Origin of the sequence: Accumulibacter sp. (assembly GCF_031732815.1) — a bacterium.
Classification (GTDB): domain Bacteria; phylum Pseudomonadota; class Gammaproteobacteria; order Burkholderiales; family Rhodocyclaceae; genus Accumulibacter.
In genome coordinates this window covers 1-57,671 of record NZ_JAVMKF010000268.1, presented here as the reverse complement: position 1 = coordinate 57,671, position 57,671 = coordinate 1, and the positions used below count along the sequence as shown (strand labels likewise).

43 protein-coding genes and 1 pseudogene (1 of these 44 running past the window's edge) are annotated in these 57,671 nt (G+C 62.3%); 14 read left to right on the top strand and 30 right to left on the bottom strand.

Features of this window, described 5'->3' with window-relative positions; all coding sequences use genetic code 11:
* The 7 genes in view from RKP46_RS15825 to RKP46_RS15795 are tightly spaced (at most 42 nt apart) and all read right to left on the bottom strand, a layout consistent with a single transcriptional unit that may run on beyond the window.
* Nucleotides 1-2,689 carry the 5' portion of a hypothetical protein gene (locus RKP46_RS15825; RefSeq protein ID WP_311107509.1) on the bottom strand. Its footprint begins 710 nt before the window's first position, so the window shows 2,689 of its 3,399 coding nt (coding positions 1-2,689); the start codon lies at nucleotides 2,687-2,689; the stop codon falls past the left edge of the window.
* A 29-nt stretch (nucleotides 2,690-2,718) separates the two neighbouring features.
* Nucleotides 2,719-3,891, bottom strand: coding sequence for a chain-length determining protein (locus RKP46_RS15820; RefSeq protein ID WP_311107508.1), 1,173 nt, complete (start codon nucleotides 3,889-3,891; stop codon nucleotides 2,719-2,721).
* Complete coding sequence (locus tag RKP46_RS15815) at nucleotides 3,888-4,550, bottom strand: ABC transporter ATP-binding protein (RefSeq protein ID WP_311107507.1); 663 nt, start codon at nucleotides 4,548-4,550, stop codon at nucleotides 3,888-3,890. Before RKP46_RS15815 ends, RKP46_RS15820 begins: the two co-directional genes overlap by 4 nt.
* Nucleotides 4,547-5,332, bottom strand: a complete 786-nt coding sequence (locus tag RKP46_RS15810) for an ABC transporter permease (RefSeq protein WP_311107506.1) — start codon at nucleotides 5,330-5,332, stop codon at nucleotides 4,547-4,549. The genes RKP46_RS15815 and RKP46_RS15810 overlap by 4 nt, the downstream gene beginning before the upstream one ends.
* Before the next feature lie 42 nt (nucleotides 5,333-5,374).
* On the bottom strand, nucleotides 5,375-6,571 hold the full coding sequence (locus tag RKP46_RS15805) for a polysaccharide biosynthesis/export family protein (RefSeq protein WP_311107505.1): 1,197 nt from the start codon (nucleotides 6,569-6,571) through the stop codon (nucleotides 5,375-5,377).
* A 26-nt stretch (nucleotides 6,572-6,597) separates the two neighbouring features.
* Nucleotides 6,598-7,929, bottom strand: coding sequence for an aminotransferase class I/II-fold pyridoxal phosphate-dependent enzyme (locus tag RKP46_RS15800; RefSeq protein WP_311107504.1), 1,332 nt, complete (start codon nucleotides 7,927-7,929; stop codon nucleotides 6,598-6,600).
* Nucleotides 7,926-15,521, bottom strand: a complete 7,596-nt coding sequence (locus RKP46_RS15795) for an SDR family NAD(P)-dependent oxidoreductase (protein WP_311107503.1) — start codon at nucleotides 15,519-15,521, stop codon at nucleotides 7,926-7,928. Before RKP46_RS15795 ends, RKP46_RS15800 begins: the two co-directional genes overlap by 4 nt.
* A 617-nt stretch (nucleotides 15,522-16,138) precedes the next feature.
* Between RKP46_RS15795 and RKP46_RS15790 the strand changes: the two genes are divergently transcribed.
* The 4 genes from RKP46_RS15790 to RKP46_RS15775 all read left to right on the top strand — a co-directional run bounded on the left by RKP46_RS15790 (nucleotide 16,139) and on the right by RKP46_RS15775 (nucleotide 19,875).
* Nucleotides 16,139-16,711, top strand: coding sequence for an aminodeoxychorismate/anthranilate synthase component II (locus tag RKP46_RS15790; protein ID WP_311107528.1), 573 nt, complete (start codon nucleotides 16,139-16,141; stop codon nucleotides 16,709-16,711).
* A complete protein-coding gene (gene trpD / locus RKP46_RS15785; protein ID WP_311107502.1) occupies nucleotides 16,708-17,733 on the top strand; it encodes an anthranilate phosphoribosyltransferase in 1,026 nt (341 codons plus the stop codon). Before RKP46_RS15790 ends, trpD begins: the two co-directional genes overlap by 4 nt.
* Nucleotides 17,734-17,803: 70 nt before the next feature.
* A complete protein-coding gene (gene trpC, locus RKP46_RS15780) occupies nucleotides 17,804-18,592 on the top strand; it encodes an indole-3-glycerol phosphate synthase TrpC (RefSeq protein ID WP_311107501.1) in 789 nt (262 codons plus the stop codon).
* Nucleotides 18,593-18,774: 182 nt separating this feature from the next.
* A complete protein-coding gene (locus tag RKP46_RS15775) occupies nucleotides 18,775-19,875 on the top strand; it encodes a porin (RefSeq protein ID WP_311107500.1) in 1,101 nt (366 codons plus the stop codon).
* Nucleotides 19,876-19,888: 13 nt separating this feature from the next.
* On the opposite strand, the gene RKP46_RS15770 is transcribed toward RKP46_RS15775, so the two are convergent.
* The 11 genes from RKP46_RS15770 to RKP46_RS15720 all read right to left on the bottom strand — a co-directional run bounded on the left by RKP46_RS15770 (nucleotide 19,889) and on the right by RKP46_RS15720 (nucleotide 29,346).
* Nucleotides 19,889-20,209: a hypothetical protein gene (locus RKP46_RS15770; protein ID WP_311107499.1), complete on the bottom strand. Its 321-nt coding sequence runs from the start codon at nucleotides 20,207-20,209 to the stop codon at nucleotides 19,889-19,891.
* Nucleotides 20,210-20,634: 425 nt separating this feature from the next.
* Nucleotides 20,635-21,861, bottom strand: a complete 1,227-nt coding sequence (locus tag RKP46_RS15765) for a hypothetical protein (RefSeq protein WP_311098209.1) — start codon at nucleotides 21,859-21,861, stop codon at nucleotides 20,635-20,637.
* Between the two features lie 45 nt (nucleotides 21,862-21,906).
* A complete protein-coding gene (locus tag RKP46_RS15760; RefSeq protein ID WP_311098208.1) occupies nucleotides 21,907-22,689 on the bottom strand; it encodes a DCL family protein in 783 nt (260 codons plus the stop codon).
* Nucleotides 22,690-22,719: 30 nt separating this feature from the next.
* Nucleotides 22,720-23,697: a macro domain-containing protein gene (locus tag RKP46_RS15755; RefSeq protein ID WP_311107498.1), complete on the bottom strand. Its 978-nt coding sequence runs from the start codon at nucleotides 23,695-23,697 to the stop codon at nucleotides 22,720-22,722.
* A 24-nt stretch (nucleotides 23,698-23,721) separates the two neighbouring features.
* Nucleotides 23,722-24,510, bottom strand: a complete 789-nt coding sequence (locus tag RKP46_RS15750) for a metallophosphoesterase (RefSeq protein WP_311098202.1) — start codon at nucleotides 24,508-24,510, stop codon at nucleotides 23,722-23,724.
* Between the two features lie 3 nt (nucleotides 24,511-24,513).
* Nucleotides 24,514-25,272 carry a hypothetical protein gene (locus tag RKP46_RS15745; RefSeq protein WP_311098200.1) on the bottom strand — a complete coding sequence of 253 codons (759 nt, stop codon included), beginning with the start codon at nucleotides 25,270-25,272 and terminating at the stop codon, nucleotides 24,514-24,516.
* A gap of 8 nt (nucleotides 25,273-25,280) precedes the next feature.
* Entirely contained in the window at nucleotides 25,281-25,712 is a 432-nt protein-coding gene (locus RKP46_RS15740; RefSeq protein WP_311098198.1) for a DUF3553 domain-containing protein, read from the bottom strand.
* A gap of 33 nt (nucleotides 25,713-25,745) precedes the next feature.
* On the bottom strand, nucleotides 25,746-26,393 hold the full coding sequence (locus RKP46_RS15735; RefSeq protein WP_300341613.1) for a hypothetical protein: 648 nt from the start codon (nucleotides 26,391-26,393) through the stop codon (nucleotides 25,746-25,748).
* Nucleotides 26,390-26,890, bottom strand: coding sequence for a hypothetical protein (locus RKP46_RS15730; RefSeq protein ID WP_311098197.1), 501 nt, complete (start codon nucleotides 26,888-26,890; stop codon nucleotides 26,390-26,392). The genes RKP46_RS15735 and RKP46_RS15730 overlap by 4 nt, the downstream gene beginning before the upstream one ends.
* A gap of 49 nt (nucleotides 26,891-26,939) precedes the next feature.
* Complete coding sequence (locus RKP46_RS15725; RefSeq protein WP_300341650.1) at nucleotides 26,940-28,067, bottom strand: ADP-ribosylglycohydrolase family protein; 1,128 nt, start codon at nucleotides 28,065-28,067, stop codon at nucleotides 26,940-26,942.
* 730 nt (nucleotides 28,068-28,797) lie between these two features.
* Entirely contained in the window at nucleotides 28,798-29,346 is a 549-nt protein-coding gene (locus RKP46_RS15720) for an HD domain-containing protein (RefSeq protein WP_311098196.1), read from the bottom strand.
* Nucleotides 29,347-29,514: 168 nt separating this feature from the next.
* On the opposite strand from RKP46_RS15720, the gene RKP46_RS15715 reads away from it, so the two are divergent.
* Genes RKP46_RS15715 through RKP46_RS15670 form a run of 10 tightly spaced genes read left to right on the top strand, consistent with a single transcriptional unit; the run spans nucleotide 29,515 to nucleotide 46,771 of the window.
* The gene (locus RKP46_RS15715; RefSeq protein ID WP_311098195.1) at nucleotides 29,515-30,429 is read left to right on the top strand and encodes a WYL domain-containing protein; all 915 of its coding nucleotides are present in this window, start codon (nucleotides 29,515-29,517) and stop codon (nucleotides 30,427-30,429) included.
* 19 nt (nucleotides 30,430-30,448) lie between these two features.
* Nucleotides 30,449-31,249: a hypothetical protein gene (locus RKP46_RS15710; protein WP_311098194.1), complete on the top strand. Its 801-nt coding sequence runs from the start codon at nucleotides 30,449-30,451 to the stop codon at nucleotides 31,247-31,249.
* A complete protein-coding gene (locus tag RKP46_RS15705; RefSeq protein ID WP_311098192.1) occupies nucleotides 31,236-31,787 on the top strand; it encodes a BREX protein BrxB domain-containing protein in 552 nt (183 codons plus the stop codon). Before RKP46_RS15710 ends, RKP46_RS15705 begins: the two co-directional genes overlap by 14 nt.
* Before the next feature lie 14 nt (nucleotides 31,788-31,801).
* Nucleotides 31,802-35,242: a BREX system P-loop protein BrxC gene (brxC, locus tag RKP46_RS15700; RefSeq protein WP_311107497.1), complete on the top strand. Its 3,441-nt coding sequence runs from the start codon at nucleotides 31,802-31,804 to the stop codon at nucleotides 35,240-35,242.
* Between the two features lie 13 nt (nucleotides 35,243-35,255).
* A complete protein-coding gene (locus RKP46_RS15695; protein ID WP_311107496.1) occupies nucleotides 35,256-38,630 on the top strand; it encodes an Eco57I restriction-modification methylase domain-containing protein in 3,375 nt (1,124 codons plus the stop codon).
* 4 nt (nucleotides 38,631-38,634) lie between these two features.
* Nucleotides 38,635-39,600, top strand: a complete 966-nt coding sequence (locus RKP46_RS15690; protein ID WP_311107495.1) for a DUF932 domain-containing protein — start codon at nucleotides 38,635-38,637, stop codon at nucleotides 39,598-39,600.
* Nucleotides 39,597-41,429: a DUF262 domain-containing protein gene (locus RKP46_RS15685; protein WP_311107494.1), complete on the top strand. Its 1,833-nt coding sequence runs from the start codon at nucleotides 39,597-39,599 to the stop codon at nucleotides 41,427-41,429. The genes RKP46_RS15690 and RKP46_RS15685 overlap by 4 nt, the downstream gene beginning before the upstream one ends.
* The gene (gene pglZ, locus RKP46_RS15680; RefSeq protein WP_311107493.1) at nucleotides 41,420-43,762 is read left to right on the top strand and encodes a BREX-1 system phosphatase PglZ type B; all 2,343 of its coding nucleotides are present in this window, start codon (nucleotides 41,420-41,422) and stop codon (nucleotides 43,760-43,762) included. Before RKP46_RS15685 ends, pglZ begins: the two co-directional genes overlap by 10 nt.
* Nucleotides 43,763-43,765: 3 nt before the next feature.
* Nucleotides 43,766-45,814, top strand: coding sequence for a BREX system Lon protease-like protein BrxL (gene brxL / locus RKP46_RS15675; protein WP_311107492.1), 2,049 nt, complete (start codon nucleotides 43,766-43,768; stop codon nucleotides 45,812-45,814).
* An 18-nt stretch (nucleotides 45,815-45,832) separates the two neighbouring features.
* The gene (locus RKP46_RS15670) at nucleotides 45,833-46,771 is read left to right on the top strand and encodes an HrgA protein (RefSeq protein ID WP_311098185.1); all 939 of its coding nucleotides are present in this window, start codon (nucleotides 45,833-45,835) and stop codon (nucleotides 46,769-46,771) included.
* Between the two features lie 4 nt (nucleotides 46,772-46,775).
* On the opposite strand, the gene RKP46_RS15665 is transcribed toward RKP46_RS15670, so the two are convergent.
* The 12 genes and pseudogenes from RKP46_RS15665 to RKP46_RS15610 all read right to left on the bottom strand — a co-directional run.
* The gene (locus tag RKP46_RS15665) at nucleotides 46,776-47,066 is read right to left on the bottom strand and encodes a hypothetical protein (RefSeq protein ID WP_311098184.1); all 291 of its coding nucleotides are present in this window, start codon (nucleotides 47,064-47,066) and stop codon (nucleotides 46,776-46,778) included.
* Between the two features lie 81 nt (nucleotides 47,067-47,147).
* Nucleotides 47,148-47,612 carry a lysozyme gene (locus RKP46_RS15660; protein ID WP_311098183.1) on the bottom strand — a complete coding sequence of 155 codons (465 nt, stop codon included), beginning with the start codon at nucleotides 47,610-47,612 and terminating at the stop codon, nucleotides 47,148-47,150.
* Nucleotides 47,609-48,085 carry a hypothetical protein gene (locus tag RKP46_RS15655; RefSeq protein ID WP_300341586.1) on the bottom strand — a complete coding sequence of 159 codons (477 nt, stop codon included), beginning with the start codon at nucleotides 48,083-48,085 and terminating at the stop codon, nucleotides 47,609-47,611. The genes RKP46_RS15660 and RKP46_RS15655 overlap by 4 nt, the downstream gene beginning before the upstream one ends.
* On the bottom strand, nucleotides 48,082-48,381 hold the full coding sequence (locus RKP46_RS15650) for a DUF6127 family protein (RefSeq protein ID WP_311107491.1): 300 nt from the start codon (nucleotides 48,379-48,381) through the stop codon (nucleotides 48,082-48,084). The genes RKP46_RS15655 and RKP46_RS15650 overlap by 4 nt, the downstream gene beginning before the upstream one ends.
* Nucleotides 48,382-48,471: 90 nt before the next feature.
* Entirely contained in the window at nucleotides 48,472-48,699 is a 228-nt protein-coding gene (locus RKP46_RS15645; RefSeq protein ID WP_311098182.1) for a hypothetical protein, read from the bottom strand.
* Complete coding sequence (locus RKP46_RS15640; protein WP_311098181.1) at nucleotides 48,692-51,529, bottom strand: hypothetical protein; 2,838 nt, start codon at nucleotides 51,527-51,529, stop codon at nucleotides 48,692-48,694. The genes RKP46_RS15645 and RKP46_RS15640 overlap by 8 nt, the downstream gene beginning before the upstream one ends.
* Nucleotides 51,530-51,577: 48 nt before the next feature.
* On the bottom strand, nucleotides 51,578-53,977 hold the full coding sequence (locus RKP46_RS15635; protein WP_311107490.1) for a LamG-like jellyroll fold domain-containing protein: 2,400 nt from the start codon (nucleotides 53,975-53,977) through the stop codon (nucleotides 51,578-51,580).
* A gap of 12 nt (nucleotides 53,978-53,989) precedes the next feature.
* Complete coding sequence (locus tag RKP46_RS15630; RefSeq protein ID WP_311107489.1) at nucleotides 53,990-54,415, bottom strand: hypothetical protein; 426 nt, start codon at nucleotides 54,413-54,415, stop codon at nucleotides 53,990-53,992.
* Nucleotides 54,416-54,482: 67 nt separating this feature from the next.
* A complete protein-coding gene (locus RKP46_RS15625; RefSeq protein ID WP_311107488.1) occupies nucleotides 54,483-54,878 on the bottom strand; it encodes a hypothetical protein in 396 nt (131 codons plus the stop codon).
* Nucleotides 54,875-55,978 (bottom strand): hypothetical protein, encoded by a 1,104-nt coding sequence (locus RKP46_RS15620; protein ID WP_311107487.1) that lies wholly within the window; start codon nucleotides 55,976-55,978, stop codon nucleotides 54,875-54,877. The genes RKP46_RS15625 and RKP46_RS15620 overlap by 4 nt, the downstream gene beginning before the upstream one ends.
* A gap of 3 nt (nucleotides 55,979-55,981) precedes the next feature.
* Nucleotides 55,982-57,250: a hypothetical protein gene (locus RKP46_RS15615; RefSeq protein ID WP_311107486.1), complete on the bottom strand. Its 1,269-nt coding sequence runs from the start codon at nucleotides 57,248-57,250 to the stop codon at nucleotides 55,982-55,984.
* A gap of 35 nt (nucleotides 57,251-57,285) precedes the next feature.
* Nucleotides 57,286-57,671 (bottom strand): annotated as a pseudogene (locus RKP46_RS15610) (hypothetical protein); the annotation flags it as partial.

Below are 57,671 nucleotides of genomic sequence, written 5' to 3'. Positions count from 1 at the left end.
TCGAATTGGCGATTTCGTTCCTGAACGCACCGTCGAGGTACTTGCGCAGGCGGATCAGTTCGTCGGCCTGCTTCCTGAACTCCTCGTCTACCGCGCCGCTGTTCGCGGCCAGCGCTGCCGCCAACTCCTGAATCTGTTGCGCGACCAGTCTGGTCTGTTCGTCGCGCGCGCGCATCAACTGTTCAAGATGCTGCTCGAGCTCGCGCAGTTTCAGGCCGAGGGCGGCGTTCTCGCTTTCCAGCGAAGCCTGCGTTCTGGTCAGTTGGAGCACTTCCCCCTGCCGCTGCGCAGCGAGGATCGTCTGCTCGTCGCGCACTCGTGCGAGCGCCGCGACTTCCGCTTGCAGCGCATGACTGCGCGTGAGCAGCGCCGACATCTCCTGCTCCTGTCGGCTGCGCGCATGTTGCAGGGTATCGATTTCGCCCTGGCGCTGTGCGGCCAGCGTGCTGCGTTCATCGCGCGCACGCACCAGCGCGGCCACTTCCTCCTGCAGCGCCTGATGACGCTCCGACCATGCCGACTGCGCTTCTTCGAGCTGACGAAGCGCCGCCTGCGTGATCGCCAAATCATCCTGCCGCTGCGCGGCCAGCGCCGACTGCTCATCACGCGCTTGCGTCAGCCTTGCGAGTTCTTCCTGCAGCATCTGAGAGCGTCCCAGCAGGGCCGACTGCTCGTGCTCGAGTTCATCCCGCGCCTGCTGCAGCGCCTCGATCTCGCTTTTCCTCCGTTCCGCCAGCGCGCCGCGTTCGTCCCTCGCCTGCGTCAGGACGGCGACATCGTCCTGCAACGCCTGGCAATGCGCGCGCAAGGCCGATTGCTCGTGCTCGAGTTCATCCCGCGCCTGCTGCAGCGCCTCGATCTCGCTTTTCCTCCGTTCCGCCAGCGCGCCGCGTTCGTCCCTCGCCTGCGTCAGGACGGCGACATCGTCCTGCAACGCCTGGCAATGCGCGCGCAAGGCCGATTGCTCGCGCTCGAGTTCATCCCGCGCCTGCTGCAACGCCTCGATCTCGCTTTTCCTCCGTTCCGCCAACGCGCCGCGTTCGTCTCTCGCCTGCTTCAGGGCGGCGACATCGTCCTGCAGCATCTGGCAGCGCGCCGAGAAGACGGAGCGCTCGTCTTCGAGCCGATCGCGAGTGAACTGCAGGGTGTCCAGCCTGCTCTGCCTTTCCGCGGCAAGCGCCGACTGCTCGTCACGCGCTGCGCTCAGCGCAAGCACTTCCGCCTGCAGCGCCCGGCGACCCGTGAGCAAGACCGATTGTTCGAGTTCGATCCGGCTGAGCGCCTGCTGCAGTCCTGCGATCTCGCCCAGGCGCTGCGCGGCGAGCGCCGACTGCTCGTCGTGTGCCTGACCGAGCGCAGCCATTCCTGTCTGCAGCACCGAGTGTTCGTCTTCGAGCTGGCTGTGCGCGCGTTGCAGTTGCGCGATCTCGCGCAAGCGCAGCAAGGCAAGCGTCGCTTGTTCGTCGCGCGCTTCGCTCACCGCCGCCACTTTGCTCTGCAGCTCCAGGCTGCGCGCGCGCAAAGCTGCGTGTTCCTGGGTGAGCTTCTCGATCTCGCCCAGGCGCTGCGCGGCGAGCGCCGACTGCTCGTCGTGTGCCTGACCGAGCGCAGCCATTCCTGTCTGCAGCACCGAGTGTTCGTCTTCGAGCTGGCTGTGCGCGCGTTGCAGTTGCGCGATCTCGCGCAAGCGCAGCAAGGCAAGCGTCGCTTGTTCGTCGCGCGCTTCGCTCACCGCCGCCACTTTGCTCTGCAGCTCCAGGCTGCGCGCGCGCAAAGCTGCGTGTTCCTGGGTGAGCTTCTCGATCTCGCCCAGGCGCTGCGCGGCGAGCGCCGCCTGTTCGTCGCGTGCCTGGCTCAGGCTGCTGATCTGGCGCTCGACTTCGGCGCGCCGTTCGGAGAACGCGCACTTTTCCTTCGCCTGCTGCAGACGGACTCGCGCTGCCTCGCGGCGCAGACGCTCGGCGTGTCGCAGCTCGGAATCGCTGAAATGCAGGTTCGCTGGGAGGACTTCGAGCAGGGCGGCGGCTTCCAGCAGTTCGCCCGCCTCGTGCAGCCTGAAGGCCAGCCATTTGAGGCGAAACGGACGTGGTTCGCTGGCGTAGGCGCGCCGGGCGAGTTCGGCCGAGCGGACCGGCTCCTGATGCATCAGGCTGCGGGCCAGCGCGGTGAAGGCGTTGGCCTGCATGCCGGCGGACAGCGGCAGGCTGCTGAGCAAGGCATCCACCGCATCCAGGCCGCCTTGCCGATACGCCGCCAGCACCTTTTCGAAGCCCTTGCCGCCGAGCTCGTCGGGCGGCGTCTGTTCCTTCGCGGCCTGCCAGACCTTGTGCAGTTTGCCTGGCACGGCAAGCAGTGCCGCTGTCGAAGTTGTTCCCGCGATCAGGATCTCGCCCAGTTTGCCGGCCAGCGTGTGTTGCGCCTCGATCCGGTGCACTTCCTGTTGCGTTTCGAGAAGGCTGCGGTAGCGCAAGTTCTCGGCCATCAGCTCGGGCAAGCCGTCGTCGACCCAGTCGATCGTCAGCCGACCGGCCAGCGCCTGCCCGCCGGGACCAGCACCACCCTCGTGCAGTCGTTCCAGTTCCTCCTGCACGACGTGCAGCTGATTGAAGAGCAGCCGGTTCTCCTCTTGCAGATCCGCGTCTGGCGTCTCTGCCGTCACCGCTATCGAGCAATCTTGAACTCTGTTCATGGCGCGCGTCGCCTGTGGCAAGGGGGTCATCAATCAAGGTGGTCCATGACGATGCTCTCCAGCAGCTTGAGAATTCCGGCGAGCATGGCAGCGACCAGCAGGGTGACGATCGTGTTGTAGATCCGGCGTGGCTCCATCGGGTATTCAGGCAGCGTCGGCGCCTGCAGGACGGAGACCTTCTCCAGCATCCGGGAGGCATCGATGCGCCCTTTTTCCAGCGCGACGAGCGACGACTTGTAGAGATCCTGCGTGAAACCGACTTCCATCTGCAGGCGTTGAAACTCTTCGACCGAAACGTTCAGTGTCTTGCCCGAGGGCGTCGCGAGTTTTGCCTTTTCCTGTTGGATCTGGCGGTCGACAGCGGCCAGCGATTGCCTGAGCATGACGATGTTCGGGTGATCACGGTCGAGCGTCTTGGGCAGGAAACCCAACTGCGTCTGAATCTGGGCGCGCTGCGTTTCCAGTCCGGCAATGATCGTGCTGATGCTTTCCGCCGTCGCCTGCGGCGAGAGCAGGCCTTTCTCGTTCTGGAAGTTGAGCAGGCGCTGGCTGGCTTCCTGAAAGCGAATCTGGGCGGCGTTGACCTGTTTGATCAGGAAGCTCACCTGCGCTTCGGCCATCTCGTGGCCAAGCTGATTCATATAGCGCTCGCCTTCCTGAACGAGCATGCTGGAGATTGCCTGCGCGGTCTGCGCGTCGTAGGCCTGTACGCGCAAACGCAGGACACCGGCGAAGTCGTCATAATCCACACTGAGGCGGCCCAGGAAATGGCGGTGAAACCACTCCATCGAGGCATCCTTGAACCACATGCGCGAGACAATGTCACGGCCGGAGTCGCTGTAATGCGAACGCAGGTCGAGCTTGGCGTCGAGCGCCTTGAGCATGTCCACCGAGAGCAGGTACTCGCGCAGAAGGAGCTGGTCCGGCCGATTCACTCCGGCAACGCCAGACACCAGCAGCGAGAAATCGAGCGCCGGGGCATTCAGCGAATCGGTCTTGCGAATGATCACATTGGCTTCCGACACGTAGCGGTCGGAAGCGACGAGCGCCCAGTAGACGGTTCCCAGCAAGGCAAGCAGCGCGCTCAGGCGGATCAGCCGGGAAAACACGCGGATCGACAGCCAGCCGCTGCCAGCCCGCGCCAGACGCCCGTTCAGTCGGGTCGGTGGGGGAGTGCTCTGAGTGTCTGCGCTTTCCGTCATTGCGGGATCGCCTCCTTGTAAGCCTTGAGGGCATCATCAATGGCATCGAACCAATAAGCCTTGCCGGCATGAATCCAGATCCCCGACTGGCAAAACTCCTTCAAGGTGCCTTCGTCATGCGCCACCATGATCAGCCCGGCGCGATCGGCCATCTCCTTGAATGCGGTCGCCGTTTTCTTGCGGAATGCGGCATCGCCGGCGGCGGTCACTTCGTCGGAGATGTAGACGTCGAAGTCGAAGGCGAGCGAGAGGGCAAACTGCAGGCGCGAGCGCATGCCGGTCGAGTACGTGCTGACGGGTTCGTCGAAGGCTTCGCGCAACTCGGAGAAGTCCTCGACGAAAGCCAGTCGGTCGGCCAGGTCGGCCTGGTGCCCGTGCACACGGCAAACGAACTTGGCGTTCTGCCGCCCGCTCAGCGTGCCCTCGAGACCGCCCTCACCCATCGGCCAGGAGACGCGGCAGCGACGCTCTATCCATCCTTTCGAGGGGTGATCGACGCCGCCGATCAGGCGCAGCAGGGTCGATTTTCCCGCCCCATTGGCGCCAATCAACCCGACGTTGAGCTTGCGCGGAATGTTCAGGCTGACGCCCTGCAGTACCCAGCGGCCGACGCCGTGCTCGGTCTTGTAGCGCTTGTGGATATCGTTGACGACGATCATTTCATCACCAACTGCAAAGCGAAACGGCGGTAGAGCAGCAAACCGAGGAGCAGGCTGACGATGACCCAGGCGTAGAGGTAGGCCATGTCGACTCCGGGAACGACATGGTAGTAAGGGACGAAGCCCTGGCGGACCAGCTCGACACCGTGCACGATCGGGTTCATCAGCAGGAACTCGCGATAGGGCTGGCGCACCGACGCCATCGGCATGATCACGCCGGAGATCAGGTAGAGCGGCATCATCAGGAGCTTCAGGATGTGCTCGGTCTCGGGTACCAGTTCCATCAGCACCGACGCGACGAGGCCGTAGCCCAGACCGAAAAGCCACAGGCCGCCGACCGCCAGGGCGACCAGCAAGGGGTCGCGCGGCAGGCTGTCGTGCCCGAGCAAGGCAGCGGCGGCGAGGATGGCGCTGGCGATGATCACCATCAGGAAGGCTTCGAGAACCGCGCGCACGATCGCCGGATCGAAGGGCTTGACCTGTCGGTAGGCAAACAGCGGCCGATTGCAGTCAACCGCGTACATCACCTGAATGGCAGTACGACGAAAGAGGAAGAAGCCGAGCATGCCGACGATGATCCATAGGGCAACGTCGATTCCGCCCACCGTATACATGCGCACGGCGGAGTAGACCACGGTGATGAAGGCGATGTGCAAGGCCGGCTCGATGAGCAACCAGAACCAGGCGGCGCGCATGTCGAACAGGCGATCGATCGCCTCGCGCAGGAAGATGGCCTGCCAGACGGCAAAGCTGATCGCCAGCGGATTGCGCGGCTCACGCATGGCACGACCGAAAATGGACGAGGAGTGCGCTCATCGACGCGCTCAGTTCTGCCACGCCCGGTTCAGCGTCACGCTCGGTACGGCGACCGATACGACCAGGCGCAGGAACTTTTCGAACTCGGCGGCGGGCGAGTTCGCGACGTAGATCACATCCCGGTTCTGCACCGGGAAATTCTGCGTGATGAAGAACGACGCCGGGTCGCGCAAGTCGACCTGATAGACCACCGGAACGCTCCCGCCGGCGTGCTTGACCGGGTCGCGCGCGGCGACCAGGCGGGCGTCCTCGAAGCGGAAGACGAATACGCCGCGCGCGTCCGCCCGGCTGTCGTTCAGGCCACCTGAGCGGGCGAGCGCCTGCGCCAATGAAATGCCTTGCGCTTCAAATGGAATTTCTTCGTTCTTGCCGGTCGCCCCGAGCACCGAGAAGCTTTGCGACTGAAACAGCGCGGTCACCACGTCGCCCGGCTTGAGGACGATGTTCTGCTTTGGATCGCGGATGATCGAGTCGAGCGCCATCGTCGCCGTGACATTGTCGCGCGAGAGCTGTAGCGCCATGCGGTTTACCGGTTGCCTGACCCCCCCGCCGGCGGCCAGCGCGTCGAGCAGCCTCTCGCCCTTCGGGGTCAGCGCCATCAGCGTGCTGTGGTTCACCTCGCCGACGACGGTGACGTTCGAGGTATTGTTCTTGATCACGCGCACCAGGACCTGCGGCAGATTGGCCTTGCCATGCAGACGCCGGACGATGTCGTCCTCGATCTCCTGCGTCGCCCGCCCCTTGACCGGAACGCGCCCGGCAAACGGCATGGTGATCGTCCCCGCCGGAGTGACCATCTGTTCGGGGAAGGTGACGACGCGCGTCGTCGTCGGTCCGCTTTTGGCTTCGATGACAACCGCACCGAACAACATGGCGGGTGGCGCCTCCCAGACAGAGACCTCGATGATGTCGCCCGGTCCGATCAGATAGTTGTTCGACGATGCCGCCGGGAAGAAGTCGGAAAACTCGCCCAGCCGTTTGCTCGCTGACAGTTTTCTCGCCAGCGCGTCGTCGACGTCGATCAGCTCGATGCCTTCGATGCGGCCGCCGACGCGCTCCTGCTGCACCTGCTGCACCTGCTCGCGGCTGGCGCCGCTGGCCGAAATCCAGTCGGGAGCGGTCGCGCAGGCGGAGAGGATGAGCGCCGCAGCGCCCAGGCCGGCGTGACGAATGCCGACGCCACACGGGTGCTCAGACCGCGCCATGGGTACTTTCCTGGTGGACAGCGTGATCACTTTTCCATCAACCTCCGGGTGACCTCGAAAGCGAACCGTATCTGCTGTTCGCTGTGCATGGCCGACAGGAAGAATCGCAAGCGCGCTGCCTTCTCTTCGACCGCTGGATAGATGATCGGCTGCACGTTGATGCCGGCTTCGAAGAACTGGTTGGACAGCGTCGCCGCCTTCAGCGAGCTGCCGACGATGACCGGAACGACGGCATGCCCCTGCGCAAAGCCGGTGTTGATCGCCAGGGACTGCAGCAGACCGAGAAATTGCCCGGTACGCGCGCGCAAGCGCTCGACGCGCTCGGGTTCGCGCAGCATGAGGCGCAGCGCTTCCAGCGCAGCGGCGGCGAGCGGCGGCGACATGCCGACGCTGTAGACGAAGCCCGGCGCCGCGTACTTGAGGTGCTCGACCAACGCCCGCTCGCCGGCGATGAAACCACCGCAGCCGGCAAGCGTCTTGCTCAGCGTACCCATCCAGATGTCGACCGCGCTGCCGGCAACGCCGAAGTGCTCGCGGATGCCGCGCCCGGTCTGTCCGAGAACGCCCAGCGAGTGCGCTTCGTCGACCATCAGGAAAGCCTTGTGCCGACGCTTGATGTCGATCAGCGCCGGCAGATCGGGAACGTCGCCGTCCATGCTGTAGACGCCTTCGACAACGACCAGGACGCGCTCGAACTGGCTGCGAATCTCGGCCAGGATCTGATCGAGCGAAGCCGTGTCGTTGTGCGGAAACGAGCGCCGGGCGGCGCCGGAAAGCCGGATTCCGTCGAGCACGCTGTTGTGGATCAGGCTGTCGTGAATCACCAGATCCTTCGGCCCGAACAGGTAGCCGATGGTGCTCACGTTGGTCGCGTGGCCGCTGACGAAGACGATGCAGTCCTCGACTTCGTACAGTTTGGCCAGCGCCTCCTCCAGCTCGCGCTGCACCGCGCGCTCGCCGGCGACCAGCCGACTGGCCGCGGCCGACGTTCCGTAGCGGTCGATTGCATCCTTTGCCGCGCGATTGACCGCCGGATGCCCGGCCAGCCCCAGGTAGTTGTAGTTCGAGAAGTTGAGGTACTCGCGCCCGTCGATGCGCGTCGTTGCGCCGGCGACGCCGTCGTGCACGCGGAAAAACGGATTGACCAGGCCGCGGCGTTCGGCGACCGCCTTCGGCACCAGCATTCTTTCGTAGCCGGGGTGACGGTCGAAGCGCGTGAAGGCTTCCGGAATCGACGGATGCGCCGTCTTGCGTGCCTGCGGCATGGCGATCACCAGGCCGCCGGAACCGGCTTTCCGGCCGAGAATGCGGTCGATCAGCTGGCTCTTGGTTCTCTGGGTGAGACTGGGCTTGCTCATGCGGTCAACCTCGTTCCTGTTCGCGCAAGTCTGCGCACGTCATCGCTGACGGCAACGATCTCGGCCGCCGTCGCGCCTTCGCCGTGTTGGCCGGCGAGCCCGGCGACGACCGCCGCCGGCTGCGTTTCGTCCGCCGTAGCGCCCTCGCCGCTCAGCTTGTCGACGATCCGCGCCGCGACATGCTCGGCCGTCGGCGAATCGCTCAGCATCATCGTCGGCAGGCGAATCCCGCAGCGCTGCTCGAGGCCGAGCGCGAGTTCGACGGCCATCAGCGAATCCATCCCCAGATCGTTCAGCGGTCGATTGGCGTCGATCCGCTCCGGGCTGATGCAGAGCACCTGCGCGACCTCCTGGACGACCAGTTGACGAACGATGCCGGCGATCTCGGCCGGCGTCTTTCCGGCGATCAGCGCGCGCAGGTCGAGCGACTCGCCGGCTTGCGGCTGCTCGCTGCGCCGGCGCTCGAGAAGTTCGAAACGCGTTCCGGCAGCCGCCGGCAGCAGCCGGGCAAGCACGTTCCAGTCGAAGTTCGCTGGCGTGAGCAACCCGGCGTCTTCGCCCAGTGCGCGCTCGAGTTGGGCAAGCGCCTCGGCCGCGCTGCTCGGCGGTCGGCCAAGCCGCTGTTCCAGGCTGTCCCTGATCGCTGCGTTGCGCGCCAGGTAGCCGGCGTCGGCGATCGGCCCCCAGGCAATGCAGGTGGCAGGCAGACCCAGGTAGCGGCGCAGAGCACTCAATCCTTCGACGCCGGCATTGGCCGCGACATAGTTGGCTTGCCCCGGGTTGCCGATCGCGCTGGTGACCGACGAGTAGATGACAAAGTGTTCGAGCGGGATGTCCAGCGTCGCCTGGTGCAGATTCCAGGCACCGAGCAGTTTGGCCGCGAGCACGCTGGCGACGCTGCTGGCATCGAGCGTGGCGAGCAGGCGGTCATCGTAGGTCGTTGCCGCGTGCAGGATTCCCTTCAGCGGCGGCATGCTGGTCTGCACGCGCTCGACCAGCGTGCGCACCGCATTGGCTGCGCTGATGTCGCAAGCCTGCGCGAGCACCCTGACGCCCAGCGCGGCGAAGTCATCGACGATCTGCTTCGCACCGGGGGTCTTCAGGCCGCGCCGGCCGGCCAGCACGAGATTGCCGACGCCGCGCTCGGCGAGCCAGCGCGCCGATTCCAGACCGAAGCCGGAGAGACCGCCGCTGATGATCCAGGTGCTGTCGCGCGCGAAGCTGAGCGCCGGCTCGGCACGCGCCGGCTGTTCGACCGGCGGCTGCGCATCGGCCAGCGAGACGACGATCTTGCCGATATGGCGCGCCTGCTGCATGCTGCGGAAAGCGTCGACGATCCGCTCGGCGGTGAAACAGCGGTAAGGCAGCGGTGCCAGCGCCTCCTCGCGAAAGAGCGCCATCAGTTCGCGGAACAGGCGCGCTGCGAGTTTCGGCCGGCCGATCAGCAACTGGTCGGCGTCGATACCGAAGTAGCTGATGTTGTTCCTGAACGGGCGCAGGCCAAGGGGCGTGTTCTCGAAGAAGTCGCGCTTGCCCAGTTCGAGAAAACGGCCGAACGGCCTGAGCACGTCAAGGCTGCGCCGCATCGCTTCGCCGGCGAGTGAGTTGAGGACGAGATCGACGCCTTCACCGCCGGTCGCCGCCAGAACGTCGTCAGCGAAGGACAGGCTGCGCGAATCGAATACCCGATCGGCGCCGAGCAGCCTGACGAAGTCGCGCTTTTCTTCGCTCCCGGCGGTAGCGTAGATCTCCGCGCCGAGATGACGCGCCAGCTGCAGAGCAGCAATGCCGACCCCGCCGGCGGCGCCATGAATCAGCAGGCGTTCGCCCGGCTGCAGGTCGCCCAGGTGCTTGAGCGCGTAATAGACGGTGAAGAACACCGTCGGCACGCTGGCGGCGGCCTCGAAAGACCACTCTTCCGGCATCAGCGCGACGGCATCGGCGCGCGTCACGACATGGCTGGAAAAGCACGACGCAGCGAAACCCAGGATGGCATCGCCGGGCAGGCGATCGGTTACCCGGGCGCCGACGCGGCTGACCACGCCGGAGAATTCCAGACCGAGACTGGCCCCGGCAAAGCCATTGTCGACCGCTTCCTCGGGCAAAAGCCCCATCAGATACATCAGGTCGCGAAAATTGAGGCCAACCGCATGCGTGCAGACCTCGATTTCGTCATCGCGCAGGGGACGTTCGCAGTCGGGCAGCCAGACCAGATTGCGCAACTGCCCGGGCGTATGGAAATCGAGCCGGAAACGCTTCGCGGGCGGGACCTGGACGAGCGGCGAGGCGCTGTCTTCCTGCAGCATCAGGCAATGGCGCGCGGCGCTGGAAAGAATGATTTCGCCGGTACCGTCCGGGCGCAGCAGTTCGTTCTCCAGCCGCGCCGGCAGGTCCGGCGCGCCCGGGTCGCACGCCAGGTCGAGCAGCGTGCAGCCAAGCTGCGGGTATTCGTTCATGACGACGCGCCCGAAGCCCCACAGCGCGGCTTGCGCCGGACTAGGCGGGCAGGTGTCGGGCAGGCCGCTGGCGAGCGCGCCGCCGCGGGTAAGGATCGACAGACGCGGCGGCTTGCCGGGCTGCGCGGCAAGCGCCTGTACCTGGGTCAGCAAGCGGGCGATGGTCGCTTCCGCGCGCTCAGGTGGATCGTCCCAGCCGAGCAGGCAGACCAGGTGCCCGGGAAGCACGTTCGGCGCCTGATCGCTGGCGATGCTTACTCGTTGTCCGCACGATTCGAGGCGCGCCGCAAGTGGGCCGGCAAGGCGCGCCGACGCCCGGTCGGCAAGCAGCAGCCAGTCAGCCGCGGCCGGCGTCGGCAAGGCGGCGAGATCACCCGCCGGACGCCGCGCGAGCAGCAGGTAGGCGCCTTCGCCCAAGCCCTCGGCAGCCGGTTCGAGGAACGGCTCACAATCCGCGAAACCCTCGTCGAGCAGAGCCTGCTGCCAGGTTTCCGGGGGCAGCAGCGAGGAAAGCGGCTGGCTCGTCGCCTCGTCTTCGTGCCACCAGCCGGGATCGATTCCGGCGATGAAATCGGCGCTCCAATCGGCATGGCGCTCGGCGATCAGCACGATGCCGCCGGCCGCCAGCCAGCGCCGCGTCTGCGCCAGAGCGGCATGCGGGCCGCGCGTGCGATGCAGCGTGTGACGCAGGATGACCAGATCGAAGACCTCCGGCAGCCGCTGATCGCCAGGCAGTTGCCAGTCGGCCGCGATGGTCGTCACGACGATGCCCGGATGCTCCTGGTACTCGCCCTGCTGGCGCGCCAGAGCAGCTTCCGTCGGCAAAGCCAGCACGTAGTCGAAGCGGTCGGCGGCGAGCGAAGCGAGCAGCGTTCGCGGCAGGCTGCTCGCGCCGGCGGCGATTTCGAGCACCCGCAGGCGGCGCGAGCTGGGCCAGTTGCCGATCAGGTGGTGCAGGATTCCGTCAAGCGCGAGACGCAGTCCGCGGTACGCCGGGTCGTCGTCGTAGAGCACTTCGGCGATCGGTGAATGATGCAACTCGTCGAGCCACTCGCGACCATCGATTGCGCCAGTGAGCAAAGCCGGCAACTGCCGCCCGACGCGCCCGAGCAGCGTCAGTTGTGGCAGGCACGCCGGCGAATCGCGCAGCAGCGTCTGCCAGAGCCCGTCGGCCGACGGGAGACCGGTGTCGGTGGCCACCGACCATTGCTCGCCGTCCTGGCGAAGCAGCCCCTCGCGGCTCATCAGGTCGGTCAGCCAGCGACCAAGCGGCGTGGCCCGGCACTGCCCGCCGCCCGCCGGGTGGTGCGCCGCCAGTTCCTGAAAGGCCTGCACGGCGAAAGACAGCGTCAATGCCTCGATCAAGGGCAGCGTTTCCTTGAACCAGGTCTGGCGCGCGGCCTTTTCTGCCGCCAGCGCGGTGCGCGCTTGCCCGGCGAGCTCGGCCACGGGTGGCATTTCGCTGACCAGGCCATCCACCGGATGCGGCCGCAGCCAGGGCACGATGCGCCAGTTGGCGAGTCCCGGGCGCTCGCCTTGCGTGAGCCGCACGGCACGGAAGCGACAAGCGCTGGCGCGCGCCAGCAGCCGCTCCTGATCGTCGAGCAGGGCGAAATCCGCGATGAACGAGCGGGCGCCCTGCCGACGCAGACGCGCGCGCAAACGCGTGGCCGTCCCGGCCAGGCAGAAGTCGATTCGCCCGCACTTGACCGGCAGCAGAGCCATGGCCTGCCCGGCCTCGATCTCGGGCGCGAAGAAGTCAACCAGAGACTGGAAGCACAGATCGAGCAGCGCCGGATGCAGAAGGTAGTCGTCGCGGCCAGGTACAGGCATCGGATCCAGGTCCGCTTCGAGCTCGGCGGCTTGCTCGCCGCCGCCGATGCGGGCGGTGCGCAGACCCTGGAAGAGGGGACCGTAGTCCAGGCCGAGTTTCGCCGCCAGGCGATAGTGCGTCTGGCGGTCGACCTGGCGCGTCAGCCCGCCTGGCGGCTCGATGCCGAGCGCCGGGAGCCGCCCGGACGAGGCGAGCAGACGACCTGCAGCGTGCAGGGTCCATTCGTCGCTGCTCAGGCGCTGCCGGCTTCTGATCTGAAATCCGCCATCGCGCGGATTGACCACCAGCCGCAAGCTGCGGCCGTGTTCGCCGGCGAAGACCAGCGGGGCAACGATGTCGAGCCCTTCGACGATCAGGTGTTCACCGCCGATCAACTCGCGGGCAGCGGCCAGCCCCATCTCGACATAGGCAGCGCCCGGATAGACCACCGCCCCTCCGACCTGGTGCTCGGCCAGCCAGGGAACGACGAGCGGATCGAGCGTGTTCTCCCAGGCCGCTTCGGCGTCGTGCAGACGCCAGCCAAGCAGCGGATGCACACGCCGCCTTTCGCTCGGCGGCGCCCCCTCGTTCGTCGTCGGATGCCAATGGCGTTCGCGCTGCCAGGGGTAGTTGGGCAGACGTACGCGCCGCGCCGGGTGGGGAAAGCAGGCTTGCAGTTGCGCCGGCTCAAGCAGCAGGTGTGCGCGCAAGGCGGTCTCGCCGATCGCGTCGACGCCGTCGTCGGTGCGCCGCAGGCTGGGCAAGACTCGCCCCCGGATGCCGGCGGCACGCAGACTCTCGCCGATGTAGCGTTGCAGGATGGCATGCGGGCCGATCTCGACGAACACGCGGCAACCCAGTTCGGCCAGTTTGCCGATCGCATCGGCAAAACGCACCGGTTCGCGCACGTTGCGCCACCAGTAGCCGGCACCGAGTGTGCCGGCGTCCTGCACCTCGCCGCTCACGGTGGACACAAAGAGCGCCGCGCGCGTCGCCGCCGGGCGAAATCCGGCCAGCCGTGCGAGCAGGTTCGCAGCAGTGGAATCCATCCGCCGGCTGTGAAAGGCATAGTCGAGATCGAGCAGGCGGAAGAATGCGCCGCGCCGCTCGACCCGCTCCTGGACGCGCAGCAGGCCGGGCAGACTGCCGGCCAGCGTCACGTTGCCCGGACTGTTGATCCCGGCCAGTTCGACATCGAGATCTTCCCCCAGCTCGCGCATCACCTCGTCAATGGCGCTGGCCGACAGGCCGACGGCGGCCATCCGCCCGCTGCCCCGCGTCGTCGCCTGCGCCTGGCTGCGCGCGCAGATGACGCGGATGGCCTGGGCGAGGTCAAGCGCACCGGCTGCCCAGGCGGCCGCGATTTCGCCCACGCTGTGCCCGGCAACGGCGACCGGGTGCACCCCCAGTTCACGCAACAGGGTCGTCACGCCGACCTGGAGCGCGAAGAGCAGCGGCTGCGCAACGCTCGTATCCTCAAGTCTGACCGGGTCAGCGGCGTCCAGCTCGGCGAGTAGCGAGAAACCCGTCGCGGCGTCCATGGCCTTGGCCATATCCGCCAGGATCTCGGCAAAGCGCGGCGATTCGGCGAGCAGTGCACGGCCCATGCCGGCCCACTGGGCGCCATTGCCCGAATAGATGAAAGCCACCCCGCCGCTCGCCGGCAGGGCATCCTCGACGACCACGCCCGGCGGCGATTCGCCCTGCGCATAACGCTCGAGCAGAGCGGCGGCGGCGGCCGGCGAATCGGCATGCAGCGCGAGGCGCTTTTCCATGCGCTCGCGCCGATGCGCCACGCCATACGCGAGGTCATAGTAGTCGGCGGCTGAACTGGCGTGCAACAACGGCGCATAGCGACCGGCCATGGCGCGCAAGGCCGCATCGCTGCGCGCCGAGAGAAAGAGTGGCGGCAGGGCGGTTTCGTCGGCCAGCCGATCCGCCGCGGGCAACGGCCGGAATTCCTGCAGCAGGACATGCGCGTTCGCGCCGCCAAAACCGAAAGAGCTGACGGCACCGAGCAAAGGCCTGCCATTGGCGCTGCGCAAGGCGCGGTATTCGGTGACCAGTTCGAGATTCAGGCGCGCGAAATCGATATGCGGATTGGGCGTGCGCAAGTGCAACGCCGGTGGCAGCGCCCGGTTCTTCAGTACGAGGACCGACTTGATCAGCCCGGCCAGACCGGAAGCGGGTTCCAGATGGCCAAGGTTGGCCTTGACCGACCCGATGGGCAGCGCCTGGCTGCGCCCCTGGCCATAGACCGCACCGATCGCGGCAGTTTCAATCGGGTCGCCGACCGCCGTACCCGTGCCGTGCGCCTCGACGAAATCGACCTCGTCGGGAGTGCGGCCGCTGCGCGCGAGCACCGCGCGCATCAGCTCGGCCTGCCCTTGGCTGCTCGGAATGGTAATTCCCGTCTTGCGCGCGCCGTCGGTATTCACCCCGCTGGCGAGGATCACGGCATGGATCTCGTCGCCGTCGGCCAGCGCCTTGTCGAGCGGCTTGAGCAGAACGACGGCGCCGCCCTCCGAACGCACGTAGCCATCGCCCGCCGCGTCGAAAACCTTGCAGCGCCCGTCGGCGGAAAGCATCGACGCCTTGGTGAAGCCGATGAACGGATAGGGGTGCAAGAGCAGGCTGACGCCGCAGACGAGAGCGCTGCTCGCTTCGCCAGTGCGCAGACTGGTACACGCGTGGTGCAAGGCGACCAGCGACGACGAGCAGGCGGTGTCGACGGCGAGCGACGGCCCATGCAGGTCGAAGACGTAGGAAAGGCGATTGGCAGCGAGGCTCAGCGTGTTGCCGGTCATCGAGTGCGCGGTCGTGCTCGCCAGATCGTTCAGCCCGTACGCGCCGTAGTCGAGCCCGGAGATGCCGACATAGACCGCACAGTCGGAACCGGCCATCGACGAAGGCGGAAGACCGGCGTTTTCCATCGCTTCCCAGGTGAGTTCAAGGAGCAGGCGCTGTTGCGGATCGAGCCAGGCCGCCTCGCGCGGCGAGATGCCGAAGAAACCGGCGTCGAACTCGTCGATGCGCGACAGGACGCCGGCGGAAAAGCTGATGCTGCGCCCAGGCTCCGAGCGCTTGCCATGCTCCAGCTCATCGACCGCCCAGCGCTCGGCGGGAACGCGCGTGACGAGATCGCGCCCTTCCCGCAGGGCATTCCAGAAGCTGACCTCGTCGCCGAGGTCGCCAGGAAAACGGAAAGCCATGCCGACGATGGCCACCGCCGGTGACGATTGCGCCGCAGCCGCCGTACGTTTTGGCCGCCGACCCTCGGCGGTCTTCTCGCTCCGCCCATTCTTCCTGAGCTGTTGCTTCATCGGTCAGCCTCCATCTGCGACAGGCTCATCTCACCAGACACGAAAAAGGAGTCAATGCGTCTGCATCCGCTCGACTTGTGATACCCAACGATCATTTGCGAAGGAAACCCCTGTCATTCATGCGGCAAAGTCGTGGTCGTGTCCACAACCCACTTGCGCGTCAAACGCCGGCACGCCCTTGCCAGAGCAATGCCCGAGAGTGGTGATTGGTCATCGCGCGCTCATGGCAATCAAGGGCATCGGCCTGGGGTTCGTGGCCTCCCTTTTCCGGATCAACACCGGGACGCGCGCCCAAGCCATTGTCGCTAAAAGCGCTTCTGTTCCACCCAATTCACTAACGGCGCACAGCGCCTGAACTTTAGTCGCCAGTCACCGATCCTCGCCTGGCTTGGACGCACGTGAGCACGCCGAGCGAACGCTGCTTGCGGCTCGCGGCGCGACCGAGCAACGTTGATCCAGGTTTGAGTCGCGGCCGATATGGGAGACAATAGCAGCTTTCGTGCGTACAGTTCCAGACCATCTGCGCCGGGATAGCAGAAGAAGAGCGGGTGTCCGAGCGCGTAGCGAGCCCGATCATCTGGAGGCGCAGCCCTATGCAACAAGAGGATAGCCGCGCCATGCTGCTGATGATCGACAACTACGACTCATTCACCTACAACCTCGTTCAGTACTTCGGCGCACTCGGGCAAGAGGTCAGGGTATTTCGCAACGATGCGATCAGCCTGGCCGGAATTGCCCGCCTCGATCCCGCGTATCTGGTCATTTCGCCGGGTCCGTGCTCGCCAGGCCAGGCAGGAATCTCGCTCGCGGCGATACGGGAATTTGCCGGCAAGCTTCCGCTGCTCGGCGTCTGTCTCGGCCACCAGGCGATCGGCGAGGCTTTCGGCGGTCGCGTCGTACACGCCCGTCGGCTGATGCACGGCAAGGTATCGCCAGTACACCACACCGGGCAGGGAGTGTTTCGCGGGCAGCCTGACCCGCTGCGCTGCACGCGCTATCATTCGCTCGCCGTCGAGCGTTCTTCCTTGCCGGACTGCCTGGAGATCACCGCCTGGACCGACGATGGCGAGATCATGGGCTTGCGGCATCGGACGCTGGCCGTCGAGGGCGTGCAGTTCCATCCCGAGTCGATCCTGACCGAAAACGGTCACCAGTTGCTCGCCAACTTTCTCGAGGAACACCAGAGATGAAACCACAGGACGCGCTGACGCGGGTCATCGAACACCGCGAAATCTTCCACGACGAAATGGTCGCGCTGATGCGCCAGATCATGGGTGGCGAAGTCAGTCCGCTGATGATCGCCGCCATCATTGTCGGGCTGCGCGTCAAGAAAGAAACGATAGGCGAGATTTCGGCCGCAGCTCAGGTGATGCGCGAACTGTCGACCAAGGTCGAGGTCGGCGACCGCACGCACCTCGTCGATACCTGCGGCACCGGCGGCGACGGCGCGCAGACCTTCAATATTTCGACCGCCGCGATGTTCGTTGGCGCGGCCGCCGGAGTACGCGTCGCCAAGCACGGCGGGCGATCGGTTTCCTCGCAATCGGGCAGCGCCGACGTCCTCGAAGCGCTCGGCGCCAACATCAATCTGACACCGCAGCAAGTCGCGCAAAGCGTCGACGAGGTCGGCGTCGGCTTCATGTTCGCGCCGAACCACCACAGCGCAATGAAGCACGCAGCACCGGTCCGCCGCGAGCTCGGCGTGCGCACCCTGTTCAACATCCTCGGCCCGCTGACCAACCCGGCCGGCGCCGGCAGGCAGGTGCTCGGCGTCTTCCATCCCGACCTCGTCGGCATCCAGGTGCGCGTCCTGCAGCGACTGGGCAGCACGCACGCGCTGACCCTGTTCGGCCGCGAAGGACTCGACGAGATCTCGATCTCTGGTGAGACGCTGGTCGGCGAATTGAAGAACGGGCGCGTCGACGAGTACTCGATTCATCCCGAGCAGTTCAATCTGCCTGTACATGACCCGCGCGTGCTGCGCGCGGCGACCGTCGAAGAATCGAAAGCGATGCTGCTGGCTGCGCTGGAAAACCGCGCCGGAGCTGCGCGCGACATCGTCGCCCTGAACGCGGGAGCGAGCATCTACGTCGGCGGCCTGGCACCTTCGCTGGCCGATGGCGTAGACGCGGCGTTCGAAGCGATCGCCAGCGGTGCCGCGCGGGCGAAGGTCGACGCGTTCGTCGCTTTCTCGCGACGCTTCGCCGCCTGAACCAGGCGTACCAGGCAACCCACCCCGAGCACACCCGTGCGGCTGCCGGCCGCCGAGCCGCGAGTCACCCATGAGCGACATCCTGCAACGTATTCTTGCCGTCAAACGCGACGAGCTGGCCGCCAGCGTCGCCACGATCAGCCTCGCCGAGGTGTGTGCCGCGGCGCAAGCACAGGACCGGCCGCGTGATTTCGCCGGCGCCTTGCGCCGACGGATCGCCGCCGGCCAGCCGGCGGTGATCGCCGAAATCAAGCGGGCCAGCCCGTCGAAGGGAATCCTGCGTGCCGATTTCCAACCGGCGGCGATCGCTGCCGACTACCAGGAGCACGGCGCCGCGTGCCTCTCCGTGCTCACCGACAGGCAGTTCTTCCAGGGTTCGCCAGCAGCGCTGCAGCTCGCCCGGGCCGCTTGCACGCTGCCCGTGCTGCGCAAGGACTTTCTCATCGACGAGTATCAGGTCCACGAAGCGCGCGCGATGGGCGCCGACGCCATTCTGCTCATCGTCGCCGCACTCGACCTGCCGACGATGCGCCATTTCGAGCAGATTGCCGAGGCCTACGGCATGTCGGTACTCGTTGAGGTGCATGACCGGAGCGAACTCGAGCTCGCTCTCGCCCTGGCGACACCGCTGATCGGCATCAACAACCGCAACCTGCGCAGCTTCGAGGTCAGCCTGCAGACGACGCTCGCGCTCTCGGTCGACGTTCCGGCCGAGCGGATCGTCGTCGCCGAAAGCGGCATCCTTGCCGCCGCCGACGTCAGCTTGCTGCGCGGCCATGGGGTCAACGCCTTTCTCGTCGGCGAGGCCTTCATGCGCGCCGACGAGCCCGGCAAAGCCCTGGCGGAACTCTTCGCCTGAGTTCGACGGGCCTGTTGCAGAAAACCAACAATCGCTGCGCCACCACCAGCGAAAGCGATCAGGGAACTTGCTGCAATCTGGCGCCTTTGCCAGAATCCGCCCAACTTCTCGTCTTTTCGAGAGGTCCAGTTTGGTGGAGCGGCAGGTGGCTTCATCGATCTCAAACCTAGAGGAGATTCACAATGCAAAAGAAACTCATCGCACTGGCAGTCGCCAGCGTAGCTTCCGGCGCTGCTTTTGCTCAGACCAATGTCACGATGTATGGCATTGCCGACGCGGGCTATGTCTATAGCTGGGGCAAGGCCAATGTCGTCGGCGGTGGCACCAACAAGTTCAGCGGCATCGAATCCGGCCTGCTGAGCGGTTCGCGTCTCGGTTTCAAGGGTGAAGAAGCGCTGGGTAACGGCCTGAAAGCCATCTTCCAGCTTGAATACGGCCTGAGCATCGACAGCAACGCGGGCGTCGGCACCGCGCTGGCCCGCCAGCAGTTCGTCGGTCTGTCCAGCAACGCGCTGGGTACGGTCGCCCTCGGCCGTCAGTATGCTCCCGGCTATGACGCCACCGCGAGAAACGACGCCTTCGGCGGCGCCGCATTTGCTCCGCAATCGTTCCTGACCACCTCGACCGCCGGCAACAACACGATCACGCCGAACAGCAACGCACGCTGGAACAACGCCGTGACCTACACCACCCCGAACTGGGGCGGCTTCACCGGCAAGGCGATCTATGGCTTTGGCGAAAACGCGGGTAACGACCGCTTCGTCAGCACCAGCGACAACGGTCGTTGGGGCGTCGGCGCCAACTTCTCGGCCGGCATGTTCAACATCGACGGTGTCTATCAAGTACGCCAGAACGTCGTCGCTGCCAACGGCAAGGACATCAACGAATGGTATGTCGGCGCCACGCTCGACCTCAAGTTCGCCAAGCTGATGGCCAGCTACCAGGACCAGAACGACAAGAACACCTTCACCAACAACGACAACAGCACGTGGTCGGTTGGCGCGGTGATCCCGGTCATGTCGTCGAGCGCCATTCACCTGGGCTACGCCGAACTTGACTTCGACCAAGGCAACAAGGGCCTCCAGTTGAACGGCAAGTCCAAGGCTGCCGCTGTGGCCTTCTCGCACGGCCTGTCGAAGCGCACGACGCTGTACACCGGTTACGTTTACACCAAGAACGGCGACGACACCGTTGGCGCCGCTCCGGCTGGCCTGACCGGCACCATCGGCGCGGTCGACCGCAAGAACCACACGTTTACCGCCGGTATCCGTCACACCTTCTGAGCCAATTGGCAAATCAGAGAAACGGGCGCTCAGGCGCCCGTTTTTTTTCGCCCCCAATGTCCTGCCCCCGGAAAGCCGAAGTAGCACGGAAGAGGTTCTGAAAGTCGGACGGCAGCAGAGCGCGTCGCCCTACATCGTCAGGCGGTGAATCTTCCTCGCCTGGCATGCCTGTTCGACAGACGACAAGCGGCAACCAGGCAACCGGCGAAAGCTGCGTCACCTGCCGACGGGTGCGCAACGCGCGCACTTTGGCGGCAAGGCCCGACAGATCACGGTGTTGCAGCTCGACCGCCACTTCCTGATCGAGCAGGCAGACTGTCTCTCCGAACTGCATTGGAAATGGCGCGCCGGGTCTGCCACTCGCTCATTTCATGGCACGCAGCCAATTGATTCCGCGAGCCCATCCTGCTGGCCGGCTGAACATGGCGAATGAAACCGGGACCGGCAGAGCCCGTCACCACGGGCACCCATTCTCAGCACTTCCCGGGACAGGCAGAATGCGCGCGAACCGCGCGTTGCGCGTGGGGACGTGAAATTGGACGTGAAAACAACGAACGTGAAAACGCCCAACCGGGAAGGGTTGGGCGTCGATCCAATTGATGGTGGTGGTGGAGTATAGCACTGGAGCGGACGGTCCTCCCGCAGGCCTGCACCACAGGGCGAAGGCGGGAGGGATTCCGCGCGACATGGAGTAAGGATTCCGTTCCCCGCGCTGTTCCCACCATGCCCCGACATGCATTCATCTAGACCCAAACGCCTCTAACTCGCTCCACCCTTCGATGGAAAACGCGGCGGCAGCACCGGGCTGCGAGGGACACCTTTTCGCCAAACAGACGTTCGATCCCTCTCTTTGTAGAACTGAGGGCTGGTCATCCCGGCCTTGCCGATGATGTTGTGGAACTCGCGATTGGTCAGATCAGCGCGGTGCGGATTTGGCAGCTTAACCTTCTCCCCGTTGTCGATCCGGTAGTAGCTGTGATCGCTGTGGTGGTCCTGAACCCCTGCTAGATACCGCCTGATGAAATCGTTGTTGATCTCAGCAACGGACGCCGCGTATGGCACCAAAACACTCTTTCCACCTTTGACCCAGTCGATCCAGTAAACCGGGCAATTGTCCAGGTGCAAGTAGGAGCTCAGTGTGGATTCGCGTGGCTTTGAGAGGCCCATTCCGGTGCGAATGGTCGACTTGACCAGATCCTGCCAAACGGTCGGACCAGCGTTCCCAAACGCTGCGCTGGCCTGCTGAACCATGTGTTCCTTTCGGGACCTCTGCTGCTTGTCTATGCCTCCGGCGTATGCGCCCGGGCTGTTAGCCACCAGGTCCCACAAGTAGTCGTATACGGGCTGAGGGTAGGGAAATCTGGGGCTCGGCTGAACCGCTTTCAGGCCGTAGAAATTGGCGATCGACTCCTCATGCCATTCGTTGATCGGCCGTTTCGCGACCAGCCTACGGTATGGCCTGTACACCGGTAACCCGCCGGTTGCTTCCATCTGAAGGCAGTGGGCATCGAACCGGTAGTGATACAGCTCGTGCGTGTACAGAAATGCCGCCAGGGCGTCTAGGCAATCGGCGAATGACTCCCCGGTGCTGAAGCTCATGTCGGTGGCCAAAGCAAAACAGCGCTTCTTGATGAAGAAAATGCCCCACCGTTTGCGCGCCGGAGCCCTCATGACATCCCGGAAAGACTTGTAAAAGGCCAAGTACTCGACGCCCCCCTCGACGACTCCGCCGGCAGCGCCTTCATGACTTTCCTCGTCTTGTCCCTGACTAACCGGTAGAGACGCGGGGTCGACTTCATCAACCACCTCTTGAGAGTCATCGGCGCTCGGGATATCTAATCCCGGCCGGGGGAACCGATCGGAGCCAGGGTGGACATCGGGATCGGGGTCGTCATCCAGCGAGCTTTCAACATGGCGCGCCGCGTCAGCAACGTTGGATGCAGCAACGGGGTTGGGCCAGGGGATTTGTCCAAACGGTTTATGCATGTGCGACCTCGATTTCAGCCTCTTGGGCGATAGAACTCCGACCCTTCATCTGCGTCCGAGATCTAATGGTACGTTGTATCGATCCGGAACACGGACGGGACGCGCGACTCGTGGCCGTCGAGCCTGGCTGGCGGTCTGCAGGTTCGCTGTCCGAGAAAGTATCCGGAGGATTGCCTGGTCGTGGTGGTACGCCCGGAAGGCATCGGCCACCGAGGTATCGATGAACGTGGCCGTCGTCTGGCCATCCGCCGGAGCCGACACGACACCATCCGGGATGTCTCTGGACCAGCCCCTGGCAGCCCGAAAGCCACTCACCAAGTGTGAAAAGTACGGCCAAGCGTGGTCCAGGTGTGCGTCATCGATGGTGACCAGCACGCCGGTCAGTTCACACTCAACCCGCCCTTGGTCATCCCCATACTCTGCAAAGGCACCCTTCTTAGCTAGGACCAGGTCGAGTGCGACTGCCTCACGGCACGCACCATAGAAGTCCTTCGACCGGTCCCCCGCAAGGCCTTTGACGGCCCAAATGTACGAAAAGTCCGTGGCAGTCCCATCTTGGCGCACCACCCAGAAGCCTGAGTTGCTCCAGCCCGTCCCGGTATTCAAGCGCCGCTCGAAGTGGCCGATCTGCCCGCACCCCTTCGCCGGCTCACCGACATCTTCAAGAATCGGGTCATACCGCTCGATGAGCGACACGAGGTCGGCGTGATCGCTCGGGTCGGCGACACGCTCCCCGTCCCGATACCGATGCAGGATTTCCTTGTAGTGATCAAGAGCGCTTTTCTGGGTCCGGAAGCTCCGGGAACCGATTTCAACAGGCTTTGCCATCCGTTACTCCCCACAAATTGATACCAAACATCACATTTCCAATATCAGAATTTCTTCCAAGCCAGACTCCTGCGCACGCATCGCAGAATTCAACGCAGCAACTGTGAACTCAGGTACCGACGGCGTACGAAAATCGAAGGCCAAACGTCTGGCTTTGATCGTTTCACGATTGACACGCAGGAGCTCCCCAATGCTTGCAGCCAGCGCATCTACGTCCTGCCGGTCGCGGACCAGTTCACGCGGCACAGCACTGACGGGCGCCTTCGGATGAAGCGAGCCAACTGCGGATCGATCGTTGACTTCACTCACAAATGCCTTCACAAGCTCGCGATCGATACCGAGTCGTCGTGCGTGAATATCCAGTGGTGAGAATCCGTCCTCGGCATAAGTCAAAATATGAAACTGCTCCAGCTTGTCGCGAACCTCTGACTCCTTAACTCTTGAAACTCTCAGGGGTACGAGCGCCTGCGGGGTGCATTCATCGGCGGATGTGACATGCTGTTCAATCGACCGACGGAACAGGTGCAAGAGTTCATCGCTCACCACCACGAAACGAATTTCCAGTAGGTTCTGAAGCACCCCTGCCATTTGGGATGCAACACGCACCAGGATTGGAATGGCCTCCTCCGCTGGGTAGCCGTACACACCCATCGAAATCGCAGGAACAGCTAATCGGGTTAAGCCATTTTCATCAGCCAAAGCGATGGTGTTGCGCATGGCTTTCTCGAGGCTACCGGGAGGGTCGGCATCCTCGTAATACTTGGGGCCTCGGGTGTGGATGATGTAGCGACAATCCATATCAAAAGCAGGTGTTGCCAACGCTTCGCCTATTTGAAGAGGCGCGAACTGCGAGCTGTAGGGTTCGAGACGGGGCCCTGCTGCTGCGTAAATTGCGCCACAGACTCCACTACCTGCTCGCAGGTTCGGATTTGCCGAATTGACGACGCCGTCGCAGTCGGTCTTCCTGACGATGTTGCCCTTGACGACGGTGATATTGGCCATGGTCATATTTAATCCCTTCTTAATCGCAGATCAAAGATCAAACACAGCGATCTCTGGACGCGCCCCAAATCTGACTGGTAGAAGTGACGTCCCGAGTCCCTTCGAGACGTAGAGTTTGCAGGCCGTCGTCTCATACCACCCCGAAGCAAAAGGACCGCTGCCCGGGGGCCTCCATATGGGCAACCCAAAAAGAGTGATCTGACCACCATGGGTGTGCCCGGAAAGGCACAGGTTGAATATTCCTGAACGGAGATTGGTCGGCAATTTTTCAAAATAGCCTGGCGAGTGCTGCACTAACACCGCTGTGCCGCCCTTAAGGGGTGCGTTCAAGAGTCCACCGTCTGGTTGGCCAGCAGTGAAATCATCCATGCCCACGATGTGAAGAGTACGCAGCCGAACCCGATAAGAAGCCACCTCATTCACCAGAAGCCGTATCCCGTGGTGTCGGTACTCGTCGCGTAACGCATGAAGATCAACGTCAGCCCAGTATTCCCAATTACCCAAAACAGCAACGGTGGGCGTATCGCCCAGAGCCGCAAGAAAGGAATGAAGAGTCGGAAGCCGATCCAGCCTATCAATTACATCGCCAGAAAGGATTACCAAATCGGGCTTAAGGGATTTGACTCGGTTGGCAACTTCCACCTCACGGTGACTGAAGTCTTGAATGTGCAAATCAGAGAGTTGAACGACTCGGATGCCTTTCCCTGCGAGGTCCGATCGCATGTCGTGAGTACTGACGTCTAACCAGTTCGGCTCGATCCAGACGGCATACACACTGAACAGAGTTATCAGCACAGCGAGCGCGATCCGGAGGCCCATGCCTTACTCCAGCCCGGTGAAACGCACATGCATTCCATGCCCACGCCACAACGGCATAGGTTTCTCCGCGCCGGGGTCGAAGATCTCGTCTACGCTCGCTAATGCGACACAGGCAAAGTGACCAATCGCGCTCATCTTGGCGCAGCTGGCTGCAATCGCCTGCCAGTTGCTCGGGCGCTCGGCGCTATTGGCCGGAAATATTGCGGAACGCACTACCACCCACTCCGGCCGTTTGGACTGACCGATGAACCAGATTGAGGGATCCACCTCCGGATTGCCCTGCCAGGACATCAACTCGAAGCCTTGCTTGTCCAGATGGTCGCGGACCACTTGCACGGCCATGTCGTGAACCTCCCATGGCGTCATCTCGATCTTCTGGTCCGTGACCAAAGCGACGGGATCGATCGGCTTTCTGGTATCCGGGTCCAGCAAGCCCCATCCCGGCATGTCTGCCACCCAGGCGCCACCGAAAAGCTTCTTCTTCATCGGCAGGATGCAGGCTCGACCGTTAGCCATCCTGGCAGCCGTGATGAACCCCTGCGGGTTTCCGGGGCCCCGCACTTTCCCATCGACGTCCTCGACGCGCACGAAGAACAGCTGATTGCCCAGACGGAACGACAGATGCTCCAGGAACGGCGGATAGGGGTGTGCGCGGAGCCATGACTGGATCCCGCCATCGGCCTGTTTGCTCAAGTGGATGCCGGCTGCCTTCCAGCAGGGGAAGAATGCTTCCGACATCTCATGCATTTCAATTTCGTACATGCTGTTCCTCAGTGCGGGCCATAGCGGCTCTTGATACCGTCGATCGTTCGAAATTCGTCTATGTAGCGCGTTTCCCCAGTGGTTTCGTCTTTGAACGTTCGCTGACTGTGCTTAAAACAGGGCTCGCACCAACCCAATTGATACCGCTTTGGATTTGCTGTTTCGCCAAACTGCGTCGGCGCGCCGCAATTCGTGCAGAGAACTTTCCCTTTCGCATCCTTGGTGGGCTGCGCGGTCAGATTCAACTGGTCCAGGATCGGACTCGACGCCACATCGCCCGACAGCTTCTCGGGCTGCACGAAATCCAGTGACATCGTTTTCTCGCCGGCATGGGTGAAGAAGATTCGTACCGTTCCGCCGGTACTGTCGGCAAGCACCTGGCCAATGCCCCAATCCGGCTTCTTCGGATGCTTTACGCGATCGCCTTTCTTGTATTGCATGGGATCTCCTTGATGAGTCGTCGCGCCTGACTCTCAGTCAGCCTGCTTCCTGAGCCAGCCTGGGATGTCGCCAGCGCTCGCCTTTTTGGCACTGCCACCGCCTTCCGCCTCTTCCGGGATGTCTTTCCACACCGTCAGAAAGTGGGCGCCCGGCGCTCCGTCCTGGACCACCGCGTATCCACACCGCAGTTCCTTGCGTCCCCATGTCGTCTGCCACTGTGCCGAGAACGACCACAGCTCGGCACCATCGGCTTTGCCTTGGAGGAATTCCTGCCACGCAGCATTAAGGTGGCCAAAGGGCAAATCAGGTGCAGCCTTGAGCGGATCTGTGACAACCTCACGCCTCTCGATTTCCTGCGCCGTCAGTCGCTCCAGCAGGTGTTCGCGCTCGACTGCAAATTCGCGTTCCTCCGGGGACACGTAGCTTTCCTTCTTCTGGAGCATCTCCTTGACCTTCATGTAGATCGCCACTGGCCAGACGGCGACCACGAGGATGGCCGCAAGGACGGGGGCGACGATGTTGTTGAGGATGCGGTAGGAAAGCTTCTTGCGATCCGGGTTGACGGCTTCGAGCAGCTCACGAAGGGAGTCAGACTCTTTCTCCTTTGTCAGGTGATGTGCGCCGTAGACGATGGCAAGGACAACCGCGCCGATGCCGAGGTACCAGTAGAGATAGATCACGCCGACTCCCCCTCACCCTTACCACTTCGAGGGAACACCGTCATGGCGCCGACCTCGTAGCTTTCGGGAGCGTTATCAGACTCGGCGGTACCGTTATGACGAACCCGGGTGGCCACAATCACACCTCGCTCGATATCCAAGAACAAGTCCCGCTCGAAGGTGCTGCCGTAGCCCATGTGGACATACTCGAGCTGTTTGCCCTGGGGGATGCGGATCGTGCCGGAGTACCAGTGGGCAAACACGCGATCGGGAAAGTCCGGGAAGATGGTTGCCAAAGTTGCATCCGCTCCGCCCTCTAGCGTTCCGCTCAGCCCCACCAGGTACAGGCGGTCATCCACGATTTCCCAGCTACCAACGTAGCCACGCCACAAGGCCGTGCAGTTGGACTCGAAGCGCGGGTTCGTGCCCCCCATGGCGAAATAGTCGCTGAGGGGGTTCGTGCACATGGCAACGTCCTCTCCCTGGTAGTGCAGTCGTTCTGCAATCTGAGCGGTCATGTCATTACTCCCATGCGAGGTGTTTGTTTCCAGTGGCCACCGTTTTCATTTAGAACCCGGGGTATTTCTGCCAAATGCGCTGGTTCATCTCTACGTTCTCGCTGTATTCGCCTATGTCCCAATCTTTGAAGGCGTACAGGTCTTCCGCAAGGGACGTGATGACTTCGTGCAACTCCAGAGGCTCCAGCCATTCGGCTGGTATCGCTCGGACGCCGTGCATGGCGCCCAGCAAGTTGCCGGTGATTGAGCCTGTCGAGTCAGAGTCACCGTCGTGGTTCACGGCGAGGATGACGCCGTGTTTGAAATTTCGTGCCACGAGCGCACAGTAGATTGAGATGGCCAGCGCCTCTTCGGCGATCCACCCCTGACCAAGCTGTGAGATCGCCGCTTCATGAGGTTGACCACTCGCAGCCAGCGTCTCGGCCAACTCGATCGCACGCAGCGTTTCCTCATGTCCAGGCTCGGATCGGAGGATGGCTTTCGATACGACCAGCGCTTCGGGCAATGAGGCGCCGTCGGTTAGCGCAAGGATCAGAACTGCCAGCACACCGCCTGTCAGCGCACCGGTCGGATGTCCGTGCGTCAGGGCTGCCAACTCGGCGCCCAAGCGGAAAGCGTCGTGCGGTGAGTCCTGCTGGCGCAGGCGCCAAGCGAATAACCCTACGGGTGCGACCCGCATGACGCCCCCGCACCCTTTGCTGTCGTTTCGGGCGGGTTCCCCGAGCGACTTCATCGCCCGCAGCGCCGCGAGGCAGGTGTTGCCAGGGGCACGTCGGCTGTGGAGTTCCCGTTGCTGAAAGAGCCAGCCAGTTTCGTCGGTGCCGAAGTCAATGTCGCACGTCGGACGTTCGCCTTGGGTCTGAAGCCAGCGCAGGTAAGCATGAGCCGTCACTCCGGAATAGGTGGTGATGCCCTTCATGCAGCCGCGCACCCACGCCCGTATCAGCCCCTCGGCTGTAAACAGGGTCATTTGAGTGTCGTCGGTAATCATGCCGAGGCCGCCGTAGGCTGGCGCGTACTGGGTGATTCCCTTGGGACCGAATTTGCGAAGGATCTCGGTCCGCTTCATGAACTCAACTGGTGCCCCAAGCGCGTCTCCGACGGCGCCACCCAAGAGACAGCCAGCAAATCGGCCCTGAACTGTTCGGCGCTGCTGACGCTTGCTGCGCCAGCCCAGTGGCGTGGAGTCGTCATCGGCCTCATCGCTCGCATCATCATCGGGCTCCAGATCGCCATCCCCGGACAAGGAGTGGTGGACGCCAAGATCGACAACCGCTTGCGCAGCCGGACGGGCAACGAGGCTCAACTGCGTGCGCCACTCGGGAACTTCAGTACCGTCCCAACTGATGCCCAGGCCTTTCTCCCAGTAGGACAGGTAGGCCTCGCCCCGGTCGGCTGCATAGTAGTTGCCATTTCCCGCAGAGCAGTCGAGCGCGTACTCCCAGTTGTTCTCGCGCATGCAAACCCCGTGCTCCGGGTGCGGCACCTGGCCCAGACCAGTCAGGTACTCCGCACTTTTGGCATCCAGCGGGCGGAATACCGCGACCCTTAGCCGGCCGTCGTCCCGTGGTGTGATCGCGGCAATCAAGTCGTTACCACGCTGCACGGTAACCAGCTTGCCGCTGAGGTCGACTGGCCCGATCTCGATCCACCAGGTGTCGCCGGCGGCCGAGATCACATCGCGTTCGTCTTCCGGCGCCAGCAACTCGGACAAGCGACTCATTGCTGGCTCGAGGTGCTTCCAGTCAGTTTCCCCGTCGCGCGCAACCTCCTGAAGGCCATGCAGCATCATGGCCAGCGGCAGTTCCCCGCCCCCTGTCAGTGCGGCCTGCAGATCAGCGCTTTCGATCGGATAGGCGATGTCCGGCAGGCCGTAGCGCGCCAGCGCCTCCGGCTTGAGATGCATTTCAGCGGAGTTCGGCATGGCGGGCCAAGAGTCCGTCAAACACGGCTTCGAGTTCAGGATGGACGCCGCGAACACCCGCCACGACTTTGGCTGCCCAGTCGAAATAGCCTTGCTTGCGCTCGGGCGACCAGTCTGCCGGCGGTGACGCCAAGATGTCCCGCAGGTTGCAAATCTTGTCGGCCAGCTTCACGAGCTTGGCTTCTTTTGAGATGTGCGGTGCGTGCTCAATCTGACGCTGCTTGCGGACATGCTTGTCCAAAGACTTGTCGTCGGTCACGTCCAGCACTGTTGCGGTGACCTGCGGCCCGAAAACCGCTATGAGCTCTTCGGGTGTGGTCTCGGTGTCCTCGATCGTGTCGTGCAGGACCGCTGCGCACAAAACCACCACATCGTTGACGCCCCCTTCGTTCGCCAGCACGTTGGCCAAGGCAATTGGATGGTTGATGTAGGGCGACGCATCGGCATCCTTGCGGCGCTGATTCCGGTGCTTGTCTGCAGCGAAGGTCACAGCCTTCACAAACAAGCCTAGTGGGTCTGAGTGCTGGTTCATTTACCGGTCCCTTTCCTAGATCTATGGCGCCTTACCGAACGATTGTGATTATCATTTTACGACACACCACCATTCGATCATAGTTTATTGGACTCATTCTAGAGCACAGGATATACTTTCCGCAACAGCCCTCACCAGCCATCGCTAACCCGAATGAGCACCCACAGGATGTCGAACGAACAGCTTGCAGATCTAACCCAGCCACAGCGCGACCGCCTCGCATTCGTGGAGTTGCGCGTGCGCTTTATCGGGGAGATCCGTCGCCAAGACCTGGTTTCGCGGTTCGGAATCCAGTCAGCGGCGGCCAGTCGGGATCTGGCGCTCTACAAAGATATGGCGCCCGGCAACATTGACTACGACTCCAAGGGCAAGTCGTACGTCCTGGGCCCGGACTTCCGTCCGGTCTTTGACTTCCCGCCTGAGCGCGTCCTGTCTTGGCTGACCCAAGGTTTCGGCGACGGGGAGCCGATGCGGCTAAAGGCATGGGTGATCAGCGAGAGCCCGTCACGGCTCACGCATCCTGATCTGGATGTGCTGGCTAGCGTGACTCGGGCGATTCACCAGGAGTGTCCGCTCGGCATCGAGTACCACTCCATCTCCAGTGGGCGCACCGAGCGAGAGATCGTCCCCTTCGCGCTGATCGACAACGGTCTGCGCTGGCACGTCCGCGCCTTCGACCGAAAGTCGCAGGAATTCCGGGATTTCGTCATCACCCGGATCAATCGTCCAGCGGTGCTCAAGGGCCAGCCTGTGGCGCCCCACGAGATGAGCGACCAAGACATTCAGTGGACCCGGATCGTCGAGCTGGAGCTGGTGCCGCACCCGGATCAGCCCCGACCAGAGATCACCGAGATGGACTACAGCATGCAGGGCGGTGTGCTTCGAATGAAGCTTCGGGCCGCTACAGCCGGATACATCCTGCGCAAATGGAGTGTGGACTGTTCCCCAGATCACAGCTTGCGCGGACCTGAGTACCGGCTTTGGTTGAAAGACCACCTCGCCATTTACGGTGTGCGTAATGCCGTCTTGGCCCCGGGCTATCGCTCCCCTGATCAACAACGGATCGAAGCCGATGCCGACTGAATAACAGGACTGTCCCAACGTGAACGTAGAGAACAAACACAACAAAAAGCTGGAGCGACTCGGGTTCAGTTATGAGCGCGGCGGCGTCCATACCGCCCGAACAATGATGCTGGCCGAACTGCGCGCCCTGCTGTCCTTTGAGGACGTAGCCGACGCGGCCAGGGCCGACTACCTGGAGGCCATCCAGACTGCCAATTGCCTGGGCAAGCGCTCGGGCAAAACGCGGACGCTGACCTTCCGGCACCTGGCTGACCTCTACGCGCTCGATCCCAGCTTGTTGGTGTTCCGTGCCCTGCGTTTCTTCTGGCAACGCGATGTGGATGGACAGCCGTTATTGGCAGCGCTTTGCGCCTACTCGCGTGACCCCCTGCTTCGGGCCACGGCTCCCTTTGTCTTGGGCTTCCAGGAAGGAGCCACCGTCACCCGTGAGGCGATGGAAGAGTTCATCGATGCGCAAGAGCCGGGGCGCTTCAGCAAGGCCACGCTCAAGTCCACCGCACAGAACATCAATTCGTCCTGGACTCAGGCGGGTCACCTGGCTGGCCGCGTTCGCAAAGTGCGGGCCCGTGCTGTGGCGACGCCAGGCACGGTCTCGTTGGCGCTGCTTCTAGGCTACGTCAGCGGTCTGCGCGGCGAGTCGCTGCTCAAGAGTGACTTCACTCGAATGCTCGACTGTTCATTTGAAAAGACGATCGAGTTGGCCGAGGACGCATCACGCCGGGGCTGGATCTCACTCAAGCGCGTCGGCCAGGTGGTCGAAGTGCTTTTCCCGAACTTGATCACTGCGCAGGAAATGGAGTGGCTCCGTGAGCAGAATTAAGCGATTGACCCAGTCTTACAGCAAGTACGTGGCTGTGCCATGGCGCGATGACGCCGCCGCCGCCCAGCGCGTCATTTTCTGCGTTTATCACGAGACAGAAGAGCTGCGCCTGCGGGCCAAAGTCGACGAGTTTGAGATCGCCACCCGTGCGGCAGGCCATGACTGGGCGTTGTTCGACTTGACCGATTCGTTCCCGAATTGGCTGGCGTCCCAACGGTACGCCAAGAGCTACTTCCAAAAACCCAACCTGCTGTCCACGCTGCTGCCCAAGTACCTCAGCTACATCGAAGCCGAGTTCGAGACGTTCCTGCAAGACAGATGCGTCAGCGAGGAATTTGTCGTGGCGCTGCAGGGCGTCGGCTCTCTGTTCGGCTTCCTGAAGGTCAAGGAAGTCGTGGACAAGCTCGCGCCCAAGGTGAAGGGACGCCTGCTGGTGTTTTTCCCCGGCAGCTATGAAGACAACAACTACCGCTTGCTGGATGGATACGACGGCTGGAATTACCTCGCCGTACCGATCACCGCAGACAAAGAATTCTGAACAAGGGGAAGCTCATGCTCAATCGCGACATCTACCAAAAGGACCCGTCGACCCGCAAGCTGGTCAACGAGGGCGTGGCCAGCGTCAATGACGAAAAAACCAACCAGGCACTGTCCGTCCTGCGGTACGAGCTTGAAACATTTGTCTGCGATGGCCAGTACGAAAAGGGCCTGGAACACATCCTCGACGTCTACCTGAAGAATATCGAGCAGGCCGAGCAGCCAGCGGTATGGGTCAGCGGCTTCTACGGCTCGGGTAAATCGCACTTGGTCAAGATGCTGCGAGCGCTCTGGGTCGACAGCGCGTTTGATGACGGCGCTACCGCGCGGGGTATCGCGAACCTGCCACAAGGCGTGAGCGACCAGCTCAAGGAACTCAGTATTCAGGCGAAGCGCCACGGCGGCTTGCACGCCGCGTCTGGCACGTTGGGCTCCAGCTCGCGCGACAAGTCTGTCCGCATGGCCCTGCTGGGTATTTTGTTCAAGTCAGTTGGCCTGCCCGAGCAGTACCCAGTGGCACGCTTCGTCATGTGGCTCCAGCATGAAGGCATTTTTGAGGCCGTGCGGGGTCATGTTGAGAAGAGCGGCTTCGACTGGTATGAGGAGCTCGACAACTTCTACGTGGCCGAGGGGTTGCACGAGGCCCTGGTCAAAGCTAAGCCCAACCTGTTCACGTCGCCAGCGTCCTGCGTCGAGACACTGAACAACCTGTACCCCTATGTGCAGGACGTCTCCAGCGGCGACATGCTCAAAGCCATTCGCCAGGCGCTAACACGCGACGGCAAGTTCCCCCTCACCCTGGTGGTGCTCGACGAGGTGCAACAGTACATCGGTGAAGACAGCCAACGCTCCATTGACGTGCAGGAAGTGGTCGAGGCCTGCTGCAAAAACATCGGCGCCAAGATGCTGTTCATCGGCACCGGCCAGACGGCTGTCACCGGCACCTCCAACCTCAAAAAGCTCGAAGGCCGCTTCACCGTCCGCGTTGAGCTCTCCGACGCCGACGTCGATGCAGTGATCCGTCAGGTCATCCTGGCCAAGAAGCCTGAGGCCAAGGCACCGGTCGAAAAGGTGATGCAAACCAACCTTGGCGAAATCTCTCGCCACTTGGCCGGCACCACCATCGGCCACCGAGGTGATGACATTCAATTCTTCCCGCAGGACTACCCGATCCTGCCGGTGCGCCGTCGCTTTTGGGAGAACACACTGCGCGTGCTGGACCAGACCGGCACCGACAGCCAGCTGCGCAACCAACTCTCCATGATCCACAAGGTCATCCAGACCAATGTGGACGCTCCGGTCGGCAGCGTGGTGCCAGCGGACTACCTGTACTTCGACGCAGCAGACAAGCTGCTTCAGTCGCGCATCCTGCCGCGCAAGGTGCATGAGAAGACCATGGTCTGGGCCAAAGGCACCGATGACCAGCGTCTGATGGCACGGTCCTGCGGCCTGGTGTTTCTCATCAACAAGCTGGCCAGCAGCAATCACGAAATCGGCATTCGCGCCACTGTCGACACCCTAGCTGACTTGCTGGTGGAAGACCTCACCCAAGGCTCCAGCGCGCTGCGCAGCAAGCTCCCGAGCGTGCTCGACAAGTGCGAGCTGCTGATGAAGGTGGGTGACGAGTACCGCATCCAGACCGAAGAAAGCGCCGCTTGGAACGACGAGTTCCTTAGCCAACGTAACAGCCTGGCCAACGAGGCCCACCGCGTGGACGCAGAGCGCGACGATCGCATCCGCCGCCGCTTCGGCGAAATGGTGCGCAAGCTGTCGCTGACCCAAGGCACCTCCAAGGTCACACGCGACATCTTCCCTGTGTTCGACGCCCAACTACCCGGCGACGCTGCCGAGAAGGTCTGCGTCTGGGTGCGTGACGGCTGGAGCATCGACGAAAACTCGGTGCGTGCCGACGCTCGCCAGGCGGGCAACCAGTCGCCCACCGTGTTCGTGTTCATCCCCAAGCGCTCGGCCGATGACCTGCGGCACTATCTGATCGACTTCAAGGCGGCCAGTGCCACACTGGACAAGCGGGGCGTTCCCAACACCGCCGAGGGCACCGAAGCCCGCTCGGCGATGGAGACCACCAAGCAAACCGCTGAGGGCAAGATCCGGGAACTGCTGCAAGAGGCTTTCTCGGGCGCTCGCGTCTTCCAAGGCGGTGGCAACGAGATCCTGGGTACCGACCTGCAGGCCATGACGCTGGAGGCCGCCACCAACGCTTTGCAGCGGCTCTACCCGCAGTTCCACATTGCCGACCATGCTGGTTGGGAAAACGTTCTGAAAAAGGCCCAAAACGGCGCGCCAGATGCCCTCAAGAGCGTGGGCGACGACGGCGAGCCCGCCAAGAACTCGGTGTGCAAAGCCATCCTGGCCTTCATTGCTGGCGGCAAGAAGGGCATCGACATCCGCAAGAACTTCGAGGGCGCCACCTACGGCTGGCCGGGTGACGCGGTGGACGGTGGCTTGCAGGTACTCCTGGTGGCCGGGCTGATCCGCGCCCAGGACGAGAAGGGTCAGACCATCGACCCGAAAGACCTGGAACGCAAGGTCATCGGCAAGACCATGTTCAAGGTCGAGTCGGCCACTGTCTCGGCGGCGCAGCGCATCCAGATTCGTAAGGTGCTGCAGAAGGTCGGCCTCACCGCCAAGCAAGGCGAAGAGCTGGCCTACGTGCCGCAGTTCCTGGTCAGCGCGCAAGAGCTGGCCAACCGCGCCGGTGGCGAGGCCCCACGGCCGGTGCGCCCTGAAACGAAGGCACTGGAAGAAATCCGCCTCACAGCCGGCAACGAGCAGCTATTGGCTCTCTACAACCAGCGCGACGAACTCAGCGCCGCCATCGACACCTGGACGGATCTGGCCGAGCGCATCGACAAGCGCCTGCCGGCCTGGAACACCCTCAAGCGTCTGCTGGCCCAGGCCAGTGGGATGTCGGGGGCCGAGGTTTTGGTGGCACAGGTCACGCACCTGGAGCAGCAGCGCCAGTTGTTGGAGGAGCCTGATCCCGTCACGCCGCTGGTGGCCAGCCTCACCCAGTTGCTGCGCGACGAACTGAACCGCCTGCAAACCGATTACCAGACCCGCCACAAGAACGGCATGGCGCGTCTGGACGCCGACACCAACTGGCAGCAGCTAGAGCCCGAACAACGCAACAGCCTGCTCGCAGCCCAAAAGCTCACCCTCACCGATGCACCCAAGGTGCAAGTGGCCAACACCGACGAAGTGCTGGCCACGGTTGATCGGCTGTCGCTTTCATCGTTCGCCGACCGCGTGGCTGCCATCGACTCGCGCTTTGACGCTGTGTTGGTGGCCGCCGCCGAGTTGATGGAGCCAAAGGCGCAGTTCGTCAAGCTGCCCAGCCGCACCATCAAAACCAACGAAGACATCGACGCCTGGCTGCTGGACGCCAAGCAAACCATCGCGCTGGCCCTGAAAAACGGCCCGGTCATCCTTCACTGAGGCCTGACTCCCCATGATGCAAGCACTCGACAAAGACCTGCGCAGCGCGCTGGAAAAAACCGTCAAAGCGGCCCGCACGGTCGCTGAAACTGCCGCGCAAGCGGCGGTGGAGCAACTGGGCGTTGGTCACGACAAGCCCGAAGCTTTTCTGAGCGATGACGAGAAAGCGTTGCGCAACCGCCTGCGCACCCACGGCAAGCAGCTTGGTGATACCCGCGATTCGAAGAGCACCAACCCGACTTACGGCAAGCAAGATGTGCAGCACCTGGTGCAAGAAGTGGCCTACCAGCACTGGCACCGCATGCTGTTCGCCCGCTTCCTGGCCGACAACAACCTGCTGATGTACGACGGCGTTGCCGTCACCATCGAAGAGTGCGATGAGCTGGCCCCCGACGAAGGCGCCAAGAGCGGCTGGGAGCTGGCCGGCAAGCTGGCCGCCCGCATGCTGCCGCAGGTGTTTAAGCCTGGCTCGCCGGTGTTCGAGCTGACTTTCGCACCCGAGCACCAGAGCGAGCTGGAACAGCTGCTCAAGGATCTGCCAGATACCGTCTTCAAAGCCAGCGACAGCCTGGGCTGGGTCTACCAGTTCTGGCAGGCCGACAACAAGGAGCGTATCAACAAGTCGGAAGTGAAGATCGGCGCCGACGAGTTGCCGGCCGTCACCCAGCTCTTCACCGAGCCGTACATGGTGTCCTTCCTGCTGCACAACTCGCTCGGCGCCTGGTGGGCTACCCGCCACCCGGGCAAGCCATGTCCGGTGAACCTCGACTACTTCCGCACCCTGGAAGACGGCACGCCCGCCGCAGGCAAGTTCGAGGGCTGGCCCGACTCGCTGGCCGACTTCAAGCTGCTCGACCCGTGCTGCGGCTCGGGCCACTTCCTGGTGGCCGCTTTCCTGATGCTGGTACCGATGCGCATGACGGCGGAGGGCCTGAGCGCCAAGGAGGCCGTCAATCGCGTGCTGGCCGAGAACATTCACGGCCTAGAGATCGACCCACGATGCGTGGAGATCGCGGTGTTCGCGGTGGCGTTGGAGGCATGGCGTTATCCGGATGCATCGAGCAAGCCACTCGGGGTACGGGAGATTCCAGCGCCCAACATCGCGTGCTGTGGCCTCAAGGTGGCGGCCAAAGCGCAGGACTGGGAGGCGCTGGTGCCCGACGAGGCACCCAACGCCGATTACGTGCGCCAAGAGTTGCGCCAATTGCACGCCAGCTTCTCGGACGCACCGCTGCTAGGGAGTCTCCTCGACCCCGCGCGAAGCCTGAAGAATGACCTGGCCACGTCCAGCTTCGAGACATTGACAGCCTTATTGCGTAAGGCGTTGGCCACTGAACGTCCGCCCACTCTGACAAATGAAGTTGACGATCGCTGGGAATTGGCCCTGAGCGCGCAAGGTCTTCTTGAGGCCGCTCGCCTGCTTGATGGCCGATACGAATTGGTAATCACCAATGTTCCATATCTCTCAAGAGGCAAGCAGTCGGAAAAGCTCAAGGACTATTGCGAACGTCATTACGACGAAGGAAAGAATGATCTCGCCAATGTCTTTCTAGAGAGGTGCTTGGAGCTATCTCAAAACGGAGGATCTGGAGTTGCACAGCTGGTCATGCCACAAAATTGGCTTTATCAGCCTCGATATACCCGGCAGCGGAAAAATTTGATTCAGTCGTTTGCATGGAATCTTGCAGCCAAGCTCGGCCCTGGAGCATTTGATGGGATTACCGGAGAGGTCGTTACGGTCATGCTTTTCACGTTGTCCAAGAAAGCTCCAAGCAAGCAAGCGGAGTTCTCTGGCATCGACGTTACCAAAGTCAGCAATTCTGAAGGTAAGGCAAGGGCACTTCGATCACAGGAACTTCGTCAAATAGCACAGCAGGGTTTGCTAGAAAACCCAGACCATGTGGTTCGCTTGGATGATGTGGATGCCGGCCATCTGCTTAGCGACTACGCCACATTTAGCAACGGAATTCAAACCGGCGACTATGCACGATTTGGAAGATCATTTTGGGAAATTGCCGCATTTGGTAGTGATTGGATTCGGCAACAGACTACAGTTGAAAAAACCGTTCTCTATGGAGGCTGCTCACAGGTCTTGCTTTGGGAGCAGGGATCGGGTGCTTTAGTCGACTATGTGCAGGAAAAGCTCGGAGGGAGCACAGGCGCTTGGTTGCGTGGCCTTGATGTATGGGGTAAGCGCGGCATCCAAGTTAGTGCCATGGGCAGCCTGCCCGTATCCCTATATGCCGGACGGGCCTTTGACGACAATAGCGTTGTCATCCTTCCAAAAGACGAGAGTGATCTTGGCGCTATCTGGGCATATTGCAGCTCTGCCGAGTACCCGATTGAAGTAAGGAAAGTTAGTCAGTCTCTAAAAGTTCGTGGACCATTAATCGATGTCCCTTTTGACAAGGATCGATGGCAATCAGAGTTTGAATCAGAGTATCCAAATGGATTGCCTAATCGGAGTTCCGATGACCCTACGCAGTGGCTCTTTCATGGGGACCTGAAATATTCCACAGCGCCACTTCAAGTGGCAGTGGCTCGTTTAGTTGGATACGCCTGGCCGCTGGAGTTTGACGGTGAAAACGCCCAGTCGAATGATGAGCGCATCACGGTCTTGGCGAGTCACGCGGACAAGGACGGCATTGTCTGTATCCCGCCAGTGGGCCGGGAAGCATCGGCCGGCGATCGACTTCTCAATCTGATGGCAGATGCATATGGATCAGATTGGAGCAACGACATCCTTGCACAGCTGCTGACCGCGGCTGATCATGCCGGCAAGTCACTGGAAACTTGGCTGCGCGACAAGTTCTTCACACAACACTGTGCGCTGTTTGGCAACCGGCCCTTCGTCTGGCACGTATGGGATGGGCTGCGCGATGGCTTCGCCGCCCTGGTGAACTGCCACAAGCTCGACTACAAGGCTTTGGAAGCGTTGATCTACACCTATCTGGGTGACTGGATCGGCCGCCAGAAGCGTGACGCTGACAGCGGCGTGGACGGCGCCCAGGAGAAACTGGCTGCCGCCGAGGCGCTGAAGAAACGCCTGGAGCTGATCTTGGCTGGAGAGGCCCCCTACGACATCTTCGTTCGCTGGAAGCCGATCGAAGAACAGCCCATCGGCTGGAACCCCGATCTGAACGACGGGGTACGCCTCAACATCCGCCCTTTCCTCTCGGTTCCCGACGTCGGCAAAAAAGGCGCCGGCGTGTTACGCGACAAACCGAAAAGCTTGCATTGGGAAAAGGACCGTGGCAGTGATGTGCCGTCTGCGCCCTGGTACGAGCTTGGCCTTCACTATGGCGGCAAGGTAGGCGACCGCATCAACGATCACCATTTGACGCTGAACGAGAAGCGCGCCGCTCGCGCCAAGCTGGGAAAGGCCTAAGACCATGACGACAGCCCGATCCTGGAAGGCCAAAAACCCTGCAGAGGCATTCTTCCCTGTGGAGATGCGCCCCCTGTTCATGCCGACTGCGGAGGGCCTGGACAAGTTCCAGCAACTCAAGCGCCACTTTGCCGTGGTGGACGTGGAACGGGAGAACCCGTTTGCGGTGGTGACCGACGACTACGAGCTGGTGACGAACAAGGCCGCCTACGACATGGCGGCCGAGGTGATGAAGAAGGTGTTCCACACCACGCAGATCGGCGACATGGAGTGCTTGAACATCACCATGCCCAAGACCCGGTCGTTCTGCCACATCGACCTGATCCACAAGAGCGCCGACTTCTCTCCGTGGGAGAAAGACAAGTGGACGGCCTTCTTGCGCATCAGCAACAGCTACAACCGCACCCGGCTGCTGCGCTTTGAGTTGGGCTTTTGCCGCTGGATCTGTCTGAACGGCATCATCTTTGGCAGCAAGAGCATCGAGTTCAGCTACGCCCACACCCGGCGCGGCATGGACCGGGTAGACCGCTTCGTTGAGAACATCGGCGACATCCGCAAGCTGGAAACCGCGCTGACCGAAAAGCTGCACCAGCTCAAGCGCTACCACGTGCCCGAAAAGGAGATGCTGCCCCTGCTGTGCCGCGCCTTCGACATCAAGGCGACCAAGGACGTGGTTGAAAAGCAGAGGCGCGTCGACGACCTTCTGGCCTTGCGCGAACAAGCCCAAAGCCTGACCAAGGCTTACTTTACGGAGATGGGGCCCCACGGCTATGCGGCGTTGAACGTGCTGACGGACTACGCAACGCGACCTGCAGGCGTGATCGCACCTGAGGCCAGCATGCACGGCCTGCAGCAGAAGGCGGGCAGTTGGATGGACGACTTCATTTCAGCCATCAAGAACCCGGATTTTTCTTTTGACAGCTACCTGGCCGACTACCGCCAAACAGCTGAGGTGATTGAGTCCTTATGATCAAGTCGGTCAACAACTACCCGGTCTCGCAGCTCTTCGACATTGAAGCCGGTGTCGTCTATGCGATCCCGCGCTACCAGCGTGAATACACCTGGAGCAAGGCCCAGTGGGAATCCCTGTTTGATGACGTGCAAGAGAACGACCCTGGCTACTTCCTCGGTTCGATCATCTGCATCAACCAGACCACCGACACCCTGGCGGTGCAGCGGCTGGAGGTGGTGGATGGCCAACAGCGGCTGACGACGCTATCGCTGCTGTTCGCGGCGTTGTACCAGTCGCTGAAGCTGCACGAGAAAGACCTGGATGATGATCAGCGCGTGGAGCTGATCAACCTCAAGCGCAAGCTGGTGCTGAAAAAGGGGGACGACCAATTGCGCATCATCCCACAGATCCAGAACAACAACCAAAACGATTACAAGGCCGTTCTGTCGGACGTTGGCGTGATCAGCCCATTCGACACGCCGGCCTACGCGGGCAACCGGAAGATCTTCCGCGCTTTCCGGTATTTCCAGGCGCGCATCGAAGAGATGGTGAATGCGGGGAGCGACCGCCTGGCTTCGATCATGGCCTTCCTCGACAAGGTGAGCCAGGCCTGCCTGGTGAAGATCGAGGTGGCCAGTCACGCCGATGCCTACACGCTGTTCGAATCGCTCAACAACCGGGGCATGCCACTCACGGCCATCGACCTGATCAAGAACAAGCTGCTTGCACGGCTGGAGACCACCGAGCCTGGCAAGGTGGACCACTACTTCGACGTGTGGAACAAGCTGCTGGGCTATTTAGGCGACGACTACAGCGTCCAGGAGCGCTTCTTCCGGCATTACTACAACGCGTTCAAAGATCCGCTGAACGTGCCGTTCCGCAAGGACGACGACAAGAAGAAGGACCCCCTGGGCCCGGTGGCCACACGGTCTAACCTGATCCAGATCTATGAGAAGCTGATCAACCAGGATGCCAAGAACCACCTGCAGGCCATTCGTTCCGCTGGTCAGCTGTATGCACTGATGCTGGCCCGGAACACGGACGAGGCCTGGGCACAGCTGGACAAGCCGCTGAAGGACTTAGACCGCATTCAGGGCGCTCCGTCATACCTGTTGATGCTGTACTTGCTGGTGCGGCGTGAAGCGCTAGGCATCGATGTAGCGCAACTGGAAGAGATTGCGCGGCTGCTGGTCTGCTTCTTCGTTCGACGCAACCTCACCGACACACCGCCCACACGCGACCTGACTCGCCTTTTCATGGCCACCATCGACAAGGTGGCAGACCTGTCGGGTGACGCTATGGTGAAGACCATCCGCGACGAATTGCTGGCGGTGTCGGCCAGCGATGAAACCTTCCGCAGCAAACTGGAAGGTGCCATCTACGAGGAGAACGCCGGGGTCACCCGGTTTGTCCTGTGCGCCTTGGCCGAGCAGAGCATGACCAAGGAGACCTGGGTCGATCTTTGGAAGTACGAAGGCAAGCTCTTCGTGTGGACCATCGAGCACATCTTCCCGCAGGGTGACAACATTCCCGCGTCTTGGGTGACCATGATTGCCGACGGCGACGCAAAGAAGGCCAAGGCCATTCAAGAGACCCACGTTCACAAGCTGGGCAACCTGACGATCTCGGGCTTCAACAGTGCTCTGGGAAACAAGAGCTTCAAAGACAAGCGCGACCGCACCGACAGCAAGGGCCGTGAGGTAGGCTACAAGAACGGGCTCAAGCTCAACGCTGAATTGGCGACGGCCGAGGCGTGGAGCGTGGCGCAGATCGATGCGCGGACCGCCACGCTGGTTGACCAGGTGATGAGCCTCTTCGCCTTGACGGAGGGCCAGCCATGCGCGTGATCGAGCATCTGGTGAAGACACTGCGTAACTCGGCGATCTTCAACCCCGAGGTTCAAGTTACGCCCTCGTGCATCTTGTGGCCCGACAAAGACCGTCAGTGGGAGGCAGTGATCCCGCGCCTGCAAAGCGAGTTGGCCGAACTGCTGGTGCTGGGCGACTACGCGCCCGAGAACCGCATTGGGCCGGCCATCTGGCTGCGCTGCGTAATTGCGGGCAAGGCACCCGAAGTGACTTTGCCGGCCGACCGTGTGCCGGTGTTTTACCTGCCTGGCGTGAGCCGCCAGGACCTGCGGGCGATCGAAGACTGCCCGGACCTCTTGAAGCCCTTGGCCGAGCTGCAGTACCGGGGCGTGATCTGGTCGCAGGCGAACGCCAAGGACTGGACCATCATGGCCTTCCTGAAGTCCGACCAAGGCGGCATGGGTCTGGACGTGGCCCAGGACAACGACGCCAAGAACGCCATGCAGCTGGCGCTGTACCGGCTGCTGGATGAAGAGCTCGAGCTGTTGAAGGGCAAGCGGCTGGACAAAGACTACTTCAACACCCTGCTGACCGGTGGCGATCCGGTACGCGACCTGCTGCAGTGGCTGGATCAAGGCGACGCGTTTCAGACGACGCGTGGCGCCAACGAATGGAGGGCGTTTGTAGAGGTATGCAAGTCACAGCTGGCGTTCAACCCTCAGGCTGACGGAGTCTTGGCAGGAGCGAATAAGCTGGCGTTACACGAGGGGCCCTGGCATTCGGTCTGGGAACGGTACAGCGAAGCACCGAAACGCTACCCCAATATTCCGAGCCGTATCCGCCAGTGCAAACCGCCGATTTTTGATCTATTCGTCACGGCCGAATCGGCAGGCGGCTGGCCACAGTGGAACGAAGATCAGGAGAAGACGCTCCAGCATGATCTGCTGGCTCTCAACCATCTACCCGCACATGACGCCCGGAAGCGAGTTCTGGAACTTGAGAAGACGCATGCCCCTCGGCGCGAGTTAGTGTGGGCTGAACTCGGAGAGTCACCGCTGTCCCTCGCCATCAAGCACTTGGCAGTGGTTGCGGAAGTGAGCAAGACAGCGTTGGCGGCCGGCTCGGTTGCAGACCTACAGGCGGGGTACGCGGCGCAGGGCTGGCTGGCCGACGATGCTGTGCTTTCTGCGCTGGCCTGCACCGAAAAGCCAGCCGACGTTGATGCCGTGACAGCGGCCATTCGAGCAATCTATCTACCCTGGCTGGAGGAGTCTGCGCGCTACCTGCAAAAGCTGGTCGATGGATCGAACTACCCAGGCGGAACAATCGCCAGCGCCAAGGCCTTCGCCGCCTCCAAGGGCGAGTGCGTGCTGTTCGTGGATGGCCTGCGCTTTGACGCGGCTCGCCGTCTCGCGGCAGTCCTGGAGACACGAGGTTGCCAGGTAGCGGAAGCCATGAGCTGGACGGCCCTGCCCAGCGTGACCGCAACCGGCAAGGCGGCTGCTTCGCCAGTACGAACCAAGATCAGCGGCACCGACGACTGCGACGACTTTGAGCCTTGCGTCGCCGCAACGGGCCAGTCTCTCAAGGGCGGTTACCACCTGAAGAAGCTGCTGAACGACAACCACTGGAAAGTGCTGGACCGTACCGAAAACGGCGACGGCCAGGGCAACGCATGGTGCGAATTCGGAGACATCGACAGCGAGGGGCATGCGCGGGGCTGGAAACTTGCCAAGCACATAGACGCGCTTCTCGCAGAGATCGCAGAACGCATCGCCGCCTTGTTGGCTGCAGGCTGGAACAGCGTTAGGGTGGTGACTGACCACGGCTGGCTCCTCATGCCGGGCAAGTTACCCACAATCCAAATGTCCAAGGACCTCACCGATAACAAATGGGGGCGTTGCGCGTCGATCAAGCCTGGGGCTTCCACAGACGAGCGCTTGTACCCCTGGTTTTGGAACCCAAACCAGCAGTTCGCCTTGGCGGACGGTGTGGGTTGCTACGGCAAATCCGTGGACTACAACCATGGCGGTTTGAGCCTTCAGGAATGCCTCAACTTGGAACTTGTGGTGACCGGAACCGGCAGCTCGTCTGGCAAGCCGATGGTTGAGGTAACAGATATCGCTTGGAAGGGCTTGCGTTGCACGGTAGCGGTAGATGGCCAGTACGCCAATCTATCTCTCGACATTCGCACCCAGGCTGGTGACCCAGCTTCGAGCGTAGTTGTTAGTGTGAAACCGCTGAAAGACAACGGCACAGCGTCAGCGGTTGTTGAGAACGAAGAACTGCAAGGCCGCGCGGCATGTTTGGTCCTACTCACCCCGTCAGGTGAGATGGTGGCCGAGGCCAAAACCGTGATCGGCGGAGGATGATGAATGATTGAATTGGATCAGATAGACAAAAAAGCCGCCTCGGTACTGGACGGGTATCTGGTCCGGAAAGACTTGGTCCGCACCTTCAGTCGCCAGTTTCCGGTACCCACCTACGTCGTCGAGTTCATGCTTGGACGTTATTGCGCCAGCACGGACCAAGACGAGATCGACGAAGGGCTCGAAATTGTTCAGCGTCAGCTCAAGTCCCGCACGGTGAGAGCTGGCGAGGAAGAGCTGTTTAAGGCCAAAGCACTGGAAACTGGCGAGGTAAAGATCATCGACCTGGTGACGGCGCGCGTCGACAACAAGGGCGAGTACGTTGCCAGCCTGCCAAGCCTTCGGCTGACGGATGTGCGGATCAGCAGCGAGCTGGTCAACCAACACGAACGTATGTTGACTGGAGGCTTTTATGCCGAGTTGGGCGTGACGTTTGATGTCGCCATCGCCCAGGAGGCCAAGGGGCGTCCCTTTGGTATCACGTCGCTGCGGGAGATTCAGTTATCGAAGCGCGATGTATTGGATACCTTGGCCAAGGCTCGCCAGGAGTTCACCACCGAGGAATGGAAGTGCTTTCTGCTCCGATCCATCGGCATTGAGTCAGGTGATCTGAGCGACCGCCAGCGAAACGCCCTGCTCCTGCGCATGGTGCCCTTTGTTGAGCGCAACTACAACCTGGTGGAGCTCGGTCCGCGCGGCACGGGCAAGAGCCACCTGTTCCAGCAGGTTTCGCCCTACGCCCACCTGATTTCAGGTGGCAAGGCCACTGTGGCCAAGATGTTCGTTGAGAACACGGCCAAAGGCCGCCGAGGTTTGGTTTGCCAGTACGACGTGGTCTGCTTCGACGAGGTGTCAGGCATCTCTTTCGATCAGAAGGACGGCGTGAACATCATGAAGGGCTACATGGAGTCCGGCGAGTTCAGCCGTGGCAAGGAGAGCATCCGTGCGGACGGCAGCATCGTCTTGGTCGGCAACTTCGACGTCGATGTGGAACACCAGCAGCGCGTTGGGCACTTGTTTGGCCCCATGCCGCCAGAGATGCGCGACGACACCGCTTTCATGGACCGCATCCACGCGTTCCTGCCGGGTTGGGACGTGCCCAAGATCAATAAGGACTTGGTCACCAACCATTTCGGCCTAGTCAGCGACTTCCTGTCCGAGTGCTGGAGCCAGCTTCGGAACCAGAGCCGGGTAAGCGAGCTGCAAAACCGCGTCTTTTTTGGCGGCGCACTGTCTGGCCGAGATACAAATGCGGTCAACAAGACTGTCAGTGGCTTGCTCAAGCTGCTGTACCCGAGCTCGGATGCTCAGGTTCCGGACGAAGACCTGGAATGGGCAGTTCGCATCGCCATGGAGGTTCGGCGGCGAGTCAAAGAGCAACAGAAGCGAGTCGGGGCCGCAGAGTTTCGGAACACTCACTTCAGCTACATCATGGGCGCCGACGGTGTGGAAAAGTTTGTCTCGACGCCTGAGCTGCAAAGCGACAACAGCATTGGCGGCGACCCGCTAGAGCCAGGTCAGGTTTGGACCATCAGCCCCGGTGGCGGCGAAGAAAACTCGGGGCTCTACCGCATCGAGGTCAATGAAGGTCCCGGATCGGGTTTGAAAGTGCTCAACAAGCCCATTCCTCCCGCGTTCCGCGAGAGCATCGGCTTCGCCGAGCAGAACCTGTACGCCAGGTCATTGCAGTTGGTTGGCGACAAAGATCCTCGGCAGCATGAGTTCACGGTGCAGCTCCGAGCGTTTGACGCAGCGAAGTCTGGTGCCAAGCTTGGTGTGGCCTCTTTGGTGGCCCTATGCACATCGTTGTTAAAGCGAAGCGTGCGTGGTGGCTTGATCATCGTCGGAGAGATCAACCTCGGGGGCTCGATCGAGCCCGTCCACAACGCAGTCACGATTGCCGAGATCGCCGTTGAGAAAGGCGCGACGTCGCTTCTGATGCCGGTAGCTTGTCGGCGCCAGTTGGTCGACTTGTCCGACGACATGGCGACCAAGATCGACATCCAGTTCTACTCCGACGCCCGAGATGCGTTGTTGAAGGCCATGGCCGAGTGACCCCAAAGGAACAAAACTATGGCTCTTAACCTTGGCAAGGCGGTCGTCGATTTCCTGACCGCACACCCTGAAGAGAAATTCTCCGCACGACAGATTGCCGAGTGGCTCGTTGCGACCTTTCCGGATGAGTGCAACGCAAAGAAAGCCAGCAGCCAGGCGCTGGAGACGGATGCGGACCTGCTTCAGCAACTGGTTGCTGAGATAGGCTCCCAGCGTCCTCGACTGCAAAAGAAACACCCGGAACTAAAGACAACTGAGGGCCGCCCGCGTAAATATTATTATTCAGTGCAGTCGGATTCTGCCGAGGTTGCAGCAGCCGAAAGTACAGGCGGGACTGTTCCACAGCAAGCCAATACTGCGCCACTTAACGAACTGTCGCTCTACCCAAAGCTATCCGCCTATCTTTGGGACAGGTGGCGGGTCTACTCAAAGCGAATCGACGAGAAGACGTCTTCAAACAAGAATGGACCGAAGGCCAACCACTGGTTGCACCCGGATGTGGTCGGACTGGAAGACTTGGGGGCCGATTGGCATCAGGCAGTACGTGACTGCGCCAGCCAGTACTTCGACAAACGCACAAAACTTTGGTCGTTTGAGGTCAAGCTCCTTCTCAACCGCTCGAACGTTCGGGAATGCTTCTTCCAGGCTGTGTCGAACTCTTCATGGGCAGATGTTGGCTATCTTGTTGCAGAACAGATCAATGACGAAGCCTTGAAGGAGCTTCGGATGCTATCGGCTGCACATGGGATCGGAGTTATCCGACTCGACAAAGAAGACCCAGCTGAAAGTGAAGTTTTGTTGCCAGCCCGAGAGAGAGCGGGAATCGATTGGGACTCAGTCAATCGTCTCGCCACAGAAAACAAGGATTTTCTCGACTACGTCAAGCTGGTGAAGCAGTTTTACCAAACGGGCGAGGCGCGTCTGGCGGATTGGGACGTTCCCAAAATGGACGACTGACCAGCTATTCCAGATGGCCGATCACGTCGAGGCTTTGGTGATCACGCTGAAACGCCCCGATCCAACCGTCGCGTGACTCAACGCGGGCGCGACTCACCAGCAACGTAAACCCTTCACAGCCGCGCGCCTTAGCGGTGGCGAAGTCCGAAGTGTCGAATTTGGCTTCACGCACCAGAGTCGTAGCCACCGACTTCATGGCCGACTCGAACAGATCGAGCAGGGCATCCTGCATGCTGGCGTCGATATTCCGTGAGGTGACATCATCGATGATGGCGGTCTTGAATTTGTTGCTCATTGGTAATGTGCTCCGTGTTGGTGTTGATGACATGAACGCGCTGTTCGCCGATAAAGCCAAGCTCTTCCTAGTGATTTGTGTTCAGGCGTTGCGAAGAAGCAAAACGGCCTCGACCTCCCGCCGCGTGACAAGGCCCGGCAGTACTTTCCCGCCGCCATAGACCCAACGGCGCAACTGACCAGCTGCGTCAGTCCAATCCCGTTGATTGATTCGTCGCCGCAGAGTCGAGGACTGCAACCGCCCGGCACCCAGGTTGAAGGTGAAGTCCACGATCGCTGCGAGCCGCCACTCGGGCTCCGTGGCCAGGACAGGGCAACACCTTACGGTGGCCTTTAAGGCGACGATCAGATCGCGCGCCAGGTACGCTTCACCCTCTTCTTCGGAGATGGGTGCATGCTTCGGGTCACAGAGATGGCCGTAGCCAATCGTCCAGTAGCCTGCCGGGCAGACGTAGGGATACGCCCGGCCAGGATCGTTCTTCGGCACGCGGTGAAAGCCCTCGAAGCGCTTGGCCAGATCAATGGCCGCTTGTGGAACCGCGATCACGGCCGCACCCGGTCGAACACACGCCCCAGGAACCAGAAGTTCAACACCCCAGCCCAGAGCGCTTGGTCGGCCTCCGTCCAGGCATGCAAGATGGCCGTCCCCCAGCCAGCGCCAGCGGTCACGGCTGCCGCAAACGCTGCCGTCTTGGCAGCGCAATACAGCGCCATGAACCAGTAGGTGATCACCGGCCGAACGCTGACCGACAGGGCATCAGCCCAGCCGACGCCCGATTTTTGGCCCTGTGCTGCCACAGCATCACGCAAGGCCTCGACAGCGCCCACGTTCCAGGCCGCATCGGAAGCAGCACCAATCTCTGCCATGCGCTGGGCTCCGCGCAACTTTTCGAACTCCAGTGCTTTGTCCTGCATTGCCAGTTCGTGGCCCCGTTCGCCCTGGCGGTCCAGCCATTTCAGGATCTCGGGCGCTAGACGGAAGGCCCCTCCAAGGAGGCCGCCAAGCAAGGTCTCAATCATTGGGGACCTCCCATCAGCTTGAGCTTGATGGCAGCACCAACCAGAAGCGCGGCCAGGATGCCTGTGGTGACGACCTTGATGGTCGTCTGCCAAGCGGTATGGCGGGCATCGCGCCAGGCTTCAAGCAGATCACGCAACTCTCGAATGTCACGCGCGGCGTGGCCGTTTTCGAGGCCGAGGTGCGACAGGCACCGCTCCGCACCGCGCTCGGCAGCGCGGTCGAGCAAATCGTCGAAGTCCTCTTTGCGCAAGAGGAGCATGTTCTCGACGAGGGCAGGTTTTTCTTGATCAGACATCGGCTGTCTCCATAAAAACGAAACCCGCCCGGCGCGTGAGCACCGGAACGGGTTTCAAGGGATGAAGTTTTGGGTTGGGTGAAGCGGATTTCAGATTTCGATGATTTCGGTGGGCAGATCGGGCGCCAGCCCTTCGATCACCCCGTCGCGCACGAAGACATTGCGGCCCACCAGTTCGGGACTGCCCCCGCGTGCTTTCAATAAGCCGCCACCGGGCAAAACCACGGTTGCGACGTTGGCAGACACGGACTGAACGGCCCCGACCTGCAAGGCCGGATCGGGGATCAGTGCCAGGAATTCCTTGAACAGATTACGCATGGCACTCGACTCCCAGGCTCTGGTAGACCTCGGGCAGCCCCACTTCGACGTTGGTCGAGCGGACCAGGCCCAGTTGGGTCTGGCCTTCGTCCTCGTACTGGATGTAGGCGCCAGGCCGGATGATCCCGGTCGTCGGCAATACCGGCAGACGCAACCCGATCTCCAGTTGCCGTCCGGTGTCGGACAGGATGGACAGGCCCCGCTGGCGTGCGGCAGCCGCTGTCGTGATCAGCGGGTCGGTGACCATCGGCGCCAGCAAATCCCCCGCTGAGCCGGCACGTGTCACCTGGCCGATGACACCTTGCTCCTGACCACTGACAAAGACCCGGTTGTAGGCCGGTTTGTCTCTCCATGCGATCGACTCACGACTCATCGCGGCCGCTGGCAGGACAAAGTCCGGGGTAATTTCACCCCAGTGCCACGGTGCCAATGGGTACAAGGGGCGAACCTGAAACGACATGCTACTTGCGTGCGGAATCAGATACGCCCCTCCGGCACGCGCCAGGGTGGCCAGCGCGCTGATGAACGTCCCCTGATGCGCAAAGACACCGGCAGGCACATTCCACGCTTCCAGCCCATAGTCGATACTCCAGCCCAAGGGGATGCCGTTCATGGTCAGCACGTCATCAAAGAGTTGCTGATGCGATCGCGCATCCATGTTGGTAAAGCTCATCGTCGGCGCGTAGGGCGCATCGAGCACCGCCTGCCGCCCCCGGCCACTGACCCGCAGCATCGTCTGGCCAAATGTGCGCTCGCGGCTGAGGCTTTCTGCTAGGACGCGGAATTCAGTGCCATTGATCCATGCGGAGAGTTCGACCGGGCCTGCGTTGGTGGGCTCGACCAGCGCCTGCGCGGCCCCGGGCAAGGTGGCCTCGAAGCCCCATACCCAGGAGCCGGCATCCAGACGCAAGGACATGGACACGGTCGGCACGCTGACGTTGTCCGAGACGCGCTTCAAGGTGCAGTGATTGATCACGAGATAGACCCTCTGGATGGCAACGACCACCGTGCCGCCCACGGGAGGCGGCAATGGCGAGTAGCCGTCGCACTGGAAGAACAACAGCCCGTCACTGGCAACGGGTGAAGCGAACACCAGATGCGGACTGCGCGAGTAACACGCCTCGGGTGGCACGACCGGAGGAGTTGCGAGGCGCGACAGCCCTGGCGGTGGCACGCGCGCATCCTGGTACCGACCACCCCAGCCCCATCGCTCGGGCTGTGCACTTTGGTGATCGCTCGCCAGACCTCGCGCGAGCGCCACCGCCACTTGCCAGATGCCCCGTCGACTCGCGCGCACCGAACGATCACCATCCTGTTGCAGACACAGAACCCCAACAGCCGCCCCTTCGGCATCCTGATGGGGTGAGATCAGGTCGCGCCATAAGGGGCTGGCATCTTGCTGCCGGAGCGGACTTTCCCAAGGCAGGGACATCGCGGACTGGTGCAGCTGCAGCCAGCGCAAGGCACTGGGCTGCAAACGCTGCGGTAGTCGGTGCTCGATGCCCTGGGGCGCCTGCCGAGCAACTTGCCAATCGCTGTGCCAGCCGGCCAGCGATTTGCGCGCGTCTTGCTGATCGTGCCGAACGCCACGTTCCGATGGGCTGGCCAGTCGCCAGTGATCGCGGCGGTGCGCCACCGTGGGTCGAGCGGTCAAGGAGACATAGCGCAGCGTCGTGTGCATCGACGCCAGCGTCGGAAGCACCCCACTCAAGGCAAAGGGGAAACGTGGTGCAATCTCCACGTGCGGCACCCCAGCCCCCGGCGGTGCAATGCCCATCGGCGTGGCCGCGAACTCGGCCCAGTTCTCCACCAGAGAGGTGCCAAACCGGGATGAATCCCAGCCTTGACCGTGGGCGAAGCTGTGAAACAGCCAGACGCGTGACGCACCGAAGGCGGTGTCCTGCCAGCCGTCCGGAAAGGCCCGGCTCTCCCAGGCGAAGTAAAACGGCGTGTTGAGTGCCGGTGGCCGGTTGAGGAACGCCTGCACGAAGGCGAAATCGACCGTGGCCCCTTGGGTGTCCGCATCGAACACCTTGGGTCGTGCGACGCGCTCGGGTGGCGCAATCCCTCGGGGCGCCACCGTCGCAGCCAGGTTGCGAACCCCAGCCCAGCCGAACTTGGACGCGTCCCCAACGGAAGCCGTCAACGGCTGCTTGATGCCCAGATGGAATGCGGTGTTGGCTGCCGGCGGAACACCGTAGGGCTGATCGAAGTTGAAATCGATACTGCCCGTTGCACCGACGCGGGGCTTGCCAGTCATCCTGGACGACTGCCACCCCGCAGCAAAAAGCTGTGGTGGTTTCTTGATCCGTTCGATGCTGCCGAAACGGCTGCTGTCACCGACCGTGGCCGCCGTAACGACCATGGTGCCACCGAAGTAGAACGCGGTGTTCTGCCCCGTCAGGGGGGCATAGGCAGTCGTGAAAGGGAAATCTCGACTCGCCCCACTGTTGGCAACCGATGGCCAGACGCGCCCGGCACGGGGCACCACCCCGCTGTCGATGCCTTGGGGGGCCACGGTGCGTGCCGCATTGGCCACGCCAGCCACCCCAAACTTCGCGCCTTCTCCGGCTGACACACCAGCGGCCAGGGTATCGCCACTGAAATGAAAGGCGACATTGGCCACGGCGGGGGCCGCATAGGTCTGGTCAAAGGCAAACCAAACCGCTGCCCCGTTCTGATCCGGGTAATAGATCGAGTGCGTCAGGGCGATCCGACTGGAGGACCACCCCAGCGGGGCGACCGTCCAGGCGGCATTCTCGATGCGCGGAAATCCAAACTTGTGTTGATCGCCCAGGCCAACGCCGGCGACCGGTAATGCGCCCGCCATGGCTTGCTCCTCTTGCGGCTCAGGTTAGTGCTTCATGTTTCCCACCCATCAGGTGTTGCGTGCATCAAAGTGCGCTTGCACGCGCGCTGGAGGCAGCACGTAGTTGTAGGCGGCGAACTCCCCGATCTGGCCCTGAAAACGCTCCGAGATACTCGGCGCGGTGGCCGATGCGTTGGCGCCGATGCAGAGCCACGTAGCCGTGCGGTAGGTGTCGGGAAACACCGTCGCGGTCTGCTCGTTGGCCTGCACCCCGTTGATGTACAGGCGGGTCTTCTTTTCAACCCAGGGGTCGTAGGTGACAGCCAAGTGGTAGGCCGACCCGGCCACCAGATTTGGATGGACGAAAAACACCGTCGTGGTCGTGCCGGTCACATCGACGATCGACAACTGCAGATTGCCGGCGACCAGGGACAGGTACATCGGCGGGTTGCCGTTATAGATGCGCAGCAGCCAGATCCGGGTGGTACCCGTCACCGAAGACGGCCGCACGAAACATTCGACCGTGAAGGTCGAGGCCAGCGTGCTGAAGTTGTTGATCAGCAGCGAACCATTGCTGGTGGTGATGGCGCTCGATCCGGTCACGAAGCCGGGGGCGTTGAACACCGGATTGCCCTCGTACCAGGCAAAGTAATCCTGCTGACCCAGCGCATTGATCGGACGCTGGCTCTGCAGCTCGTTCATCCGAAAGTAATAGACCGGGTTGTCCGCTTCAACCTCGGCCATGTACCCCGCGAATTTGGGCGCGACGACATGCGTCTCCCAGTTGAGGTACGAGTCGTAGAAGCTCGCCACCTCGGCATCCGTGAAGGTGCGGTAGTACATCGCAGCCAAGCCGAACCCACCGCCATGCGCCGCCGGCACCGCACCCCAACCGGAGCCGTGTCCATGGGGCGGTGTACCGTAACCGCCAATGGCCAGCGCATCAAAGCGGCGGGCTGCGCCGTTGGGTTGGTTGGTGGTGGCAAGGTAGTCCCAGTTCTCGTTGGTCGGATTGTTCGAGCGCAGCCAACTCCACAAGCGCCCACCGCCCGTGATGGCAGTGGTCTGCACCAGCACACCATTGACGTAGAGTTTCACGCTGGCGTCCTGCTCGTAGGTCACCATGACGTGGTAGATCTCGCCGGCAATGACAGGCGCCGTGGCACGCACGATCGACAGGTTGCGGGTGCTCAGCGCCAGACGCACGTTCATCACCGCCGAGGTCACCTCCAGGGTGGGCCCGGCAGTCATACCGTAGTAGCCCCAATAGTCGTCGTAGCCGTAGTACGCGTGGTCGTCCGAGTCCCGTCGACCACCCCACATGAAGATCAACGCGGTTTCACTCGGCGCCGGCGCCTTGAAGATGTATTCCCAGGTGAGGTTCGTGTAGTTTTCCGGGGGGCTGGCTTGATTGCGACCATTGATGGCGCCTTGGCCTGCACGGATGAACAGGCCGTTGGTGTTGGCGGTCGGCGAAAGATGCCGGCCCGACTTCAGGAAGCGAATCGCGCCGCCGACACGGGTGTCCGGGTAGAAGTCGAAACCCCAGAACTGCTCGGTGGTCTGCAGCATGTTTTCTGCATGGCCGAGGATGTTGGAGCGGAAGTAGCGGTAAGTCGCGCCGTTGAGGTAGTCAGCGAAACTCACCAGCATGCCGAGCGACGACTCACGGCAACGCCGGGCCCAGAAAGACGACTGCGGCGCCAGGTTGCCCTTGGTGTTGATGGGCTGGATACGGTCCCAGACCAGGGCGTTTTTGTACGGTGGGCCGCTGGGGTCATAGGACATGACCAGGAACTCGCGGTTCTCATTGAGGCCGTTGAAGGCGTAACCGCCATTCTGGTCGGTCGTGGTGTAGCCCACCTTGTAAAAGGTATCGCGCTCGAACAGCAGCACCGGGCGGTCGGCCTGGGCCACGCCGTCTTCCGAGACGATGCCGTAGATGCCCCCCGAGCCCCCGATGTTGATGCGCGACGGGATCGGATAGGTGGTCGATTTGGTGGTGGCGCTGAACTTGTAGTCGCCGTTGGCCGCGAGTACCGGGCGGTAGACCATGGCCTGGCGGTTCCAGGTCACGTTGTCCGGGGAGGAATCGATGCAGAAGTCGACCGAGTTGGCCGGCACCACGGAATTGCTGTTGAGCGCTGTCTCAGACAGGTTGGCCATCAGGTAGTCCCAGAGCACCGGGTCGGTGTAGGTGAACTGCACGAAGCGCCAGGACGTGGTCGTCTGGTAATCGGGGTAGTTCACGCCGCAGTAGGTGGCCGTGGCGGTATCAGTGTCGATCAGGTTGGCCAAGGGGAAGGAGGTCCCGTTCATCAGGCCCGCCGAGATCGACAGGGTCACCCCGCTGATCAGCGGATTGCCGTTGACGTCATGCGGCTTCAATGTACGGAAGATCAACTGTCCGTAGTTGTAGGTGTTCACGCTGCGGAAATAGAGTCGCCAGAAGCGCACTGGGGTCGTCATGGTCAGCACCCTTCACAGGCGAAAGATCTTGTTGATGCCGTTGTCCCAGGTGACGATGATGTCGCCACCGTTGGGCGTGATCGGCAGGCCGGTGGCCGTGTCGATGTAGGCAATCAAGGGCGAAGCCGCCTCATCGGGCGTGATGCCATCGGTGCCCAGCACCTCGCGGTAAATCACCAGGGCCTCGATCGAGGGGCCATTGACCGCCGCGAAAGTCACATCCTGCGCATCGGCTGCACCGTTGGTGCTGGTCTTGTTGGTCAGCGTGGTGGGCGCGGTGATGCGGGCTGCCACCGGGATGCTGGTGAAGAACTCATGGGACGACGCAAAGGTGTAGATGCCGGTGTCGACCATGACCACCTTGATGTCGTCGGTGAGCCAGTTCAGTTGTGCTTCGAGAAAGCGCTGCCGGCCCTTGTCGTAAAGGCTGTTTGCCATGAATGGCTCCTGAAAGTGGAATGGAAATGAAACTTGTGCCCTGTCGCAGGTCGCGACCGGATCTGGCTCAGCCGAGAACGGCGTTGGCCATTTGGGCGTAACCGCCCGCGTAGAGCTGGGTCTGCTCAAAGCGGATCTCGCCGTCGCCGGCAAGATCAGAACAATCGAGGTCCATCGCTGTGACGTCCTCACCATTGACCAACCGCGCCCAGGTCGCCAGGCCCGACGCTGTGATCAAAGCGTTTTCCTGGGCGGTCAGCACCAGCTGCCCACCGACCACGCTGCCGCAGGGCCGGGTGAGGCGAACTTCGACCAGCATCACGCTGCTCGGGTTGTCGGAGGGCGCCCTCGGTCGTACCCCGCCGTAGATGCGTACCCGTGCGGCTTGAGTGCCCCGGTCCAGGAAGGCCCGGGTGCTTTCCATGCGCGCCAAGTGGTGTTCGGTACTCAAAGTGATCGTCATGTGATCACCTGCGGCTGCAGCCGATCGGCGATCACCGCCCGGTAGTGATGCTCGTGGTCGTGCGCGACGACCGTGAAGCGCTGATCAGGGTCGAGGTGATCAAAGCGGTAGCTGCCGTCAGCAGCACTCCAGGTCTCGGCCACCAGCAGGTTCGTCTGAGCACTGAAGAGTTGAACCCGACGCACCAGCGCTCGGTTGGGCGTGCTGGCTTGAGCGGCCTTCTCCTTGACGGAACCGGTGATGAGTCCGGCACCACCAAAGTGGATGTTGCGGCGAAACTTGGGCAAGGCATGCCAGCAGGCATCAAACCCACCGACGCGGTCCCACAGCACCGAGTTCGGGCTGTGCCAATGGGGCAGCGCCGCACAACGCGCACCCGGTGCCGTGTTGAGCAGCAAGGTGCGTTCATGCGGCGGGTTCGTGAACTCTTCGCTGGCCACCAGATCACCGATGATCCAGTCCTGGACCTCCGCAACACTGGCCTTGCCCCACTGGATGTACATCGTCGCGCCGCGCGAGACGCCATTGACGAAGTGGTCGACTGAATCGCCGGAACGACTGAACTGAAACGGGTTGGCGCCCGGAAGGTTGTGCTCGGCCAGATAGGGCACGATGGTGACTGTCAGCTGCGTCTCGCCCGTCGTTGGCCACGAATCCTGGAAGCTGTTGGTGCTCCAGACGGTCTTGAGCTCGTAGGTTTCACCGGCCAGCTCATAGGGCCGCGTGACCATCCCGGTCGCGTTACTGCCGTCGTAGCCGGTGTTGCACCAGAAACGGAAGTTCAGCGGCGTGAGCGGTTCGTGCCCCAGTTCGATTTCGCACACCCAGATCCCCGCCACGGCCCAGCCGGAGTAGACGCCGATGTCGACCGCATCCGAGCCCAGCGCCTTGGTGATATCGATCGAGCCGTCCGGGGTGGTGTAGGTGTTGCCCGCGATACGCACCCAGCCCGTCGAACTGCTGACCTGGGCGCCCGAGGTGCCATCGAAGGTGTCCGAACCGCCATCACCCCAGGGATTGCCATCCTTGGACACGCCATAGTTGTTGAAGAAGGGCACGGTGTTGCCCGTGCCCAATCGCGGCAGTAACAGAAGGCTCATGGTTCACCGCCAGGGCCCGGTGATGTCAAACGCCACCTGCGCGCCTTCGGCCTCGGAACTGTATTGGGTGCGTACCAGCAGAAAGCGTCGACCGGACTGGCCGACGACGTTCTCGACGATGGTCTGGTCGGTATAGGGCCGATCCTGGTGCATCCAGTACATGCCCGGCATCATCCCGCGCAGGTGTCCGTCTTCCTGCCGCACATAGGTCGGCATCAGCCACAGGCTGTAGTCAGCCCCATTGGGAAACGGCAGATTGCCGCGTCCGCACACCTGCTGACCGTTGTTGGTGTTGAGCGATGTCACCCCCCAGCGCACGTAGTTGCCGACCTGCGTGTGGTTGCGCAGGATGACCTTGCCCCCGACGTCCAGCGAGTGGGTCAGCCCATAGCCGTTGTACTGGCCGGGGTAACTTGAATACTGGTTATTGATGCTCCAGTAGCGGTCATCCGCGCACAGCACGGTGTGGTAGCGGTCACCCGGTTTGAAACTTTCGAGGTCGCCGAAGCAATAGAAATTGCGTCCGTACCAGTTGTACCCCGCCGCATTGGTCACGAACAGGAAGAAAAGGCGATCGTCGCCCACCAGCACCCAGTTGCGGTTGCCGCCACCGCTGTCGCCATAGTTCTCGTAACCACCTTGCTGGGCGTGGTACCACTTGTGCCAGCCCCACTGGTTGGCTTCCCACTGTGTCCAGTTCTGGTTCGGTTTGCTCGGATCGAACGGGGCTTGGGCGCCGACGATGGTCCCGATGTCCGCCATGTCTTCAACGATGCCGACGTTGGCCCACTTGGCCCAGGTGGTGCCGTAAGAAGCGCCTTTCAGGCTGTCGTCGATCAGCAGCAGGTTGCCTGGTGACTGCACATGGCGACTGCGGTAGGCACGCTTGTGCGTGGTCGCGAATGCGATCTCCCACCCCAGCGGTGCCACCTTGGCCGACAGGCTGGTGGCCGTGGTGGCAGGTGATGCCGGTGTGCCCGTGACCGCATAACTGAAGGTGGTGGCGGTGACCGCGAGCACGCGAAACTGGCCGTTGTAAGCGGATTCGTTGGCCCCCTCGATCAGCACCACCTGGTCTTTGAGATAGCTGTGGCCGGTGGTGATCGTGGCGGTGGCCAAGCCTTCGGCAAAGCTCAGGCGATCGATCGCCTTAAGGTTGAAGCCATGGATCAGCACCGCATCGAGCATGTTGACCAGATCACCCCAGGCGTTGGACACCTGGGGGGCGCCGGCCATGGCGTTGTTGAAGTATTTGACGCTCAAGTCAGTCATCGTGGTTTCTCATCAAGGGGTGTCCACCCATGCCGTTAAGGCGTGTCCACATCGCCGCGCAGCAGCAGGGTGAAGGCGTCATCGGGTACGGTTTCCGGGCCCTGTTGGACTGTGCGCACCACCCAGACGGGAAACTGCGCGCCGATGGTGTTGAAGCGCAGCACGTTGCCGGTCGCCCAGCCGTTGCCCCAACCCAGCGCCGGCAGGAAGAAATAAGGCACGCCGGTGGACGGGTTGTTCGGGGCGCAGTCGGTGCTGGTGTTGCCCGAGGCGATCACGCCGACGTTTTCACCGATCACCTCGAAGGACGTGCTGTTGGTGAAGCGCACGATCCAGCGCTCGGTCAGCGCCCCCCGGTTGGTGACACGGATCGGGTACTGGGTGTTGTTGAAGGTGGCCGTGGCCGATCCACCCGACAGGC

Bases quoted from the DNA above. Each gene is read 5' to 3' on its own strand.
- RKP46_RS15820 (WP_311107508.1), bottom strand. From the start codon at position 3,891: ATGACGGAAAGCGCAGACACTCAGAGCACTCCCCCACCGACCCGACTG.
- RKP46_RS15815 (WP_311107507.1), bottom strand. From the start codon at position 4,550: ATGATCGTCGTCAACGATATCCACAAGCGCTACAAGACCGAGCACGGC.
- RKP46_RS15810 (WP_311107506.1), bottom strand. From the start codon at position 5,332: ATGCGTGAGCCGCGCAATCCGCTGGCGATCAGCTTTGCCGTCTGGCAG.
- RKP46_RS15805 (WP_311107505.1), bottom strand. From the start codon at position 6,571: ATGGCGCGGTCTGAGCACCCGTGTGGCGTCGGCATTCGTCACGCCGGC.
- RKP46_RS15800 (WP_311107504.1), bottom strand. From the start codon at position 7,929: ATGAGCAAGCCCAGTCTCACCCAGAGAACCAAGAGCCAGCTGATCGAC.
- RKP46_RS15795 (WP_311107503.1), bottom strand. From the start codon at position 15,521: ATGAAGCAACAGCTCAGGAAGAATGGGCGGAGCGAGAAGACCGCCGAG.
- RKP46_RS15790 (WP_311107528.1), top strand. From the start codon at position 16,139: ATGCTGCTGATGATCGACAACTACGACTCATTCACCTACAACCTCGTT.
- trpD (WP_311107502.1), top strand. From the start codon at position 16,708: ATGAAACCACAGGACGCGCTGACGCGGGTCATCGAACACCGCGAAATC.
- trpC (WP_311107501.1), top strand. From the start codon at position 17,804: ATGAGCGACATCCTGCAACGTATTCTTGCCGTCAAACGCGACGAGCTG.
- RKP46_RS15775 (WP_311107500.1), top strand. From the start codon at position 18,775: ATGCAAAAGAAACTCATCGCACTGGCAGTCGCCAGCGTAGCTTCCGGC.
- RKP46_RS15770 (WP_311107499.1), bottom strand. From the start codon at position 20,209: ATGCAGTTCGGAGAGACAGTCTGCCTGCTCGATCAGGAAGTGGCGGTC.
- RKP46_RS15765 (WP_311098209.1), bottom strand. From the start codon at position 21,861: ATGCATAAACCGTTTGGACAAATCCCCTGGCCCAACCCCGTTGCTGCA.
- RKP46_RS15760 (WP_311098208.1), bottom strand. From the start codon at position 22,689: ATGGCAAAGCCTGTTGAAATCGGTTCCCGGAGCTTCCGGACCCAGAAA.
- RKP46_RS15755 (WP_311107498.1), bottom strand. From the start codon at position 23,697: ATGACCATGGCCAATATCACCGTCGTCAAGGGCAACATCGTCAGGAAG.
- RKP46_RS15750 (WP_311098202.1), bottom strand. From the start codon at position 24,510: ATGGGCCTCCGGATCGCGCTCGCTGTGCTGATAACTCTGTTCAGTGTG.
- RKP46_RS15745 (WP_311098200.1), bottom strand. From the start codon at position 25,272: ATGTACGAAATTGAAATGCATGAGATGTCGGAAGCATTCTTCCCCTGC.
- RKP46_RS15740 (WP_311098198.1), bottom strand. From the start codon at position 25,712: ATGCAATACAAGAAAGGCGATCGCGTAAAGCATCCGAAGAAGCCGGAT.
- RKP46_RS15730 (WP_311098197.1), bottom strand. From the start codon at position 26,890: ATGACCGCTCAGATTGCAGAACGACTGCACTACCAGGGAGAGGACGTT.
- RKP46_RS15720 (WP_311098196.1), bottom strand. From the start codon at position 29,346: ATGAACCAGCACTCAGACCCACTAGGCTTGTTTGTGAAGGCTGTGACC.
- RKP46_RS15715 (WP_311098195.1), top strand. From the start codon at position 29,515: ATGTCGAACGAACAGCTTGCAGATCTAACCCAGCCACAGCGCGACCGC.
- brxC (WP_311107497.1), top strand. From the start codon at position 31,802: ATGCTCAATCGCGACATCTACCAAAAGGACCCGTCGACCCGCAAGCTG.
- RKP46_RS15695 (WP_311107496.1), top strand. From the start codon at position 35,256: ATGATGCAAGCACTCGACAAAGACCTGCGCAGCGCGCTGGAAAAAACC.
- RKP46_RS15690 (WP_311107495.1), top strand. From the start codon at position 38,635: ATGACGACAGCCCGATCCTGGAAGGCCAAAAACCCTGCAGAGGCATTC.
- RKP46_RS15685 (WP_311107494.1), top strand. From the start codon at position 39,597: ATGATCAAGTCGGTCAACAACTACCCGGTCTCGCAGCTCTTCGACATT.
- pglZ (WP_311107493.1), top strand. From the start codon at position 41,420: ATGCGCGTGATCGAGCATCTGGTGAAGACACTGCGTAACTCGGCGATC.
- brxL (WP_311107492.1), top strand. From the start codon at position 43,766: ATGATTGAATTGGATCAGATAGACAAAAAAGCCGCCTCGGTACTGGAC.
- RKP46_RS15670 (WP_311098185.1), top strand. From the start codon at position 45,833: ATGGCTCTTAACCTTGGCAAGGCGGTCGTCGATTTCCTGACCGCACAC.
- RKP46_RS15665 (WP_311098184.1), bottom strand. From the start codon at position 47,066: ATGAGCAACAAATTCAAGACCGCCATCATCGATGATGTCACCTCACGG.
- RKP46_RS15655 (WP_300341586.1), bottom strand. From the start codon at position 48,085: ATGATTGAGACCTTGCTTGGCGGCCTCCTTGGAGGGGCCTTCCGTCTA.
- RKP46_RS15650 (WP_311107491.1), bottom strand. From the start codon at position 48,381: ATGTCTGATCAAGAAAAACCTGCCCTCGTCGAGAACATGCTCCTCTTG.
- RKP46_RS15645 (WP_311098182.1), bottom strand. From the start codon at position 48,699: ATGCGTAATCTGTTCAAGGAATTCCTGGCACTGATCCCCGATCCGGCC.
- RKP46_RS15640 (WP_311098181.1), bottom strand. From the start codon at position 51,529: ATGGCGGGCGCATTACCGGTCGCCGGCGTTGGCCTGGGCGATCAACAC.
- RKP46_RS15635 (WP_311107490.1), bottom strand. From the start codon at position 53,977: ATGACGACCCCAGTGCGCTTCTGGCGACTCTATTTCCGCAGCGTGAAC.
- RKP46_RS15630 (WP_311107489.1), bottom strand. From the start codon at position 54,415: ATGGCAAACAGCCTTTACGACAAGGGCCGGCAGCGCTTTCTCGAAGCA.
- RKP46_RS15625 (WP_311107488.1), bottom strand. From the start codon at position 54,878: ATGACGATCACTTTGAGTACCGAACACCACTTGGCGCGCATGGAAAGC.
- RKP46_RS15620 (WP_311107487.1), bottom strand. From the start codon at position 55,978: ATGAGCCTTCTGTTACTGCCGCGATTGGGCACGGGCAACACCGTGCCC.
- RKP46_RS15615 (WP_311107486.1), bottom strand. From the start codon at position 57,250: ATGACTGACTTGAGCGTCAAATACTTCAACAACGCCATGGCCGGCGCC.